We start from the raw sequence: 48,601 nt of genomic DNA, 5'->3' as shown, positions 1-48,601 counted from the left end.
GCCGTCACCGGATGGCGAAGGCCGAGTTCGGTCGGGCGTGGCAGAAAGCTTTCCGACAGCACCCGCCCCGTGGGACGCGCGGGCATGATGGAACCAAGGCTGGTTTGATACAGGCTTTCAACGGTCGCATATTCCGGCCCCGCCGCGACCAAAATTGCACCACCCCGTTCGACATAATCGCGGATATTGTCGAAATAGGCCGAGGGCAGAATGCCGCGCGCGCCGTAGCGGTCAAAGATGATCAGGTCGAACTCGTCGATCTTATCCACGAACAATTCCTGCGTCGGGAATGCAATCAACGACAATTCCGACACCGGCACCCCGTCTTGCTTTTCAGGCGGGCGCAGGATGGTGAAATGCACCAGATCAACGCCCGCATCCGATTTCAGCAGGTTGCGCCAGGTGCGCTCGCCGGCATGGGGCTGACCGGAGACCAACAACACCCGCAACCGGTCGCGCACGCCGTTGATCTGCACGGTCGCGGTGTTGTTGCGCGTGGTCAGCTCGCCCTCAATCGGGGCCAGCGTGAACTGCACCACGTTCTGCCCACCGTGATCCAGCGTCAGCGGCAATTCCAGATCGCGCCCGACATTCACATCGTAGGTTTTCGGGTTTTTGCCATCAATCGAGATCGTCAGCTTGGCCTTGCCCCCGATATCGGCAGGCACGTTCCCCTGATTTTCGACCTTGAGGCGGATCGCGCTTTCCTCGCCAATGATGCCAAAAGCAGGCGCAGTTTCAATCAGCAAACGGCGATCCCAATCCGCCGCGTGCCCGGTCAGCAGCAGGTGCAGCGGCGCGGGCAGATCGGGTGCAAGGGCGGCATCATGGGCCTGCCCGTCGCTGATCACCACCGCCCCGGCGACGCGCGCGCGCGGCTCGCTGGCCAGCGCCTCGGACAGCGCCGCGCCCAGCTCTGTTCCAGCGTTTTCCGCACCATCTTTGACCGTGATCCGGCGCGTCTCGACATTGGGCATCGCATCAAGTTGAGCCTGCACATTCGCCACGGCGGCATCGGTTTGCGCCGCGCGATCCGATAGCGTCTGAGAGGCAGAGCGGTCATCCACCAGCAGAACGATATCGGACAGCGGCGCGGTCTGTTCGCGTTGCAGCGAGGGCTGGGCAATCGCCGCTAGCAGCACCATCGCCGCCAGCGCGCGCAACGCCCAGCCGCGCAGGCCACGCCATAGCGCCAGTGCCAGCAGCACCAGCGCCACCCCGCCCGCAGCCCAGATCGCGGGCCACGGCAGCAGCGGAGCAAAGATCACCGACATCCCGCTCATTGTCCCAACCTTTCCAGCAGCGCCGGCACATGCACCTGATCGGATTTATAATTGCCCGTCAGCACATGCATGATCAGATTGACCCCGAAACGGTTGGCAATCTCGCGCTGGCGCTCTCCGGTGCGACCCCGGCCAACTGGAAACATCGGGCGGCCGCGTGCGTCAATCGCCCACGCCTCGGCCCAGTTGTTGCCGCCAATCACCACCGGCGTCACCCCGTCATTCAGGTTGCGAAACGGCATGCCATCGGCGCGTTCGGCATCGGCGGGCGGGGCCTCGACCCAGATCGTGCCATCGTAGCGACCGGGGAAGTCTTGCAGCAAATAGAACGTGCGCGTGAGAACATGATCCTGCGGGATCGGCGCAAGCGGAGGAATATCCAGCGGAGCCGCCAGCGCCTGCAGGCGCCGCCCGGTTGGCGTGGCCTCGCCAAAGCCCGCAACATCAGCGTCGCGCGTGTCAAACAGGATCATCCCGCCGCCGCGCAGATAGCGGTTCAGCTTGGCATATTCCATCGGAGTGGGGGCGGGCTGATCTTCGGTAATCGGCCAGTAGATAAAGGTGTAAACGGCCAGATCGTCGTTTTCCAGATCGACCATCATCGGGGCCGAAGGTTCGACTGTCGTGCGTCGATTGAGCACCGCAGACAACCCCCGCAACCCGGCAAGCGAGGTTTTATCAACCTCGGGATCGCCCGTGGGCATCGCCGCCAGAACCACGTTTGACGCCGCCTCGATTGCGCGCGCCTCGCTCATTTCAGCGCGCGCTTGCGGCGGGGTGAAGCCCGCAAATACCAGCGCCGCAACCAGCGCCGCGGTCTTGATCGCGCGCGGCCCCCACAGCTTGCCCGACAGCGCAAGAGCGGCCAGAATATCAAGCATCAACGCCCCAAGGGCCAGCGCCAACAGCCAGCCCTTGAGCGGCGTTTCCTGTGTCTCGGTCGCGCCTTCAACCACCACGGTTGCACGCCATGTCGCAGGCGTCAGCACCGCATCGCGACCCAGCGCATTAAGCGCAACAGCGCGATCATCGGCGGTATAAATCCCCGGCTGCAGCTTTGGCCCAGCCACGGCCTTGGCCAACTCTGCGCCCGGCACGCCTGCCGCCTCGCCCGCATCGCGCAACCGCCCGAACCCATCAAGCAGCTTTTGGGGCACCCAAGTCTGACCCGCCAAATCCGCCGCCTCTGGCGCATTGGGACGCGCCGATACGGCCAGACGCTCTAGCATCCGGGGAAACAGCACCGATAGCGGCAGCGACGACCATTCGGCATTGGCGCTGACGTGAAACAGCACCAGCGCGCCCTGCCCCAGTTTCGCGCGCGTCACGAGTGGCGTGCCATCGACCAGCGAGGCAATCGTGTGCTCTGCCAGATCGGGCGCTGGCTCGGCCATGATCTGCGCTTTGACGGTCACATCTCCGGGCACGGCAAGCCCCGCAAACGGAGAGCCCTCGGGGAAAGGGGCAAGACCGCGCGGCGCGCCCCAACTCATCGCGCCGCCAATCGAGCGCCCGCCCGCCCGCAGGCGCACCGGAAGCAGAGTGTCCGCGGTCAGATCGGCATTGGCCATGCGTGGCCCCGCGAACCGGATCAGCAAGCCGCCCTTTTCCACCCAGTCTTGCAGTTTCGCCTGTTCAGGCAGGTCGGCCATATCGGCGAGGATAATCACGTCGGGATCGGCGGTCAGCACATCATCCAGCGTGCCCTCAACCAGATCGGCGGTGGGCGCAAGCGCCTCGTGCAGATAGTGCGTAGGCGAGAGCAGTTGCAGCCCCTCGCGGGCGCGCGTACCCGACAAGATCGCCACTTTGCGCCGCTTGACCGCATCATCTGTCAGGCTCACCGCGCCGGCCGAACGTAGCCCGCTGATCTCAAACCGGGTGATCCGGTTGCGCAGCTCAGGGGGCAGATCAAAGCGCAGATCGGCGCTGGTTTTGCCCGCGAAATCCAGCGGCAAGCGGGCCAGTTCGCGCTCAATCCCCGCTGGATCGCGGCCAATCGCGGCAACCTCGCGCGGGCTGGGCGGCGGGGCAGAGGCCAGCGCAGAGACCATCAGCGCACCGTCCTCAATCCGCGCCGCGCCCAGCGCCAACACCGGAAGCTGCGATTGCCAGACCGTCACGGCCCCGCGCGCCTGAAGCGCCGTCAAAACAGCGGAGCGATCGGGGCGCGCCAGCCCGTCAGACAGCCACAGCGTGTCGAAATTGCCCTGCGGCAGCATCGTCGCGGCATCAAATTTCTGCGCCGCCCAAGGCTGCGGTTGCACCCCCGGCAAGGACTGCGCCACGCTTTGCGCATCGCTGAATTCGGGTGTCGCCACCGGCGGATCAGAGAGAGAGATCAGCGCCACGCGCCGCCCGGCCTGTTCCGCCGCGCTCAACGCGCGTTCCATCCGCTCGATCCTTGCGCGCCAGTTTCCCGCCGAGGCCCAGCTTGCATCCGCCACGATCAGCAACGGCCCCGTGCCCGGTTCTGCGCGCTGCGGATTGAGCACCGGCCCGGCAAATCCGATGATCGCCGCCGCCAGCGCCAACAGGCGCAACGCCAGCAGCCACCACGGCGTGCGCGCGGCCTCGACTTCTTCGTCCTTGAGACCCAGCAGCAGCGCCACACCCGGAAACCGTCGCCGGATCGGCGCAGGCGGCACTGCGCGCAACAACAGCCACAGCAACGGCAGCGCAACCAACCCCAGCAAAAGCCATGGCGCGGTGAAGCCGATGGGACCAAGCATCATCATCCGCGCCCCCGTCCCAGCGCGGAATAAAGCCACAACAACGCGCTTTGGGCCGGATCGCCGGTGTGATGGGTGGAAAATTGCCAGCCCGCGCTTTGGGCCAAACGCGTCAGCGCATCGCGCCGCGCCGCCAGCCGGTCTTGGTAGCGCGCTTTCAGATCCCCCGCCTTGCGCGTTTCATGCACCAACGCGCCAGACATCGATTGGAAAATCGTGCGCCCGTCATAGGGGAACGCCTCTTCATCGGGGTCAAGAACCTGCAACATCACGCCAGTCACGTTGCGATCCGCAAGCTGACCCAAAGCGGTCTCAATCGGCCCCAGATCGCCCAGAAAATCCGACAGGAAAACCGCGCGCGATTGCGTCACAACGCCCGCAACTTGCGGCGATCCGTAATCAACCTGCGCGTTTGGTGCCGACAAAAGCGCCGCCAGCGCCATCAGTTGCGCCCGTCCCGGACGCGGCGGGGCGGCAACCCCGGTTAGACCCACGCGCTCTCCGCCCCGGATCATCAAGACCGACAGCGCCAAGGCTAAAACGCGCGCGCGCTCCGATTTCGTGACCCGTGCGGCGCGCCCGCTTTCGGCCCCGGTAAAGCTCATCGAGGCCGCATCATCGACCCAGAGATGCACCGATTGCGCCAATTGCCATTCGCGTTCACGCACATATTGCGCATCCGAGCGCCCCGAGCGACGCCAATCGACGAACCGCGCCTCATCGCCAGAGTGGGCAGGGCGATATTGCCAGAACTCTTCGCCCGTGCCCGAACGCCTGCGCCCGTGCACGCCCATCTGGACGGTCGCGGCCAGTTGCTCGGCGGCCACCAGTAGCGGCGGCAGCGCCGAGGCGGCCGTTTCGGCCTCGCGGCGCAAAGCCAATGCCTGCACAGTATTATCGGGGGATGCGTTCAAGCCGCGGCCCCTCTGGCCCCGGCCGCTGTGCCTTCGGCCCCCGTCACCTCAACCAGAACGCGTCCGATCAGCGCATCCAGCGTTTCGCCACGCGCCCGCGCCGCAAAGCTAAGCGCCATGCGATGGATCAGCACCGGACGGGCCATCGCCTGCACATCCTCAAGCGATGGCGCAAGCCGCCCGTTGATCAGCGCCCGCGCCCGCACCGTCAGCATCAAGGCCTGTGCGGCGCGCGGTCCCGGCCCCCAAGCCAGAGCATCACGCACCTGCTCGGATGCCTCGGGTTCATTCGGGCGGCAGGCGCGCACCAGATCAAGGATCGCATCAACAACCTTTTCGCCCACCGGCATCTGACGCACGATCCCCTGCGCCTCGATCAGTTCAACCGGCGTGAACACCGCATGCGCCGACTCGGCCAGCGTTCCGGTCGTGGCCAGCAAGATGTTTCGCTCGGTCGCGCGGTCGGGATATTCGACATCGACCTGCACCAGAAAGCGGTCAAGCTGCGCCTCGGGGAGCGGATAGGTGCCTTCTTGCTCAATCGGGTTCTGCGTGGCGAGCACATGGAAGGGCGGGCCAAGCGGGCGATGTTGCCCCGCGATTGTCACCTCGCGTTCCTGCATCGCTTGCAGCAAGGCAGATTGCGTACGCGGCGAGGCGCGGTTGATTTCATCTGCCATCAGAAGCTGGCAGAACACCGGCCCCTCGAGAAAGCGAAACGCACGACTGCCATCGGGTGCCGTTTCCAGCACCTCCGAGCCCAGAATATCAGCAGGCATCAGGTCAGGCGTGAACTGGATGCGATTCGACCCCAGCCCCATCACGGTCGACAGCGTCTCGACCAGCAGCGTCTTGCCCAAGCCCGGCAACCCGACCAGCAACGCATGCCCGCCTGACAGCATCGCGGCCAGAACCAATTCAACCACCCGGTCCTGCCCGATGAAACGCCGGTCAATGGAGGCGCGCGCATCCGCGAGCTTCTTTCCCAGACGTTCAATATCATTCATCAGTTGTTCGGGCTCGGCCATGACATTCTCCTCAGAGGTCCGTATGCTGCCCAGCAAAGCAGATATCCCAGCCTCAAGAAACGGCAAAACTCACATGACGGATCACAAAGAGACAGATTCCGCCCATTCGCCCACTGCAGAGGGCCTTGCGAAGGCGGCGAAAAGCGCCTCAAAAAAGGGCCCGCCACCGGTGCATCTTTGGAATCCGCCGTTTTGCGGCGATCTAGACATGGAAATTCGCGCCGATGGGACGTGGTTTTATCTGGGCACACCGATTGGACGCGCGCCGCTGGTGCGCCTGTTTGCCTCGATTCTGAAGCTGGAGGAGGGGAAGTATTTTCTGGTCACTCCGGTCGAGAAAGTCGGCATTCGCGTGCAGGACGCCCCCTTTATCGCCGTGGACTTTGAGGCCGAAGGATCGGGCGACGACCAAACCCTGCGCTTTGAAACCAATGTCGGCGACAGTGTTCTGGCCGATGGCGATCATAAAATCCGCGTGCAGCATAGCGAGGACGGCACGCCGCGCCCCTACCTGCATGTGCACCGCGGCCTTGAGGCGTTAATCGACCGTAAAAGCTTTTATCGACTGGTCGATCTGGCGGTGACACGGCCTCATGAGGGGCAGGATTGGCTGGGCGTGATCTCGTCTGGCGCGTTCTTCCCGATCCTGCCCGCCGCAGAGGTGTAAATGCCCAAATTCGCCGCCAACCTGACGTTTCTGTTCACAGAGCTGCCCTTTATCGAGCGCTTCGCCGCCGCCAAAGAGGCCGGATTCGATGCCGTTGAGGTGCTGTTTCCCTACGAATTCTCCGCGCAAGAAATGCGTCACGAACTGGTGCGCCACGATCTGACCTTTGTGTTGATGAACGTGCCGCCGCCCAATTGGACTGGCGGTGACCGCGGTTTTGCCGCCGTGCCAGGCTGCGAAGAGCGGTTTCGCCGCGATTTCGACCGCGCAATGCGCTTTGCCAACGTGCTGGGGCCGCGCCATATTCACATCATGGCGGGCAAGGCGCAGGGTGTTGTCGCACGCAAAACCTATATCGAAAATCTGAAATGGGCGGCAGCGCGCTCCCCCAAACGCTCGCTGACGATAGAGCCGATCAACCCGATCGATATGCCCGATTATTTCCTGAACGATTTCGACTTGGCCGCCGAGATTCTGGACGAAGTGGACGCGCCCAACCTGCATCTGCAATTTGACGCCTATCACGCCCACATGCTGACCGAATACGTGCCCGCAACATGGGAAAAACACCGCGCCCGCGTCGCGCATGTGCAGTTCGCAGATGCCCCGGGGCGTGGCGCTCCGGGCAGCGGTGAGATCGACCTGAACGCGTTTTTCGCCACGCTGGATGCAGATGGCTATGCGGGATTTGCTGCGGCGGAATACAAACCCACGACCGAAACGCGCGACACTTTGGGCTGGCTGACGGCCCAAGACACAGACTGAACGCGCCGCGCCCTTTCATCTGGCCATAAATACTCCCGCCGGAGGCATCCTAGACTTCAGCGCAGTGCCCAAAGGCGTTAATGCGCCTCGGCCCAGCTTGCGCCCTGCCCCGCATCGACGACCAAGGGCACCGACAGTTTCACGACCGGCTCGGCGGCCCCTTCCATCGTCGCGCGTGCCACCGTGATCAGATCATCAACCGCGCCTTCCTCGACCTCAAAGATCAGTTCGTCATGAACCTGTAAAAGCATCGTCGCAGGCAAACCCCCAATCGCTGCGGGCATGCGGATCATTGCGCGCCGGATAATATCAGCCGCCGCCCCTTGGATCGGCGCGTTGATCGCAGCGCGTTTGGCGAAACCTGCGGCGGGGCCTTTGGCGGTGATCTCGGGCGTATGGATTTTACGGCCAAACAAGGTTTGCACGAATTTATGCTCTTTGGCGAAACCCACCGTATCGTCCATATATTGCCGGATGCCAGGGAAGCGTTCGAAATAGCGGTCGATAAAGCCCTGCGCCTCCGCGCGCGGAATGCGCAGATTGCGCGCCAGACCAAAGCCGGAAATCCCGTAGATCACCCCGAAATTGATCGCCTTCGCCTGACGGCGGATGTCAGGGGTCATCTGATCAAGCGGCACGTCGAACATCTCCGACGCCGTCATCGCGTGAATATCCTGACCCTCTTTGAACGCCTGCTTCATCTCGGGCAGATCCGCGACATGGGCCAGAATGCGCAGCTCAATTTGGCTATAATCGAGCGAGACGACCTTCATTCCCGGCCCGGCGACAAATGCCTCGCGGATGCGGCGACCTTCTTCAGAGCGCACGGGAATGTTCTGCAAGTTCGGATCGGTCGAAGCCAAGCGCCCGGTATTCGCCCCCGCGATGGAATAAGACGTGTGCACGCGGCCCGTATCGGGGTTCACATGGGTTTGCAGCGCGTCCGTATAGGTTGATTTCAGCTTGGAGATCTGGCGCCAATCCAACACTCGCGCCGCTAACTTGGCCGCCTGCGGGTTCACATCCTCTAGCGTGGTCACGTCTTCCAGCACATCGGCACCCGTGCCATAGGCTCCGGTCTTGCCCTTTTTGCCACCCTCAACGCCCATCTGATCGAACAGGATTTCACCCAACTGCTTGGGTGATCCGACATTGAACGGCGTGCCCGCGATCTGCGCGATCTCATCCTCAAGCCCGGCCAGTTTTTGCGCAAACGCGTTAGACATGCGCGACAAAACCTGCGCGTCCACCTTAACCCCCGCCATCTCCATATCCGCGAGCACCGGCACCATCGGGCGCTCCAGCGTTTCATAGACGGTGGTGACCTGTTCTCGGTGCAGGCGCGGCTTGAACTGCTGCCACAGCCGCAACGTGATATCGGCATCTTCGGCGGCATAGCGCGTGGCGGTGTCGATGGCGACCTTGTCAAAGGTGATCTGGGATTTGCCCGAGCCGATCAGCTCTTTGATCGGGAGCGGCTGGTGGTTGAGATAGCGATCCGAGAGCGCATCCATGCCGTGGTTGTGCAGCCCCGAGAACATCGCATAACTCATCAACATCGTGTCATCGATCGGGGCGACCCGAATGCCGTTCCGCGCAAAAATCTTGAAGTCATACTTCATGTTCTGACCGATTTTGAGGATCGATGCATCCTCCAGCACAGGTTTGAGCAGCGCCAGTGCCGCGTCGAAATCCATCTGCCCCTCGGCGCGCTCGGACCCGCCAAACAAATCGCCCTCGCCCGTGGAATGGCCCAGCGGAATATAGGCCGCTTGGCCCGCCTCGATGCACAGTGACACACCGACCAGATCGGCCTGCATTTCATCAAGCGAGGTCGTCTCGGTATCGACCGCAACCCAACCGCGCGCACGCGCCTGATCAAGCCATTGCGTGAGCGTTTCAGCATCGCGGATGCAGACGTAATTTTCCGGCGTGATCGGCGGCACGTCTTTCGCAGGTGTTGCCGCATCCGTCGAGGCGGTGACCTCAATCGCGGGCGGCGGCTCGGTGTTAAACTTTTCAGCCACGCGGCGCGTGAGAGTGCGGAATTCCATCTGGTTGAGGAACTCCAGCAGCGTTTCGACCAGCGGCTCGCGGATCTCCAGATCATCCAGCGTAAAGGTGATCGGCGTTTGCGGGTCCAGTGTCACAAGCTGTTTCGACAGCCGGATCTGATCCGCATTCTCAACCAGCGACTCGCGGCGTTTGGGCTGTTTGATCTCGCCAGCGCGTTCCAACAGCGTTTCCAGATCCCCGTATTCGTTGATTAACAAAGCCGCCGTTTTCACACCGATCCCCGGCGCGCCCGGAATATTATCGACCGAATCGCCCGCCAGCGCCTGCACGTCGATCACGCGATCCGGGCCAACGCCAAATTTGGCCTCGACCTCTTCGACACCGATGGCCCGGTTTTTCATCGCATCAAACATCTCGACGCCGCCACCGACGAGCTGCATCAAATCCTTATCCGAAGAAATGATCGTCACGCGCCCGCCCGCCTCACGCGCCTGACGCGCCAATGTGGCGATAATGTCGTCAGCCTCATAGCCCGCCAGCTCTTCGCAAGCGATATTGAATGCCTTTGTCGCCTCACGCGTCAGCGGCATTTGCGGGCGCAAATCCTGAGGCATCTCGTCGCGATTGGCCTTGTATTTGTCATACATGTCATTGCGAAACGTATGGCTGCCCTTATCAAAAATCACCGCTGCATGGGTCGGCGCATCTGCGCCCTTGGCGTCTTCGATATATTTCCACAGCATGTTGCAAAACCCGGCCACAGCCCCAACCGGCAAGCCATCGGATTTGCGCGTCAGCGGCGGCAGCGCGTGATAGGCGCGGAAAATAAAGGCCGATCCGTCGATCAGATGCAGGTGACAACCTTTGCCGAATGCCATGAAAACAGCCCTCCTTCGCGCGCTTTGGGTTGGTTGTGCCACAGCGCGCCACCCAGTGCCAGCACTCGCCCGTCTTCGCGCATGCCCTTGCGCAAAACCCTGTGATAGCCCATCTGTCTGCAAAGCCCGTGCAAAAGGATCACGCGATGGATTATTCCAAATCAGGAGGTGCGAGTATGGCCAAACATGCCCCCGCCCATAACGAACACAACGCCAAGGGATCGGAAAAGAACCCTTATGGCAAAGCGCCCCCCAAGGCCGAATTGCTGGCGCGCATGAAGGCCGCCGCGCAAAAGAAAAAGGACGGCTAAACGCCGCCCTTCCTAAATAAACGCAAACCGCGCTTAGTGATCATCATGCGCATGTTCGCGGTCGATGACATAGCGTTTGTCGCAATAGCCACATTCGACAAACCCGGTATCGCGCGGGATCGACAGCCAAACGCGCGGATGGCCCAACGCGCCCTCGCCACCATCGCAGGCGACCTTCCAATGGGTGACGATTTCGGTCTCGGGTGCCTCGGGGGCAGGTTGCGAAGAAGTGGCAGTCATGGCAGCTCCGTCTATATAGGGGCGCAAAGGGACGCGCCCATCGCTTGGGCACCATTCTAGCAATCGCGAAAGGCGGGGCAAGTTGGAACAGCAGGCAATCGAAGTCAAAGGTTTGCGCAAGACCTATGCCGGGGGCAAAAAGCAGGCCCCGAAAGAGGCGATCAAGGGGTTGGATTTGACAATCCCGGCGGGCACGATCTTTGGGCTTTTGGGGCCGAACGGCGCCGGAAAATCAACGCTAATCAATATCTTGGCCGGCTTGGTGAAAAAGACCGACGGGCAGGTCGTGATCTGGGGTTTCGATCAAGACGTGAACCCGCGCCAGTCGCGCGCCGCCATCGGCGTGATGCCACAAGAAATCAACATGGACCCGTTTTTCACGCCCCGCGCGGCGCTCGAAACCCAGGCGGGGCTTTATGGTGTGCCAAAATCGGAACGCTGGACCGATGAGATTCTGGACCTTGTGGGGCTAAGCGACAAGGCCGAGGCCTATGCCCGCAACCTTTCCGGCGGGATGAAGCGGCGCTTACTGCTGGCCAAGGCACTCGTGCATCGCCCGCAAATTCTGGTGCTCGACGAACCCACCGCAGGCGTCGATATCGAGCTGCGCGCGATGCTGTGGCGCAATGTGCGCAAGCTGAACGAACAGGGCATGACAATTATCCTGACAACCCATTACCTCGAAGAAGCCGAAGAAATGTGTGACGAAATCGCGATCATCAACCATGGCGAGTTGATCGTGCGTGACACCACCGCCAACCTTCTGGGCCGAATGGATCGCAAAGCGCTGGTCGTCGAGCCGCGCGCCCCCGCGCCCGGTCAAATCGCGCTGCCCGACGGGGTCAGCATGGAAGCGCGCCCCGGCGGCCGCCTCGCCTTCACCTATGCCCGCAACAAGACCGCTGCCGAGGACATCCTCGACGCCATCCGCGCCGCCGGAATCGAGATCCGCGATGTCGCGACCGAACAACCGGGTCTCGAAGAGGTCTTCGTCTCACTAACGTCGAACCAATAGGGGGCTCTGCCCCCGCGCTTACGCGCTCCCCCGGGATATTTCCAACACTTAGAAGCCAGACTCCGCGCGCCCTTCCTCTTGATTTAAATATCCCGGGGGTGAATGGCGAAGCCAGAGGGGGCAGCGCCCCCAGCTTGACCGATGATTGTCATTCTTGAGCGCCGCTTTGACCGTTGAGGGTCAAGATAACACTGAAAGTCCGGCGCGCCATCCCCGCGAGCAGCGAAAACTCCGCTGATCGCTTTCTGTCGACTATCTCTAGCCGTTGAAGTCTCCACCCAATCTCCGCAGATATGGACGAAAGTTGGTGACGCTTGATCAGGCGGCGATTTGAAGGTGACGGAGACCGTCGCGAAGCTCAAATTGATCTCCGGCAGTCGGTTTTGGCCATCGAGTTTGCACCATTTTTTCTGCGCCGACATCATCAGCTTGAAGGCCATGGCGAGTCCGGTCTTCCGACTTAGGCCCCCCTTAATGCGTTTGGTGCAGTATCTTACGGTTGCGAAGGGGCTCTCGATGGGGCTTGACGTCCGGACGTGCTTCCAGTGTTCCGCCGGATAGTCATAGAACGTCAGCAGCGCGTTCACCACATTCATCGTCTTGTGGCCCCAACAGCGCTGCTCCCGGGTCGAGACGAAGACCTCCCGGAGAGCGGCCCAGAAGCCCAGAGCGCCGTCCCCGATGATCTCTGTGGGCCTGTTTCAGGCCGCGTCGCTTAAGATCGAGGAGCACCTCGCGCCAGCTTTACGTGCTTTCGCGGAATCCATCGTTCAGCCCTGTGGCTTTCGGCCTCGCCGGGGGCGCTTACCACCGGTTCCCGCATGAAGGCGGCGATAGCAAAAACTGAAGTGAATCGCCCCGGGTTTGTCGGAGACCATCAACTTAACCAAGGATGATGGTTATGACGGAAAGCAAAATGGCAAATCGCGCCTCACCTGAGGTCCGCGCGCGGTCCAGATGGTCTTTGAGCATCAAGGTTCATACGAAACGCAGGCGGGCGCGTTTGCGGCCATTGCATCCCACCAGCCGAGGCAGAAGAGACCTTCTATGCACAGCGCGACGTGCTCGATGTGGTCGCGTGAAATGAAGCTAAAGGTCGCCGGTAAAATGGGGACGATTCAATCCGATTTCCCGGAAAGAGCCAATTCGAGCAGAGCGGTCCAGCCTGGTCTGCTTCGGTCACGATGCAGCCCTGCCCTTTAGGTTTAGTCTGCTTCAAGTATTGGCCTTCAGATCAAGTTGAATCCTGTCGAGTCCATGCTTCGTTCATCACAATGGAATATAAGAATGCCGTTACTCGCGGAACAGTTTCATCAAGCTGGGAGATTTCCAGCCAAGGAGATCGGCGAGGTCGCCAAAGCATGCCGCTGTTTTGGGATTGGTAGGACGAGCTTTTACCGATGGAGCAAAGACTACGCAGGGCGCGGGAAGTCGGCCTGCTAAACGCGCCACCGATCCCTAAACGTCACGCCAATGGGACGGCGCCAGAACTCGAAGCAAAAACTGGGCAAATGGGAGCGGTTCTTCAACGTCCACAGGCCTCTTGGCGAACACAACGGCAAAACGCCTTATGAAGCCCTCCGAGATAAGCTACGACCGCCAAACTTGATGCTCCATGAGCAACCGCACCTTACAGGTCAGGTTCACAGCGCGCACGCTCCTAAAATGCTGCAACCGTCAGGCGGGTATAGACTGTCGCGGGCGATTGGTTCGCCACAACCTGCCTTAGGGGAAACCCGACCCCGAATTCAAGCTTGGCATTTTTTGTCAAAGGATAGGAAAGGCCTGCGCCTCCAGAGACAAAGAACACGCTTTTGGGGAAGGTTGAATACACAGACCCAGCATCGATAAAGCCATAAACATCAAGACCTTTTGCCAAGCCCTTTATATCAAGCGCCTTATGCACTTCGAATTGGGCGAAATAGCCGCTGTCCCCCGAAGAGGCGTCACTGGGAAAGCCGCGTACCGTCGTCGGCCCGCCGACTTGGAACAACAGATCCCCCGGCACAAGCTTGGCATCGGTATACTGCCAAGCGCCGTTAGCGATCAGAACGATCCCATTTTTCAACTGGTAAGAGCCGTTGAAAGAGCCGGTGAACAGCGTGATGTCGCGTTTGAGCGGCGCGAGATGATCGTTGGTCAAGGCGTGCGATATCTGGGGCGTAATCGAGAAGGCCAGCCGCTCTTTGTTATAATTGGCGTTGAGTGATAGCGAATATTCCTTCGTCGTAGAATCCACCAGCGGCGTCGCGTTCGAAAAGGATTTCGAGGTTCCATACGAGGCTCCGCCAATCGCGAAAAGCGACCAGGTCGGCGAAACATACAGCGGCTGGCTTAGCGTCGCCCCAAAAGATCCCGAGCGCCCCGAGATATTGAGCGGCTGCGTCGGCCCGCTAATCACGTTGATCGTCGAGCGGCTGAAGGTCAGGCCCAGACGCGTGCCCATAGGCGTGATCGGCGCATCATATGATAGCGTGCCCGAGTCACTGCCCTGCGCATGCGTGCCATAGGCAAGAAAGTTATCATCGGGCATCAGCAAGCTGTAGCGGTGATAGAAGACACCCAACTCGGTCTTTCCCGTCGACGGCACACCCTGATTATCAAGGAAGAACGACAGTTGGTTCTTCTGCGGCTCGATCAGTTGCAGCGCGACATCTGTGGTCCCGAAATCAGTCCCCGGCTGCAGCGACATGCGCAGCTGCGCATCGTAGACTTTGTTGAACCGCGTAATGTCCTTGGCGGCAGATGGCACGTCCACCGTGTTTTCGCCCCGCGTCAGTCGCACCCGTTGCAAGATGAAATCCGCCGGCACCTGCTGGGCCCCATTCACGGCGACCGTGGCAAGCTTGCCCTCGACGAGCTGCACCTTGAGCAGGCCGCGATCAAGCGTTTGCGGCGGCAAGACAGCGCTTGCCGTGACGATGCCCTTGCGCGTGTAGAGGTCGTTCACATCCTGCACGAGATGCTGGATCTGCGAGAAATCGACCCGTTTGCCAACGTAGTCGACAAGAATAGCGTCAAGATCGGCTTGCGTCAGAAAGGCTGATCCGGGGGTGAACTCAACCTTGGTCAGCAAAACCGTCGGACCGCCGGGCGGGACCATCTCGCCGCGCGCCGCCGTCGGGCTGATCACCACGGGCCCGGTGAGCGGGGTTGTTGCGCTTAGCTCTTGCACGCGGCGAGCATTTTGCTGCTCGATCGTGGTCGCAGGATTAAGCGCTTGCGCCTCCACCCCGGCCGCCGATTGCATCAGCGCCAGCGACCCGATCAAGCCCGCAGCCCCCAGGCTTAGGAAACTGGATGCGCGGTGCCTGACTGCCTTTTGTTGTGCTTTCACCGCGCCGCTCTCCATTTCTTTTTTGATCATTGTGCACTGCCTAGCTGCACGGCAGGTGCCTGTCCACCGAGCGGGCCAACATCATAGGCGACACCGTCGATGTAAATTTTCTCTCCGTCGGTATAGGGTGTGCTGGTGCGAGGCTGCAGCGTGTTGAACGCCCAGAACGGCGTGCCCGGCCCATATCCCCAATCCAGGCCGTTGCGCATCACACGGATTGTGTCGCGCACAAGGCCCGCGCCCGGGAAGTCCAGCAACTCAAGCTCGTTGGTGGAGTCAGGCGAGACGACATATTGCACAACATAGGCGTCCGAGGTGCTCGCGTAGCCTTTCAGATCAAGAGCAAAGGCGTAGGTCGGCTCGAAGTACTGCACGTCGGCATTGTAATGCGGCAGCGGCGTGCGGTTGTCGAACAACAGCGATTGCAGCGGCGTGCGCAACCAAAGCGAGCCCGGCACATAAGCATTTGCAATGCTTACATCCTCGGCCGTGGTGTCAATCGTCGCATCCACGAAGAACAGATCGTCGATATCAAGACCTGCAGGCACATTGGCGGTGATCGTCGCCAAGGTTCCAACGCTGCCACGTCCGCCCGTCAGGGTCAGGCGAAGCGGGTTGGGACCGTTAGGCACCTGCGTGATCCCGGCCGTAACGGTGCCGCCACGCAAGACCAACGAATCCGCCACCTGCAAGTCGGGCAGATTCAAAATGCCCGTCGCATCGAAGGACATCGACTTGGCCTTGACCACGTTGATGAGGATGTCGCCAGCATAGGTATCGCTGCCAGCGATCAAATCGACGACGTTTCCGACATCCAGCAGATTTCCGATGATGTCCTTACTTGAATTGAGCGCCGCATCGACCCCGGCACGGATCGTGTCGAAGTCGATCCCGTTGCCCGTCAATCTGACACTGCCAGCCGCATCAATCGAACCACCGATGATCGCCCCGTCAGCCGAGGTCACATCCACATCCCCCGGATCGGTGGGCAATGCGCCCGTCGTTGTGATCTGATCGAAGGTCACATCATTCAGCGCCAGCCACGTCTGCGTCCCTGTGCTTGTCGCGGTGCCAACAGTCAACGCGCCACCGACGGTCTCAAGATGCACCGTGCCCGGCCCTGCCGTCCCCGCCGTCAAAGTATCGACGGTCAGATCGCCCTGCGACACGAGTTGGACATTGGCGCCCGCCGTCGTGGAAGCGGTGTAGAACGTCGACCCCGCTGCGATATTGATGCTGCCGGTATCTGCGGCCAATTTGGCCTCGGTGATGGCAAGCGGCGTGATCGCATTGATGTCGCCCGCGCTCGCCGCCAGATCGATCTTGTTGGTCTTGATGATCAGCGGGTTCGCAACATTGCTAAGCGGATCGGCCACGCCTGCCCCGTCATAGGGCCAATCGAGAGCCGTCGTATTCTGCCGCGTCTGATCGCCGATCCCTCCGCCCGAGGTAATCTTCACCAAAGCGCTCGGGTCGGTTGTCTCGATGTCAAAGGCGCGCGCCGGATCGGTGCCCGCCAGAACGTGCCCTGCGGCGGCAATCGTGACATCGCCCGAGGCGCTAACCCCGGTGACAAGCGCTTCGCCCGTGCGCGCCGTGATGTCGATTGTGCCGCTCGAGGCCACCATCGTGGCCCCGTTGAACATCTGCAGCGATCCGGCCGATGTGATGATATCGCCCGCTGCGCTTGAGACAGCCGCATTACCGGTGATCGACAACTTGCCGCCCGCGATCAGCTTGATCGGCCCGCCCGTGGTCACGGGACCATTGATCGTCGCGGCGCTGGCCGAGGACAGCTCGATCCCGTTGGGTGCAAGCGCCGAGGTGATCACGAAGCTCTGGTATTGCGGCCCAAAGAGGTAGATCGCTCCCTCAAGCGCCGATGCCGTGATCCCGCCGCCAAAGTTCACACCTGCATTGAGCGTGCGCGCCGCGTCACCGATATTGCCCTTCGCCGTGCGAAGCACAACGTCAGTGCCAAGGATGTTGATCAGATCGTCGTCATTGGCATTCAGAATACCCTTGTCCGCCACGACCTTGATATCGCCCGGTGAGTAAAGCGTATCGATCAACGCCTTGCCCGCCACATCAAGGTCGATGTCGCCCTGCGCCCGCGCGGTGATCGACGCCCCCGCCAGCGGCGAAAGACGCATCGGCCCAAACAAGGTCGACGGGTTGAACGGGTCGATTCCGGTTCCGATGCCGCCTTGCGCAGATTCAAGGATCAGGTTGCCAGTGGCCACAATGCCCGTGCCGACATTGGCGATCGGGCCAACCGTCTTGATCCGTGTCTCACCCGGAACCGAGATGGTGTGCAACAGACCGTTGCCACGCGATGCCAGATAGGCGGTGCCGTGATCCAATGCGCCCGTCGGTCCGGTCACATCAACGTTCAGCCCGGTTGTTGCCTCGAAGTTGAAGGGACGCTTGTTCAGGATCTGGATCGTCAGATCGCCACCTTTCACAAGGCCCTGCTGCGCCGCATGATAGGCCGCCAATTCATTGGCGGTCATCGCGCTTTCATCTTTGCCCAAGGGCACGATGGTGGTCGCGTTCAGGATTCCAGCCGCGCTGGCTTCGGTATAGGCATCAAGAGTAGCTTGATCGGCCCCCGCATCCGGTGCGCTGATATGCGTTACCTTGATCAGCATGTCCGAACGTTCCGCCGTGACCAGCGCGATCTTTTGCGCATCGGTCAAAGCACTTGGTGCAAGATCCGCCGGGATCAGCACGCCAGCATTGGCCGCGCCCAGATCCGCGCCCACGGTTTCCCCGATCCCGATACCGGCGTTCAAGGTCACGTTACGCCCCGAGACGTTGGGCGCCTTGATGACAGGGTTGGTGCCGGTGATCGTTTTCAATGCGCCCGGCGACAAGGCAAAGGCCAATTGCCGCTCGGACCAGCTGGATCCCTTTTCAAGCTTAGCCGCCTCGTCGGGGTGATCGCTCAGCGAATAGACATAGCTGGCGTCATAGCTCGCCGTAAGATCGCCCACGGTCTGGTTGAGCGCATGGTAGCGATCCGTCTGCTCCGTTTGATAGGCGGCGATATCCACACCCTGATCAACCAGCGCCTTGTAGCGCTGCGAGGTCGGATCAAGAGTGTAGCTGTAGCTTGCATCATAGGCCGCGCCGCCATCAGGCTGGCTCTCGCGGATCATCCAATAGGATTGGTAATCAGCATTGCGACCATTTTCAAACGCGGTTTTTGCGAGTTCGACTTTCGCCGTATTCTCGGCCGAGCCTTTGACCAGACCGAGCGAGTTCCAGTAGCTCAGCAGTTCGGCATAGCTCCGGGTGTCGATGATTTCATTGGGGTTGTTGTCAAGGATTTGTCCGGTGCTGGCCAACAAGACATCGCCCCCCAACGAGATGACCTGATCGACCAACATGGTGCCATTGGCATTACCCGTCCAATCCGACGCATTCGTGCCCCAGATCCCGGAGGTGATGCCAATGTCGCCAGCGGCAGAGGCGCTCAGACCGTAATAGGGGTCGGGATCAACCGAGTCGCCAAAGACGCGGCTGCCCAGCGCGGCACCGCTATTCACCATCAACGGATCGGCGATCGAGCCGATCGTGCCGTTGGAAGCGGCCAATGACACACGCGGCGCCTGAATCAGGCCTTTGGCCGAAGGGTCAGCGGTGAAGAACTGGGCGCCTTGGCCAGACGCGATGCCAGAGGTCGCGTCGATATTGACGACACCATTGCCACTGATGGGGTTGCCGCTCGCCGTGACCTTTTCGATCACGACGCCATTCGGAGCCTTCAGGTTAACGTTGCCAGCAGCCGCGGTCGCAACCAACGCGCCATTGCCGCTGGACGCACCGTCCATGCGCAGCTGCACGGCAGAGCCCGAGGTTCCGACCGATCCGCCCGCCGCCAGCTTGATACGACGTGCGGTGACGAGCGCGCTGTCATTGCCCGCCAGGATGGAATGCCCCGCACCCGTCGCTGCGATGCTGACATCACCACTATGGGCCGAGACCTGACCGTTCATCGTCACGTCCGTGGGCGAGGTGACCATCACGCTCGGCGCATTCTGACCGATAAAGTTGATCGAAATCGGATTGTCAGCCTTAAGCGAGTGCGTCTTGATCGTCGTGTAATATTGATCGAGCAGATATTTCGTTGTCACCGTGGAATCGATGCACAAGGTCAGCCAGTTACAGTTTCTGCTGCTTTGCCCGGTCTGCGTGTAGCTTGAACGCGGGTCGCTAAACGAGAAGTCGCCTTCGACGAACGTCTGGCCACTCAACGTGCTGTTCGACTTTGGATCGTAATTCGTGTTGGACGTAATCAGGATCGCTGGAGCCTGTGCGCCCGTTCCGGTGCTGGTTGTGAAATGCCCACTCGAGTCCTTGAACTGTGTCGTTCCCGTCGGCGTGTAGCCGTCCGCCTGGCTCAGATAGGTGCCACTCGCAAGACGGGTCATGGATTCGACCGACGGTGCACTGATCGACTTGAAGTTGGTGCTGCTGTCGATCTCAAGCGCGCTGGAGCCGAACAACTGGCGGCTCGTTGTCGTCACGGTGGTCTTGAGCCGGTAATCCGTCGACGTGGTCCAGATGTAACGCTGATCCGCCGTGGTCGCGTAAGATGCGTTGCGGTCATTTCCGTCGACACTGCTCGAGCTATCGGCCACAGCGACGCTGCTGCCGCTGGTATAATCCGGAAGGCCTGTCGTTGTGTTCAATGTGCCGGTCTGCGTGGCGACCATGATCGTGCCGGAGCTGTCGCCGGGGGTATAATCGCGCGTGTAAACCGTATGTTTTACATCAACTGTCGATGGATTGACCGAGGCATCCACGCTTGTGATATCGGTGATGTCGATCACGCCTGCCGTACCGCGACCTGCGACATCCGTTGTATCGCTTCCGGCGTCCAAAGTCTGAAGCACCAACGGGATCGCGCTGAGGTTGGTGACATTGATGCGCCCGAACCCGTCGAGAACATTCAATTCCCCGCCCGTCGAAGAGGTGTTGAGGATCTGCCCGTAAAGCTGGATGAAGCCGCCGTGAACCTCGGCCCCGTTGACAACATAATTCGCGTTATCAACATCATAGCTTGCGCCGATATTATCCGTCAGGCTTCCGACAACGCTATAGGCAAGACCGCTTGCACCGGAATCCGTCTTGAAGGTGTTGGCCTGCGCAATATCAAATTCCAGGCGCGGTTCCAGCCCGGTGCCGCTGATGTAATCTTTGATATTGATCAGTTGCGGATCGCCGCCCCCGGTCACCGGCACCACATACATCGGGTTCGCGGCGGGGTCCTGCGCAATAGCCGCTTTGTATGCCGTAATCGCAGCCTTCAATTCAGGCACATCCAGACCGGTCGGATTAAAGTTGATCGAAATCGTTTTGCCGTAGATGTTGGTGACCGTCGACGCCGGAGCGGCTGACCCCGACGTGAGGCTGTCGCGATACGCCGTTTTCGCCGCGTCATAGGCCGCTTGCGTCACACCGATATCGGTCGGCTTGGTCGCCGAAAGCGTGGGCGAGGCCGCCAGATTGAGCTGCAGATCGACGATGCCCGACTGCACCGTGCTGTTGATATTGAGATAGCGCGCGCTGATCGAGATCGCGCCATTGGCGATGATGCCGATACCGCGTTCGGCAGACTGGGTCGGGTTGTTAAAGCTCGCCGGGTCGCCGCCGATATTATTGAAGCCGTTGACATAGCTCGACACGAAATCGCCGTTGCGCGCCAGAATATTGACCGAGCCCGCGTTGATCGCGCCCTGAACATAGATGTTGCCATATTCGCTGGTCAGATCGACCTTGCCGTCAACATTGTTGATAACCCCCTTCACCACCAGATCAGGCGGTGCCAAGCCCAGCGGGAAGGCGGAACTGGTTGGATTGTAATTGTTGGTGATCGTCACGCTCGGACGGCTGCTGTTCAGGCCGCTGACCACATGGGCAAACCTGGCCGACGTCGGAGAGAATGCCGCCACTTCGTCGACCGTGTTGACGATCACACCGTTCACGCGGATGTTGCCCGCGTCATAGGACGGCATCATGATATTGTTGACCTGAAGCGTGGCCGCCGTGTTGTTTGTGAGGTTGATCTCGGCATTGCCGGGCGCGGACAAAATACCCGTTCCGCCGCCATCGAACGTATTGCCCGTCAGGTAGATATTGCCCAGACGTGCGGCAAGATCCTTGACCGTTATACTTGGCGTCGAGGGCGCCGTGGCGGGCGTGTCCGATGCCGTCGGGATCTGGGTATTGAGCGCGCTGATGGTTGATGCAAGGCCAGACGCCGTGGTCGTGAAGCTGCTCACGGTATAGCCACCCGCCGGGGGGGGCGACCCGACCAGCGTTGTGACCCGGTCGCTTGTCGCGCTATTGGTTGTGCCAATCGCTGTTGTCCAATCGCCCACCGTCGTGTTCACGCTGTCAATTTGGGCAAGCTTGGTTCCCAAAGACGTCGAGCCGTCCACCCCAGTGCCGCCATTGGCCGTTGTCGCGAGGTTTTCGAGGTTGGTGTAGACATAATCGAGCTTGCCTTTCAGGCTGTCGCTCGCGGTTTTGATCGCTGTGTTGTTGGTGACAAGCTGATTGAGTTTCGCGACCATCTGAGACTGTGCGTCACTGACCTGCGTCGCCGTCGAGGCCGGGTCGGCGATGGTGGCCGCAAGGGTGTTGATCTCGGTTTGCAGCGTCTTGTTCGCCGCGACCTTGGAGACGATGGTAGCATTAAAGCCTGCCGCGTCATTCAAGCCCGCATTCACGCGCCCTTTATAGGTGTTGTAGTCGGCAATCAGGGCCTGAGCCGCTGCGTAATCCGGGTTCGGTTTGGTGCCGCTGCCATCGGGAATGGTCGCAGGCGTATTCAAGGCGTCCGTGTAAGCCGTCAGAGACGCCGCTTCGTCACGCGATGCGGCTGCGAAGGATGCAAAATCGTTGCTCGTGCCGTTGTCATAAATCTCGGTGATGCTTTCGGGCAGCGAGACATCCACGATGGAAGAGGATTGATTTCCAAAGCGGATTTTCACGATATCAAGCTGCGATTCAGCGCTCGACTTCTGATCGATAAGCAGCTGTTGCTCCGACTTGCCCGAGGCATAGGCCTTGAGCTGGAATTCACCGCTGCTGTTAATCTCACCCAGACCAAGTGCGATAAGTTTCTGTTGCAGAAAGTCGATTTCGTTCTGATAGGCTCCAAGCGCGACCGTGTCGCCATCGGTCAGCGATTTCAACAGCTCCAACTGGGTCAGACGCTGTACGATCACCGAATTATCGGAGGTGACGCTTTCTTTGGTGTAGCCGTCGGAATCGATCGTGCCACTGGTCGTGATGCAGGCCAAAGTGTTGGGATCAGCACAGCCCGAGACGTAGTCGATAGTCAGCGATTTGTAGCGCTGCAAACCGGTCGAGACCAAGCCATCCAGCTTGAGCGCCCCGGAGCCGGTATTGCTGGTGGTGCCGCCATGATAGTCGAACGTGACTTCATCGCCGCCAAACAGCTCGCTCACGGCGCTGGCGGCAGCCGCAAGGGCCTGACGGTAAATGTCGGTGCCCGTGCCCACGGCGGACAGGGTATTCTCGCCACGATCCGCACCGATTGTGATGTCGCCTGCCGCAAGAATGCCCTTCAGCTGTGATCCCGCCGGGTTCGCTGTCGTCCCTTGGGTAATCGTCGCATTATTGGCCAGGTTCGCCTGTGCATCCGGAGAACCGGGGATCGGAACGGCCGAATTGTTAAAGAGGTCAATCGTGGCCTTGAGATTGTTCACCGAGCGCGTACCGGTCGGGCTGCGACCAGCATAGATATCCACCGTTGCGTGGGTCGGGGTCGATCCATCGGTCGGGGAGATCCCGTCGGTGGCCTCGACACGCATTTCGCTGCCGATATTCACCGCATTCGCAACCGTCAGATTGGCGTGGCTATGCCCCGTGGGCGCGCCCGCAACCCCATAGGTCGTGGCAGAGCTGCGACCATCCAGAACGGCGTTGTTCCACGCCCCCATGTTGATGTCGCCGACATCCACAAGCAGCGTGCCGTTGTCGCCAATGTCGATCGTCGCGTTCTGGGTCGCGCCCAGTTCGACAACCGAGGACGCCAGCGCCACCAGACCCGCAGAGTCCAGCTTGGCTTTTTGTTGCGTGATGACGTCGTTATAGGCCTCAATCTGAAGCGACGAGAGCCCGGACGTTGGCAATAGCAACCGAACATCAGCCTCATTGCCCACCGTCGATTTGGTGTTTTGCGTGATGTCGACACTCACTTTGCCAGCAGGCCCGCTGGCAAGGCCACCAGAGCCCGAATTCACGTTCCAGCCGGACCCGAAGACATTGTGCACATAGCTGGCAGATCCGACGTCCAGATTGGCCGCGCGCAAATAGGCGTAATCGCCAAAGCCCGCATTCACCGTTGCATCCACGACGTGCTCCAGCGAGGCGCCGCTGGCCCCGACAAGCGAGGCCTGCGTGCTGTTCACAGAGCCACCGAAAGTCGCAGTGTGCGTGGCGTTGATGGTCGCTGTGCCATTGGTCACGTCGATCAGGAATTTCTGGCCCGGTGCTGTGGTGTTGATCAGCGCCTCTGTCGTGCTGTTTGTGATCGTGTCTGCCGAGGACGCAGCCCCCGCGACCACGCCGCCCGATCCCGAGACCGAGACCGCGTCATTAGTATCTGTGCCCGTGGCAGTGACGTTCAGCGTCCCGGCCTTCACCCCACCCATATCCGTCATCACCGCCCGCGTGACGGTGCCGGATGTGGATTTGGCGTCGTTGCTGCCAAATGCGGCCAGACCGCCGACATAGCCCTTGGCGGCTGTGGTCTGGTTCGTCGACGAATTCGCCGTGACGTTGACCGCTCCGTTCGCTTTGATCGTGCTGTCCGAAACAAGGGTTTGCGCCGAAGACGCATTGACACTTTTCGCATCGCTGCCCGCAAGTCCGACAAGCGCACCTGCAACCGCGATCGCATCGGCATCAGCCCGCCCTTTGGTAATCGCCGTCCCAAGTGTGACAGAGCCACCATCCAGAACAGACCCGTTGTGGACGTCATTTGCCAGGGTCACTTTCAGCGTGGAATGCGACAGCGACACACCGGCTGCAAGCCCGCCGGACAGCGATGCGCCACCCGAGTCTGTGGTCGCGCTGTTGGCCGCGCTGACCGTGTTCGTGATCGCGTTATTGGTGTAGATCTTCGCGTCGTTCATCTCGGTGCCGACGCTTGTGGTCACATCCGCCAACGACACAGCGCCTTGCAGCGAGAAGCCGATGCCCCCACCGGCTGCAATCGTATTGGACTTGGCCCAATCGCCCGAGGTTGCCCCCATCGTGACGCTGCCGCTGCGGGTGCCGATGCCGGGATCTTCGCCGATATCGACACCGGCATCCGCAGTCGCGCCAGACGCATCCGCACCAAGCGCCGCTTTGGTCTCACCGCCCACGCTCGCTTGCGAGAAGGACACACCTGCCGCTCCAGACAGCCCGAAGGCTACGCCAAGCGCTTCGGTATCGACAGTGCGGGTTGAGGCCACGTTGACCGCCGTATCGCCAGACACCTGAATCGTCGCGCCGTTGATATAGGCGTAAGTATCGGAGTCGTCCGAAACCGTCGACACTGCCGCCGCAAGACCAAATCCGCCCGCCGCGCCCACGACCGAATGTGTCGTCAGTGAATGTAGCGTGCTCGCGTTGACCTTCAGGCTTGCCGCCGTGATGTTCGCCGCGCCCGAAAGCTGGGCGGTATTCGTCGTGTCGACGCTTTGCACAACAATGCCCGCGCCCACGCCCGCGATCCCTGCGGCCGCCGCCCCCGCGGTGAAGGTGGTCGTCAGCTTGTCATAGCTGCGAACGCCAATGGTGCCACCCGCCGAAATCGTGGCGCTGCCCATATTGGCAGAAGTACCCGCCGGAACAACAAGCCCGGAGGCCGGCGCGGCATCAAGGACGATCGCCGCACGTTCGGCCTGGGCTTTGTCGCTTGCGCTTTTGATCCGGCTGTCGGTGCCCGGGTCATCAAAGAGGCTGGTAATGCCATCGCCACCATTGTCATTGGTCTGGCCCTGAGCCTGACCGGTGATGTCAGAGAGCGCATATTTACCGTCGGTGGCGTCGCTCATTTTATCATCGGCTTCGCCGCCCGGCGTGATGCCATTGCCATAGTCATAGACGGCAACCGCCGCCCCGACCGACACGACACCCGCAGCGCCCGCCACGATGACCGAGTTGCCTGCCTTGTTGGACAGGCCACTGACCGAAACATTGCGTTTGGCAGCCATTTGCACGCCGTCGCCGATGGTGGCGCTCGTCGTGGTTTTGATAACGCCGACATCCACGGTGCCCGCAAGCCCCACGAAGCCAACCGCCAGGCCGCCCGCGTAGACATTCGAGATCGAGGTATCACGCGCGGTAACGTAGACGTCCTGCGCAGCGTTGGCACCAGATTGAGACGCGTCTTTGTTGATCAACGCGTTGTCGCCGATATTGGCCGAGGTGGTGATGTTGTGAAGCTGAACCGTCACCACACCGCTGATACCCGCATAAAGCCCGCCCGCAGCCGAGGCCGCGATGGTGAGGTTGCTCTCACCTGAGGTCGCCGCCACGTTGAGGCCACGCGCCGCCAGGGTCGAGGCCGTCATATCGGTACCAAGATAGGCCGCGAAGGTATTGCTGCTGTTGCCAAGAGCCGTCACACGGGCCCCTGCCGAAATATCTGCCGTGGTGGTTTTGTTGAGCGACAATACACCGATCGCACCGCCAACCCCGGCCGCGCCAAGACCCACCGAGACCGAGCCGTCCATCGTGGCCACGCGCGTCTGGTCGTCCGCCAACACCTGAACGTTGCCGCCCGCGACGGTTGTCCCGCCAAGGGTCGCTTCGGTCACATCCGTAAGGGAGATGACCCCGACGCCCCCCGCAAGCGCGACGCTACCGCCCCCCGCCGCCGCCGCCGAGAAGGCCGCGAAATCGGCTTGCGCGTTGGCCGTAACCGCGACATCGCCGGCGGCCTTCATGTCTGCATTGTCATCGACGGTGGCTTTGGTGGTGTTTTTAACCACCGCAACCGTCACACCGGCGCCTGCCCCCACAGCCCCACCAACAGCCGCCGCACCGGCGATGCCGAGGTCATAGGTGTCGCTTGCCGCCGCGACCGTGACGCCTTGATTGGCGCTCGCTGCTCCGGCCATTTTGTTGATCTGCGCTGCGCCGATGGTGGCTTGGGTATCCGAAGTAATGACAGGCACGTTGCCCGAAAGCGCGATGCCCGCGCTGCCGCCCGCACCAAAGCCGATCTCTAGGGAGCGCACCGAATTGGACGCCGCCGCATTGACCACAACGCCATGCCCGGTGGTCTGGGTCGGGGTCGTGGTGCGCGTTTTGGTCAACAGCGACAGACCGCTGTTGCGTGCGTCAGCCGCAGTCAGACCGACGGTGGTGGCCGAGCTTGCATTGGCTGCCGTTAGGCCCGAGCTGGCGTCCCAATCGGGAAGACCCGCGCCTTTGAAGTTATCGGCAAATGACGTGAACCCGGCTTCGAAATCCGAGACATAAGTGACGCCTGCGCCCGCGCCAAGTGCTGTGACTTCAGCCAGATCCGCGATGGTGGCGTGGGTTTTATTGTCGATGATGACGATCCCGACAGAGGCCCCGACCCCCGCACTGCCGCCCGCACCGAGCGAGCCTGCAAACGAGTCGACCGTGGCTATGTCATTGGCCAAAACAGCCACGTCATCACTGGCAAAGACCTTGGCGCTTTCGCCGATGCGCGCAGTTGTCGTGTTCTCGATCGTATAGACGGCGACAGCCCCGGCAAGACCCGCATCGCCCCCGACGCCTGCGCTGATGGCAAGGATATTGGCCGCCTCGCCGCTTTGCGCATTGACCAGAACGTCACTGCCTTTGACCGCTGCGTAATCGCCGATTTCGGCGCGCACCGCCTTGGTGATAACGCCGACACCCACACCCGCGCCGACGCCGACAGATCCGCCGACCCCCGCCGCACCGGGGTAAGTATCAAGCGTGCTGTCATCGCGCGCTTCAACCGCGATATCTCCGAGCGTTCCGGTCTGGCCGAGCTGGGCATATTTGCCGATCAAGGCCTCGGTGGTGGTGTCGAGCACATAAACGCCCGTTCCCGCCCCCACGCCCACCGATTGCGACGCGCCGCCCGCAACAGCGAAGGTCTCGCCCTTTTCCGTCGCCTTTGCCTTGACGTTCAACGCTCCCGCTTGCGAGATCTTCACAGCGTTTGTGGCATTCGTTCCATCCGCAATCGCGGCACGGGTCACATTGTTGACCGTGACGACCGAGGCCGCGGCACCAACGCCTGCGCTGCCGCCAATGCCCAGACCACCCGCCACGCTAAGCGAGTCAAAATCGTTATTCGCAATCAGGGACAGATCCCCGCTCGCCTTGATTTCGGACCCTGCACCGATCAATGCTTCAACATCGTTCTCAGATGTCAAAACCGTCGCGACACCCGCCACGCCGACAGAGCTACCACCCGCAGCGCTGATCCCGACCACGTCGACGGATTGCTTGCCATCGGCGGAAATTTCGACTGCACCCGCATCGGTCAGCCTGGTGTTCACGCCCAGTTGCGACGTGATTTCGCCACTGCCAACGATGACCGAGCTGGAGATCCCGACCCCGACTTTGCTGCTCAGTGCGACCGCACCCGACAAGGCTTTGGCGTCAAAGTCGTTATTGGCCGAAACGGCGATATCCGCCCCATCCGAATCCACGACCGTGACGGCCGTGCTCGTCGGGGTATTCAGGCTGTTGCCGATCGCCGCCGAGGTTTTGTCCGAAAACACCATGACACCGAACGAGCCTTGCACGGCCACGTTGCTCGCTTGTGCGCCGCCGATGGCCTCAACGTAGTAATTGCCTGCGCCAAAGAGCGGCTGGTTAACGATATTTTCCTGGAAGTGTTTCAGATCGGTAAAGTTGAACGCGGGCATCGGCGGGATTTTCGCGTTGCTCGCGCGCACGGTAACCGCACCAGACGTGATATCCGTCCCAGCACCGACATTAGCGGTATAGCTGTTGTCCGACACAACAACGGCAACCGATGCGCCAACGCCGACCTTGCCGGATTTTGCCATGCTGGTGGATTTCGCGGCCATGCGGCTGGAATTGTCGGCTGTGACATTGACGGCGCCGACGCGGCTTACGTTGCCGATGGTGACAGTGTCACCAATCGTCGCAGAGGTGGTCGTGTTGGACACATCGACCGCCAAAGCGCCTGCAACACTGACCTTTTTCGACGAGGCACCGGCATAGGCGATTGCGGACAGCCCGTTAAGGAAATCGGTTTTGCCCGCCTCATGCGCCATGTTCTGGCTGGTGTTGGCGGTGACGTTAATCGCGCCGGCGCTAGACACAGTCGCACCATCTGCTATCCGGGCTTTGGCCGTGTTGTTCGAGATGCTCAGAGCCACACCGACAGCAACGCCGATTTGCGCGCCCGAGGCGGTGCCGTCGCCCTTGGTGGCGATGTTGGTATCATTCGTAGCAGCAACGCTAAGATCATCGCTTAACGAAACGGTGACGTCATCCATCGTGGCGGTGACGAGGTCTTGGGCCGCAGCTACACCAACGGCGGCAGCCACGGTGACCTTGGCCCCGCCTTTGCCGGTCTTCTGGTCGGATCCGTCGGTTCCGCGTTGGTAGTCTTTTGTGTCTTCGAGGTTTTTCGTGCTTTCCGCGTCAGATGTTTCTGATGCGTCCTTGTCTTTGCCGCCGCCCGCGCTGGCGGTCGCATAAGCTTCGTAGCTGCGCGCGGATGCGGCCTCGATGCTCAAGGAGGCGGCGGTCAGATCGCGCGCCAGTTCTGCCGAGGTGACAGAGGTGTTCTTGATGTCGGTGGATTTGTCGCCACCGCCTGCGATAACCGCAACAGCCGCGCCCACGCCGACTTTGCCCGCTTTGGCCTCGCCAGAGCCGGTGGCCGTATTTTCACCGCTACTGGTGGCTGCGATTTCAACATCGCCCGCCGTGGTGATCGCATTCCCCGTGCCGATGCGCGCGGTTGTATCCACATCCAGAAGTGCAAGCGCGACTACAGCGTCCACGGCGATGCCGCCCTCGGAACCGGCTTTGGCGTCTGTCACCGTGGAAATATCGGAATTCGCCGTGACCGACAGACCTGCGCCATCGTCGAACGCCGCGCCGTCTTTGATTTCGGCCGTTGATTTGGTGGTGATCAGGTTCAGCGCCGCCGAGGCTCCGATGCCGACCTTGCCACCGCTGGTATTGCTCTCATCGAGCGGGGCTGCGGTGGCCGATGCCACCATCTGCTGATCCGCCGAGACGACAGAGGCGCCCGTGCCCGCATCGACAATTGCGCTGCCAGATACGGTGGCCGCACTGCGCGCATCAATGAGGTTCAGCGCAAGCGCGCCTGCGATGCCGACATTGGTTCCCCCCGCGCCCGATTTCGCGGTGGTCGAGAACGTATCGACATGCGCCGCATCTGCCGGGTCGCCCTTAAGCGCCGAAACCGTCACACCATTGGCGGTGTAGGTTGCCGCACCGAGGCTCGCAGTGTTGGTTTGCGTAATGGCGTTCACCGCAGCCGCAGCCCCGATCGAGATCGCAGAGCCAGACGCGCTTGCATCCGCCGTCACAGTCCCGTCCGTGCCGTTGATCGCCATGACCGTCAAGCGGCCACCCGCTGCGATGTCTTTGCCATCGCTCATTTGCGCGCTGACCGACGAGGTCACGACATTAACGCCCGCCGCCGCCGCGACTGACAACTTGCCTTCGCTGGTTTTCGCAGAATGTTCTTTATCTGCGGTTTCGGTCGTGTCGGCTTGTTGCTCGGCGTCACCGACATTGCTGTCAGACTGCGTGGTTTGGGCATGGGCAAACTGGCTGTTTGCGCGGTCATCTACGCTGCCTTCGCCATCCTTGGCCTCATCGTTCTCATCCGTGCCCTCGGCCCCTGCGGCCCCCGCAGTGACGGACAAGCTTCCGATAGAGGAGCCAGAGGCGCTGAACGTCACATCGCCACCGGCGGTGATCGAACGACCGGTGGACACGACCACCTTGTCAGACACGAGCGCCAGAGACAGCGCGATACCGATAGCTGCTTTGTCGCCAGCGGCAGTCGCAGAGGCTTTGGTCTCTTCAGAGGCGTTTTGTTCGGCTTCGACCTCAAGGTCACCCGAAACCGCCAAAGCATTGGCATTGCTGCCGATTGTGGCGCTGGCCGTGTTGGTGACAAGGGCCAGGGCGACAACCGGAACGATGCCGACGCCGCCCTTGGCACCTGCTTCGGCTTCGGTTGTGATCTCATGATCGGCGCTGGCTTTCACGCTAAGGTCTTTGGCCCCTGCCAGCGTCACATCATCGCCAAGTTCCGCGATAGAGCGATTGCCAACGATGTTGATCGCCGCAGATGCACCGATCCCGACGGTACCGCCCGCAGCGCCCTCAACGGGCAATGCCTTGGCCGTTTCCGAGGTCTGGTTGTCGGCAAAGATCGCCACATCGCCGCCATGCAAGGTCAGCGTGCTGGTATCGGAAACGCTCGCCATGCTTTGCGTGTCGATCAGGTTCAGACCCAGCGAGCCTGCGACGCCGACGCTTGAGCCGCCCGCGCCCGACGTGGCGCTGGCAAGGTAGGTGTCTTTGCGGGTGGCGGTGCTGGAGGGGTTGGCCGCAAGGGCGGCCACGTCAAGTTTGCTGGCCGAGATATTGAGGCTTTTGACATCATGGGTCGCATTGCCAAGCGTCGCGTTATTAGCCGCATGGACCACGTTCACCGACATCGCAGCGCCGATCCCGACTTTCGCCTGCGCACCCTCTTCGCCCACGGCAGAGGCGTTAGCCGTGGCTTTGCCGTCGGCGTTGCTGGCGGTCAGGATACGCAACGCACCCGTGGGCGAGGTGATGCTGATGGCATTGGGCACATCAGCCGTAACACTCGCGTTTTGCACGTTGACGGCAACCGCCGCCGCCACAGTGATCTTACCCTCGGACGTCTCGGCAGAGTGGTTCTCACTGGCGGCCGCATCGCTTTCGCCCTGCTGCTCGCTATCGCCAACGCCAGAGGCCGTTTGCTGATCGCGCGCGTCGCTCAACTGGGTGTCGACCGTGTCATCGACGGTGGCCTCTTGCCCTGCTTGCGCATCGCCATTGTCATCGGCAGGCGCCCCGCCAGAGGCGCTGGCCTCGGCCGTAAGCGTGCCCAGCGACGCGCCATAGGCTGCCAGTGTCACATCGCCGCCCGCAGAGATGTCGCGATTGGTGGTTGCGGTCACTTTGTCGTTGACCAGATTAAGCGCAAGCGCCGCGCCGATCGCCGCCGTACCGCCTGCCGCTTGCCCTTTGGCAGAGGTCGTCGTGCTGGCCTGCTGGCTGGCCGTAATGCTGATTTTTCCCGTGGTGGCGATGCCCGCCGCCAAGGTGCCAAATTGCGCCGTTGTGGTGTTGTTCACCAGCGACAAGGCCACCACCGGCATGATCGCCACGCCGCCCTCAGCGCCGGCTTCGGCAGAGGTCGTGATCTCATGAACCGAGCTGGCCGAAAGGGTCACATCCTGTGCGCCGGTCACACCCGCCTCATCGCCCAGCGTCGCGCTTGAACGATTGGCCAGAATGTTGATCGCGACCGAGGCCCCGATGCCGACCTTGCCCCCCGCAGCCCCGGTTTCATCGGGAAGCGCGCTGGCGGTGGTGTTGGTCTGGTTGTCGCTGCTCAGGGTCAGATCGCCGCCGCTTAGCGTGATCGTGGCACTGTCGGCAATGCTGGCCGTGCTTTGGGTGTCGATCAGGTTAAGCGCAAGCGAGCCCGCCACGCCCACCTTGGAGCCGCCCGCACCGGACGTTGCGCTGGCAAGGTAGGTGTCCGTGACCGGATCGGCGGGATCGCCCGCGACCAATTTCGCTACATCCTGTTTCAGCGCGGTGATCTCGATAGAGCCCGCAGTGACGGACCCGTTGCCCAGAGTGGCGTCGTTCGAGGTGTGGATCAGGTTGATCGCAACCGCGGCACCAATGCCAACCGCCGCAGGCGCATCACCCGCCGCCGTGCCATCCGAGGTGACCGAGCCGGTCGTATTGTTCGAGGTGGAAACACTTAGCGCGCCGCCGGCTTTGATGTCGCGGCCATCGGGCACACCCGCACTCACCGACGAATTCTGAACATTGACGCCCACGGCGGCCGCCACGGTGACCTTGCCCTCGCTGGTCGAGGCAGAACGCCCGGTTTCATCCGCAGCACCATCGGCACTGGCTTGTTGTTGCTCGGCATCGCCGACGTCTGCGGTGGTTTGCTGGTCCGAGGCATGGGTCAGGTTGCTTGTGACGGTGGTGTCGACATCGCTGTCTTGACCGGCGGGCGCATCGCCACTGTCATCGGCAGCTTCGGCCCCCGATGCGCTGGCTGTGGCCTCAAGCGTGTTCAGCGAGGCCCCCCAGCTGCGAAGGGTAATGTTGTTGCTTGCGTCCAGATCGCGCAGCGTCGTGGCAGAGGTCGTGTCGTTGACAAGCGCAATCGCAACAGCCGCGCCAATCGCGGCTTTGCTGCCAGCGGCCTTGCCCGACGCGGTCGTCTCCTCGGTTGCCTGCTGACTGGCCAGGATGCTGATATTGCCGGTCGATTTTTGCGCCGTGGCGTTCGCGCCAAGCTGGGCGGTGGTCGTATTGTTGACCAGCGACAGGGCGAGTGCGGGCGTAGCAGACACCCCGCCAGACGATCCGGCCTGAGCGGTGGTCGTGATCTCGCGCACCGAGCGCGCCGAGAGGGTCAAAGAGCCGGGCGTCGTGATCGCCGTGTTGTCAGCAACGCTTGCGATGGTCCGGTTGCCCACGATATTGGTCGCGACAGAGGCCCCAACGCCGACATCGCCGGTTGCGCCGGTGGTGTCGGGATCTGCCACCGCGCTTGAGACAGACTCGTCCTCGGCAGTGATCGTGACAGCGCCACCCGAGATCGCCACAGGGCTAGTGGCCGAAATCGTCGCAACACTTTGCGTGTCGATCAGGTTGACGGCCAGAGACCCGGCCACGCCGACGCTGGTGCCACCCGCACCCGAAGTCGCGTGCGTGGTAAAGCTGTTGCGCCCCGCCCCGGTCATTTCCGCGCCAACCTCTAGCGCGCCAGCGGCAAGGCCCGCACCGCCTACGGTTGCGTCATTCGTTACCTTGGCGATGTTGATGCCAACGGCCACACCAACGCCCACGTCAGACTCCAGCGCAGAGCCATCCGCCGTCACATCCGCCACGTTCGCCGTCGAGCTCCGCACCGACGCATCGCCTGCAATGTCAGAGGCGCGATCCGACGCTAGGCTCGCCGTGGTGTTCGAGGACAGATTGGAAATCGCAAGCGCACCAACGACCGATACACCGCCTTCAGACGTGCTGGCGGCCGACTGATATTCGGAATCGTTGAGATAATTGGACGCTTCGCTGCCAGAGTCAGGCGCGGTCGCACCCCCCTCGGCTGCAGCAGCCCTGGCGACAATATCGGTCGAGGTCGCCGCATCAAGTGACAGGCTGTCAGTGCTAATATAGCCCGAAGAATCAACCGTGGCAGAGGTCGTCACATCCACGACGCTAACAGCCACGCTGGCACCGAAGGCCGCTGAAATCGGGGTGGCGTCGGCATGGCTTGTGACCGTGTTGGTCGCACCAAGGCGCGCGTCGCCGGTGATGATCAGATCGGCGGTGCCGATATGGGTAGTGGCCGAGCTGTTCACCGTTGAAACGGCCACCGCGCCATCTGCGCCGGAATCCGCGGGCACCAGCGACTTGGTCGCGATTTGGCTTTCAGCGGTTGCGGTGGACGACAGATCCGCACTGGCGGCCTGAATATTCGCGCCACCGGTGACATCAACCGAGGCACTGACATTCGTCACCACAACGCCAACAGGCAGGTTGACCGCCGTCGCCGCAGTCGACGCCGTGGCGCGCGCCGCCAAAGCGCCAGATGCGGCGATTGTGCCACCATCGATCGAGATGGCCGCATTGGCGGTTGGCGTCGACGCGATGATCGTCAACGGCGCCGCCGTCGAGCTGGCCAGCAAATTCACGTCGCCACCGCGGATCTCGCCAGCAACGGTGATCTGGGCCGTGCCACCTGACGCTTGGGTCGCATTCAGGGTCACATTGCCCGCAGTGCCGCCGCCAAGTGCTTCGGCATTCAGCAAGCCACCGGCAGCCACGCTGATCGTCGGCGCGGTCAAGGTGATATCGCCCGAGGCCCCGCCCGACAGCGTCGTGTCAATGCTACCACCGGCTTGAATCGTAATCGAATTATCGGCCAGAACCGAGGTATTGACGCCCGCATTCAGGATCGAGTTTCCAGCGGTGATTGTCACGTCAATCGGGTCGATCAAAAGTGTGCCGCCCGCCCCGGTGTCGGACAGAAGGTCAAGCGCAACCGCGCCGATTTCGGCATTCTTGCCGCTCAGTTCGACAAAGCCACCCGCACCGCTCCCCGCGCCATGGGCCGAAATCACCGCCCCCGTCTGGGCAAAAAGCGAGCTTCCGGCATAAACCACAATCGTGCCGCCGATACCCGCCTTGCCCGCGCCGTCGGCGTTCAGTTTTGCGGTGGGCGCGAGGGTCGTGTTGCCCCCAGATTTGATATTGATCTTGCCGCCCTTGCCTGAGGCGCTTGCCCCGACGCGGATCTTGCCGCGAATGTTGGCATTGCCCGCCGCCACGATCGAGATGACGCCATTACGGCTGACCATCGCGCCGCCTTCGCTCAGGCCTTTGGAATTCACCGTCGCCTCAAAGCGCTGGCGCTGGGTCAACATATTGGCCGTTACCGGCGTGCCGGTCGGACCGGTCAGAGTCACGTTCTGCCCATCGAGGGTAATCCCATTCTCGGCGTTGATCACGCCCGAAATCGAGATGAAACCACCGGGAGAAAGCGGGATCTCGCCGCGCATCAACTTGCCCGCAGCGTCCTGATTGATCGTGCCATCCGCGCCGATCACAGAGTCCAGAAACTTGTCGGTCGGCGTGTTGACCGTCAGCGAACCAACATTGACCACACCGGACTGCCCCACGATAAAGCCATGAGAATCCGAGAAAAAGACGTTTCCGCCGATCTGGCCACTCTTGTAGGAGTTCAGAACGCCATCAATCATCACCGGTCCGTCGCGCACGATATTGACGAGGTTTCCGGTGCCATCGGGCAGGTAAAGATTTACCGTGGTGCCCGCGCTTTGTTCGAACTTGCTGAACGAGTTGTAGCCCGTGTTTTGCGAGATCGTTGCGGTCGTGATTCCGGTTTCGGTGCCATTGACCGTTACCGTGGTTTTGGTGCGGCCATCCGTGATGATCGTGTTGCCCGTCGCAACAGCGTCTTGCGCATACACACTCCCGCTGCCAGCCAAGGCAGCGATCGCGCCAAGGGCGATTGTGCTGGCGCCAAAGCGTAGACTGTCAGCAAGTGTGCGATGCGTCGGTTCGGGCCCATGTGCGAAAGCCGCAGGCTTTGGCTTGACCAAAGTCCTAGTGCGGCTGGAACGACGACGTTGGGCCCGATTGGACATCAGAATGATCCTTTAGGAAGCTTGAAAATATCAGGCTCGTTAGGGGCAGCGGAATACAGCAGATCAAGGCTTGCAGGCGTCAGCGTGTTGCCTCCGTCCTGTCCGGTCGAGAATGCGCCTTGCAGCAACAAGAGCGTCACGTGCCCTTGGGCATCGACGCCCCGGAACATCATGATCCCGCTGCCGATCACCACATTTGTCTGGATCGAGGGCTGCGCGTAGGCCTCGGACATAAAGTGATTGCGCAGCAACTCGCCGTTTTCGTACAGCATCGTGGCCGTCATCGTGGGATCGGTCTTGTCGCTCCAGGTGACGCCCACCTGAATCAGCTTTTTGGTCAGGTAGCCAAAGACATAAGACACCTGCGCCACGCCGCCGTGCCGGATCAGGTCTGGCACCGAAACCGTCAAAATTTTCGTGCGCTCGACCGAATGCTCCCCGGATTGAATCGCATCATCCTTGATCTCGAAATCTGACAGGATCGCGGCGCGAACTGCTTTCTCATCCATGCCGAAGCGCGCAGAGCGGAACCCGTCGACCACAGCCGTTGCGGGGGCTGTTGCTTGCTCGGAGGCGTCAAGCTGAGCCTCGGCTTGACCCTTTGCGGCCTCAGTCGCCACGTCAGCTTGCGACGATTCTACACCAGCTTCGGCTGGCTGGCTGCTTGATCTTGAGGGGCTGGCAGTTTTGGTCATTAGAACGACCCTTCCGGAAGCTTGAAGATGTCAGGAGAGTTGGGATCCGCCGAATAGAGCAAATCGAGGCTGGCCGGTGTCAGGGTCTTGCGACCGTCCTCGCCTGTCGTATAGGTCCCTTGCAGCAGCAACAGCGTTGCGTGGTTGTCGCTATCGGCTGCGCGAAACATCAGAATTCCGTTGGGCAAAGCGACATTCGTCTTGATGCTGTCGGGCGCGTAACCCTCAGCCATGAAGTGACTGCGCAGCACGTCGCCGTTGTCATACAACATCTTCGCCGTCATCTTCGGATCGGTCTTACCGCTCCACGTTACACCCACCTGAATCAATTTCTTGGATGTGTACCCAAACACATAAGACACTTGGGCCATGCCACCTTCGGGGATCAGATCTGGCGCTTCTATGGTTAGGATCTGGGTCCGCTCGACGGCGTTTTCCCCGGCTTGAATCTTGTCATCCTTCGCGCCGAAATCCTTGGCGATTGCGGCGCGGACCGCCTTTTCGTCCATCCCGAATTTTGCAGAGCGAAAGCCATCAACCATGATCGTCGAACGGGGGGTGACCGCCGCCTCTGGCTTTGCGCGCGCACTGATAGCCGCCGTCGGTTTTGGTAGAGGCGTGGGCGTTGTGGTCTCAGAAAATGCGGGGGCGACAGGTGCGGCCACGAGCATGCTTGCCATGCCAATCGCGATAAGAAGGGAGTGGGGGGCAGAAAAATTTGGGCGAAACGACATATGGTCCTCGTGGGTGAATTATAAGGCTCGGAGCAGGCTTGCCCCAACTGTGTCATATGAACCTGGCATGATCGCGAAACGGCTCATCACGCCCGGCTTTCGGCGCGCACAGGTGTGGCGCGCAACATTCTCAAAGATCAAGAGGACAGAACGGAGATCGCGCAATGATGCCTTTTGCAAACGGCAAACGAATCGTACCACGCGGGCAACATTTCGAAGACTGAACAGGCGCTGCGAATACGACATTATGCCCAAAGGAGACGCCTGCAAATCGGCCCGACAGGGCCATATAAATAAGCACATATCACGCCGCCTTGACGATCTGTGATCGACAAGATTACGGCGCGCGGCGTCCCCAGATATGCGCGAGAAACTCAACGCATCGTCCCCTCTAATTTTGTGTTGCCTTGATTTAGCGAGCAATTTCCAAGATTTTCAAGGGTTTTAACCCTACAGTGCCAAATTAGTTTCCGTTGCGTTAAGCTTTCAAAGCAACGCAGCCATTTGTTCCACTCCGCAAAAGATTTGCTGGCCGCAGTTTTGGTCATGGCCGAGATAGGATGGCCGAGGTAGGATTGACCGAAACAAACAGAGGCGCACCCAAACTTACGCACCGCGTGTGCGACCTCCGCCAAGTCTCGCGCAGCGAAGTGCAAGTATTCGTAGCCCGACGTGAGCTAACGATTGATCTAATCAGCGGATGCTGACGATCTTGATGATGCGCTCAAAGCCGTGCTGGATACTCAGATCCGCGACCTCGAGCAGCGTATCGAAAGCGTCATCGCACGGGAGGAAACGTCCGCCAGCAATCATTACTCATGCTGTCTGGCTATATTGTCGCTTCAAGCTCAGTCTTCGTGAGGTTGAAGAGATGTTTCTGGAACGAGGAATTGATGCCTCGTACGAGGCCATCCGGCGATGAATCGTGAAGATCAAAGGCAGGGAGTTCTGGCTGTGGCGCGCCGTCGATCAGAATGGCGTTCTGTTGGATGAGATTCTTCAACGTGGGCACGATAAGAACGCTGCTAAACGCCTGTTGCGCGGGTCAATGAACAGACAGGATGAAACGCCCCGGTTTTACCGGAGACCTTTAGCTTCATTTCACGCGACTATATCGAGCACGTCGCGCTGTGCATCGAAGGTCTCTTCTGCCTCGGCTGGCGGGATGTTTCCGATGGGCTCAAGTCGCCGGCGGTTGTTGAACCAATCGACCTATTAGCCGGTAGGCGATGCTTGCATCGCCATAAGGCCATCCGAGTGTGGCCATTTCCAGATGCTGCATGTTGCGCCACGGTCCCTGACCCCTCTCGGGATTTGCGTGCAGATCCCTGCCGGTCAGTGGATGGCGCGATCGTCAGACCCCTGCAGATCGACTCGACGCCGTAAACAACGCGCTGATCTTCCCCTCTCGCGCATGTAAACATACGCGAGAGGGCCGCGAATAAAGGCGATCATCGCTTCAGTAGGCAGCGCGATGCAATGGCTGCAATCGCGCCCGCCTGCATTTCGTAGGAGCCTTGATGCTCAAACACCATCCTGACTGCTCGTGCGCGGATCTCAGGTGAGTAGCGATTTGCCATTTTGCTTTTCGTAATAACCATCATCCTTAGCTAAGTTGATGGTCTCCGACGAACCCGCGCGATTCAACTTACGGGGGCTACTAGTATCCAGTTTGCAGCCCCTGGGCAGTCCCGGGACTTGAAGCCAAGAGGTGCAGAAACGGCAGCCACTTTAAGATACTATTTTTCCTTGATAAAAGTGGTGCCCGAAGGCGGACTCGAACCACCGACACGCGGATTTTCAATCCGCTGCTCTACCAACTGAGCTATTCGGGCACTCTGGCCTTTCGGCCTTGCTGGGCGGTTACTAAATCAGGGCGGGGAGGCTGTCCAGAGGGATTTGTTAGAAAATTGAACCGCGCGGGCGTTGCGCGGATCAGTGGGGCTTTTGCGCGCCGCCCTGCAAGTCGTCTGGGTTGGTGGGGGCGCGTTCTTCTTCCTCGGCGATGTCGCCGGGGATGACATAGGATCCGTTCAGCCAGCGCGCCAGATCGACATCGGCGCAGCGTTTGGAACAAAACGGGCGGTATTTCGGATCAGACTCTTTGGCGCAGATCGGACAACTCATAGCGCGTCCCCAAGCAGAGACCTTAACGCAACACGATCGCGTTTACGCTGCAACTCAAAATTGCCAAGCGGGGTCCAGCCGGCCAGTGACGCTTCGGCCTCGCCTTTGAACGAGGTGCGGAGCTGCTGTTCGAGCGGCTGGCGGTCACGTTTGGGCATCGGCGCGAAATCGACGGTGATCTGACCGCCCAAGCCGCGCAAACGCAACTGTCGCGGCAGGGCGCGCGCGGCGGCGATATTAGCCTTGAGGCCCGCCGCCGGAGAGGTGTCATTGCCGGTGTTCACATCCACGGCAATCAGGGCGCGGGTGGGTTCGATCATCATATGCGCACCGTCCGTTAGCTCGACGCGCGGCTGCAACAGCGCCTCGATCGCATCCGTCGCGCCGTGATCATCAAATCCGCCCTCGATCACCTCATCAGGGGCGGGATCGGCCCAGTCGCGCCACGCCTCTTCATGCGGGCTGGGCGCATCAACCAGCAATTCCGGCGCACCCGAGAGATCGGCCATCACGGCCTCAGAAAGAGCGCGCATCGCGACGATATCTTCGGTGATTTCATCGCCATCCGCATGCGCGGCAACCGAGCGCAGGATCAAACCGGCCTGCGCATCTGCCATTTCAGCCTCGGCGAGCGCTTGCAGGGTTTCGCGCGTGTCCTCGTCACGAACCCGGCGCGAGATATTCAGCCCCGGCGCGCCGGGAGTCACAATTGCAAAGCGCGACTTGAACAGCACGCGCAACGTGACGGGCAGCGCCTTGCCGGGCTCGGTTCCCCCCGAGACCTGCACGATCACGGTCTGACCGGGGCTAAGCCCCTTTACTTCACGCAGGAAACCGCGCGCGCCTTGGGGCAGATCGACGAACACGCCGCCTTGCCCCTTCATCTGACGCCCGATCACGCCGCGGCAGATCGCACCGGGGGCCAGCGCCACACCGGGATCAATCAGCAAATCTTCCAACTGCCCATCGACCATCAGCGCAGCGGCTTCACGACCCGCGATCTGATCCAGCAAGACGACCCGTCCAATCATGCGCTCTCTCTCTTGATACCGGCTGCGGCCAAAAGCGTTGCGGTCTCGGCCAAGGGCAGGCCGACAACGCCCGTGTAGCTGCCTTGCAGCCACGGCACAAAGGCCCCGCCTAAACCTTGGATCGCATAGCCACCCGCCTTGCCGCGCCACTCGCCGCTTGCCAGATAGCCGTTCACGTCTTCATTGCTGAGCGGTTTGAATTTCACCACCGTATCAACCAGCCGTTCGCGCAGCCCATCAGCGCTACGCACGGCCACGGCAGTCAGCACATGATGGCGTCGCCCCGAAAGCAGCCACAGAAACTCTGCCGCCTGTTTGTCATCCTCGGGTTTGCCAAGGATGCGGCGACCGCAGGTCACGGTGGTATCGGCGCTCAGGATGACCTCATCAAAGGCCATCTCTAGCGCCATCGCCTTTTCGCGTGCCATGCGCGCAACGTAATCGCGCGCGGCCTCGCCTTTGATCGGGGTTTCGTCGATATCAGCAGGGCGCAGGGTAGCAGGCTCCAGACCCAATTGGGCCAAAAGCTCCCGCCGACGCGGGCTTGCCGATCCCAGAATAAGTTTCAACAGACCCGCTTACTTGAAGCGGTAGTTGATGCGACCCTTCGTCAGGTCATAGGTGTTCATTTCCACCTGCACCTTGTCGCCTGCCAGAACGCGGATGCGGTTCTTGCGCATCTTGCCTGCCATATGCGCGATGATCTCATGGCCGTTTTCCAGCTCGACCCGAAACGTCGCGTTAGGCAGGAGTTCCTTAACGACGCCGGGAAATTCGAGCATTTCTTCCTTGGCCATGGTCACTCCGTATTTGAAAATCCGCAAAAAATGCGGGCGAGCGTTAAATGCGCCCGGATGGGCGAAAATTCAAGCGTAATGTCGGCCGGTGTCGGGGTTTTCGCGTCAGAACCAGCCTGTTTGGCCGAAAAAAGCGCGTTTGAGGCCGTGTTTACAGGGGCTTGCACACCAAAAACCTGTGACAGATCGGTTTGCACCCGCACTGAGTCGCGCTTTAGATACGCGGCGGGCCAAAGCGCTCGATGAGATGCTTGCGGATCTGGTCGCGGGTATCGCGATAGGCGGCCAGTTTGGCGTCGCGGCTCTCACCGATTCCGGTCGGGTCAAAGATCGGCCAATATTCTACGTCGAGATGAAAAAACCGCGTTAATTCCAATGCTTGACGTTGCGACGCAGGCGAGAGCGCGACGACCAGATCAAAGGCCGATAGATCATCGCCCCATTCCTGCAATTCGGTAAAAGAGCGCGAACGGTGACGCTCCAGATCCACCTCGATTTCAGCCATCACAGCGATTGTGAACCCGTCAATCTCCAGATCGGCCTTCACACCTACGGATTGGACATAAACATCGGTGCCGTAGAATTTCTTCATCATGCCTTCGGCCATAGGCGAGCGTGTCGCGTTATGGTCGCAGGCAAACAGCACCGATGAGGGAAGCGCGCCCATCCCTTACCTCGGCGTCAAAACGGCGACGAGGGTGAACAGCCGCCGGGCGGTGTCGATATCGACCTCGGCCTTGCCTTCAAGACGTTCCTGCAAAATTCGCGCGCCCTCGTTGTGGATCCCGCGCCGGGCCATGTCGATGGCCTCGATCTGGCTGGGGGGCAGTTTTTTTACCGCTTCGAAATAGCTTTCGCAGATTTGGAAGTAATCCTTTACCGCTTGCCGGAACGGGCCGAACGACAGGTGAAATTCCGCAACCTTCTGGCCGTCCTCGGTTTGCGTATCAAACACCAGGCGCCGGTCGCGCACCCCAAGGGTCAGGGCAAAAGGCCCAACGGGTGCGGGCGAACCGTCACGCCCGGGTAGCACAAAGCTGTTGTCTTCAAGCAGGTCATACACGGCAACTTTGCGCTCTTGCTCGATCTCGGGCGAGGGCGCGGGCATGCCGCCGGTATCCAGTTCGAGTTGGCTGATCCGGGCCATCACAGCTCTCCTTTATTGAGCGCATCCAGACGCGCGCGCACGCTCAGCCCATGCGCCTCTAGACTTTCCGAGATCGCCAGCGTCTCGGCTGCCGGGCCAATCGCCTTCAGCGCGCCGGGCGTCATTTTCGCAAGTGTCGTGCGCTTGAGGAAATCCATCACCGATAGCCCGCTTGAAAACCGCGCCGAGCGCGCCGTGGGCAGCACGTGGTTCGGCCCGCCAATATAATCGCCAATTGCCTCGGGCGTATAGGCACCCAAGAAAATCGCGCCGGCATGGGTGATTTGCTCTGCCAGCGCGTCGGGGTCGGCCACGCAGAGTTCAAGATGCTCGGGCGCGACGCGGTTGGACAGGGTCGCGGCCTCGGCCAGATCCTGCGCCACGATCACCGCGCCGAAATCGCGCCAGCTTGCGCCTGCGATCTTGCGCCGTTGCAAGGTTTGCAAGCGCGCCTCGACGGCCTTGCTCACCGCATCGCCGAAAGCCGCATCCGTGGTGATCAAAATCGCCTGCGCGCTTTCGTCATGCTCGGCTTGGCTAAGCAGATCGAGCGCGATCCAGTCGGGATCGCCCGTACCATCTGCGATTACTAGAATTTCTGACGGCCCCGCGATCATGTCGATGCCGACGCGCCCGAACACCCGCCGCTTGGCTGCGGCAACAAAGGCATTGCCCGGGCCGGTGATCTTATCAACCGGTGCGATGGCGTCCGTGCCATAGGCCAGCGCCGCAATCGCCTGCGCGCCCCCGACGCGGTAAACCGTATCGACCCCCGCGATCTGCGCCGCCAGCAACACCAGCGGATTGACCACGCCATCCGGCGTCGGGCAGACGACAACCAACCGCTCAACCCCGGCAACCTTGGCAGGGATCGCGTTCATCAAAACAGATGAGGGATAGCTCGCCAGCCCGCCGGGCACATACAGCCCCGCCGCGCTGACCGGCCCCCAGCGCCAGCCCAATTCCGCGCCCGCCGCATCAGTCCAACGCTGATCCTCGGGCATCTGGCGGGCGTGATAGGCGCGGATACGTTCTGCCGCGAGTTCCAGCGCGGCGCGCTCGGCTGGCGGAACTTTCGCGATCTCGGCTGCGATCTCTTCAAGGGAAAATGCGAGCCGATCTGCGGTTATATCGAAGCGGTCGAATTTGGAGGTCAGCTCAATCAATGCCGCATCCCCGCGCGCGCGTACATCCGCGATAATATCGGCCACGATGGCATCCACATCGGGGCTGTCTTCGCGCTTCATACCCAAGAGGCTTTGGAATTGGGCCGCAAACCCGTCTTCACGCGTGTCAAGAAACTGCACCATCACTCGTCTCCTTATCCGCCTTCGGAATTAGACAGTCTCGCCCGCCCCCGCAAGCGCCGCCCCGATTTTCGGTGCGTTTTCCCGTTTCATCTAGCTCGAAATACTCCCGCCGGAGGCTCCCGAACCTTCTGCTGGACGCTCCGCGGGGAGTATTTCCGGCCAGATGAAACCGGTTCAGTCGGGATGATGGGGCGCTTTTCCCGAAGGCGCGCGATAGGGGCGCTCAACATCGCGCAAGTCGACATCCAGGCATTCGACATCAGCGGCAATGGCCCCGTCGCCTGCGAGGGTAATGACGACACGCCCTGCCCCGTCTTGACCGGGTTCAAAAGCGATATCAAGGATTGAGAGCACGAGGTCTGGGTCGGCGCGATCAATGCCTTGGCTTGCCACATGGGTGACATCCGAGACCACAAGAAGCGCGCGCACCCGTTCGTAGGCGCGCCTCTCGGCTTCGGCTTGCGCCTTATCTTCCCAGCGAAAGCGGTTGATCAGAAGCGCGAGACGGCGGGCCTTGGCCTCCCAGACGATTTCGGTGATCGGCAGAACCGCGTCTTGCACCAATGCGGCCATCACCGACAGATCGGCCTGCGTTTCAGCGCGCAGCGCCATTGCGCCCTCTCCGCCATCCTCAAAACGTGCATCTACCATCCGTTTTCCCTTTCGCGCTGTGATCGGCTTACGTCTTACATCCGCAAAGCGATCACTCGCCCTTCACACGTTCAATATGCGCGCCCACGGCGCTCAGCTTGTCCTCGACCCTCTCATAGCCGCGATCAAGGTGATAGACCCGGCTAACCATCGTTTCGCCCTCTGCCGCGAGCCCCGCGAGAATAAGCGAGACCGAGGCGCGCAGATCGGTCGCCATCACCCGCGCGCCGCGCAGCTTGTCGACGCCATGCACCGTCGCGTGCCCGCCGTGGACCTCGATATTGGCGCCCATGCGCAGCAATTCCGGGGCGTGCATAAAGCGGTTCTCGAAGATCTTTTCTTCCAGAACGCTGGTGCCCTCGGCGGTGCACAAAAGCGCCATCATCTGCGCCTGAAGATCGGTGGGGAATCCCGGGAAGGGTTCCGTCACCACGTCAACCGCGCGGATGCGGCCGTTTTTGCGGCTGACCTTGATGCCCGCCTTGGTTTGCTCGACCGAGACGCCTGCGGCATCAAGGCGTTCGCAGAAGCTCTCGATCAGCTCGATGCGCCCGCCAAGGCATTCCACTTCGCCGCCACAGATCGCGGGGGCCAGCATATAGGTGCCCAGCTCGATTCGGTCGGCAACGACGGGGTGGGTTGCGCCGTGCAGCCGGTCCACCCCCTGAATTTCGATCGTGTCTGTGCCATCGCCCTCAATCTGCGCGCCCATCGCGCGCAGGCAGTTCGCCAGATCAACGATCTCGGGTTCGCGGGCGGCGTTTTTCAGCACGGACGAGCCTTTGGCCAGCGACGCCGCCATCAGGAAGTTTTCCGTCGCGCCTACCGAGGCAAAGCGCATTTCATGCACCGCGCCTTTCAGCCCACCTTGCGTTTTGGCATGCAGATAACCATCGCGCAGCTCGATTTCAGCGCCCAGCGCGCTCAGCGCATCGACGTGGATATCCATCGGGCGCGCGCCAATCGCACAGCCGCCGGGCAGCGACACGACGGCATGGCCCAGCCGCGCCAACAGCGGCCCGAGCACCAGATTCGAGGCGCGCATTTTGCGCACGATATCATAATCGGCGACCGGATTTATCTCGCCATGGCACGACGCGGCCAGAACCTTGCCCTCTTGCAGCGCCGTCACCTCGGCCCCGAGAGATGCCAACAATTCGGTCATCGTGCGGATATCGCTCAGGCGCGGCGCATTGGTCAGCGTCAACGGTTCGTCACTCAGCAGCGTGGCGGGCATCAACGCCAAACAGGCGTTTTTCGCCCCCGCAATCGGAATTTGACCCTTAAGCGGGCCATTCCCGCGCACGATGATACTGTCCATTCAACTGCCCTCATTCTTGTCATTTTGCGATGTCGCCGCATCGTTCTTACGCGCACGCGCCTGTGCCTTGCGCTTTTGTAGGTTGGCGCGCAAGGCCTCGGCCAGGCGTTCTTCCCGGCTGGGTTTGGGCGCGCCTTTACCCCTGGATATATCGCTGCGATCCTGTGTCATGGCGCCTCGTTTACCCTGCAAGGCAAATCCTGTCGAGAGAGAGGGCAGATTTGCCCTTGCACCATAGCGCGATTGAGTCTAAATCCCCGCCACGGTCGGAAGCGACATATACCGGCGCTGTGGTAGCTCAGTGGTAGAGCGCGTCATTGGTAATGACGAGGTCGGGAGTTCAATCCTCCCTCACAGCACCATTTCTCCATTTATGCCTGTCAAATCCCCTAACACCTTGAAGGGGAAGGTTGTTTTCGGAGTTCCATACCCCTCATTTCGGCAGTATCTCGGCGGCTCTGCAAAGGCCAATCTAAGCACTGTTTGCTTTGCTGCATGACTACCATTTTTGTAAATATTCCAGGGGCTTGAGAGGAATTTTAGGGTGAGTTCCATACATTCCTCCAGCCTTGCCTTACTTGGCACCTTCTTCTCAGCCTTCTCAGCCAGCACAATCTTCTGACGTTCCAGCTTGTCGATACGCTCTTCGAACTTCTTGGCGACCGTCCGGTTGTCTGTTTCAACCAAGCGGTCGATCAGCTCTTCGACCTGCTTCTCGGCATCCCTTAGCTGGCGTTTCCACTCGCCCTTCGCAGCGTGCGCTTGCTGGGCGCGCATTTCCCAAGCGTCAGCAAACATCGCCTTGACCAGACCATAGAGCTTCTGCGAAGGCGTCAGGCTCTTAAGGATGTCCTCAAAGCCGTCTTCGAGCTTTGCGCGCGGGATGCACTTGCTCTTCTCGTCGCAGCCTCGTGTTTCACAACGGTAATAAGCGTAACGCCGATACTTTCCTGTCGACCAAGCCGCCGTCATGGGATTGCCGCAGGAATTGCAGGCCACGAATCCACGCAACGGAAAATCGACGTTGTAGTCCTTCCGTGCAGCTGGAGCGCGTTTCTTGCCTTCCAGGTTATCCTGAATACGCTGATATGTCTCGAATGAGATGAGCCCCTCATGCTGGCCCTCACGAACCGCGACGCCCCATTTGGGAGCCTCGACATGACCAGCGTAGACAACCTTCTTGAGCAGGCGCGTCACCGTCATGGGGCGAAGAGAGCCGTCTTTGCGGTCCTTCGGAAAATATGGATCACGCTCAAGGAAGCGCTTAACCTCGGACTGCGTGGCGAAACGCCCAATGGCGTATCCTTCCAGAGCTTCACGGACGCTGGACGCCAGAGGTTCGTCGGGTACAAGCACTTTGCCGCCGCCTCCTTTGGCGGAAACGCGTTTATATCCGACGGGCGCGCGGAATACCCAAAAGCCGCTTTCAACGCGTGCCTTCATTTTCTGGATCACCTGGCGGCGGTTTTGTTCGCGCTCAAGATGGCCCTGCGCAGCCATGATCGTTTCAATGAATTCGCCTTCAGGCGTATCCTCAAAATTGAAATTTAGACACTTGGGCACCGCGCCGCGCGCGGCAAGCTCTTGTCTTAGTTTCCAGTGAAATTCTCGGTCGCGCGCGAACCGCTTCAAGTCATCAAAAACAATCACATAGGATTTGCCTGGCTGTGCATCCAAATAGCTCAAAAGCGCTACCATGCCGGGGCGCTTCATAAAGTCACCGCCGCCGGATACATCGTCGGGGAACACGGCCTCCACATTGAGCCCATGGCTTTCAGCGTAGGATCGGCACCGCTTCTCCTGAGATTCTAGTCCGCCGCCGTCGGTCCTTTGCCTGACCGAGGACACGCGGCAGTAAATCAGCGCCGCATGTGCTTCCCCTTCGATTTTTTGCACATTACTCATGAATCCTCCTTTGCAATGCGGGGCTCAAGAGCCTGCAATCAGGTTAAACTTTTCGCTCAAGGTGTGTGCCTTTGACTTTACCACAACTTGCTTGGCTGTCCCGCAGAAACCTTCACCTTCGGGCACTTGTCCACATGCATCCTGCAAGGGCACTACGCCGAAGCCAAGGTCCACAAAACACATGACAATCTGCCAAATTGACCGGATGATCTGTTCTTTGTTTTCTTCAGACAAATCAGGATCATCGAGCCAAGCCTGATATTTTGCTATATCGACCTGAAGCATCTTCTTCGGCGCGACTTCCAGCGCCATGCCGAGGGCCTCAGCAAGAACGGGAGCCCCATCAAAGCCGTGGCCATTTTCATTATTCACCATTTCTGCAACCTCCATAAGTTGGTGGTGTGCAGGCGCGCGTCTGCAATCATCCGCTACACGCGGATGCGCGATTTCTTGTGAACACTCTGAAACAGGAGCTTGGGTATCGCTGCGGACGTTGCTTGCCGCAATTGCTCCATCTTTTTCCAGTTTAGCATATTTTATGCTATCACCACAAATTCTGCGGGTTTCAGGCGGATTTTTGGTTTGTTCAGTCATGGGATGCTTTCTTATTTAAGGTAGGAGTTGGGATTATGGTTTCGGGCGATGGCCTTCGATGAAGCTCCATTCGCCAAGCTTGTATTGAGGCAGGTGCGCATGACTTGCTGGCACAGCCTCATGGATCACGTGGAGGCTGGACCTGCCGCCCCAGCGGCCCGGTATGCTGACGCTGCTAAAGTCGCGGTCAAAATACGGATTCGGGCCGTAAAGACCTGTGTAGGCCGCGTTGGTATAGTATGGCGTCTTGTCGGCCATGAAGGGAGAAATGCCATAGCCGGATGGCATGACGAGCGACTGGTTTTGCGACATACCGAGAATTTCTTCTGGCGTACGCAAAGGCCGAGAGAGCTTGCGCTTGTGTTGCTGCTCATAATCGAGCGCCCGCAAAGCCGATCCCGTTTTTAAGGGGTCGCCACCTCCAAAGATGGCTTCCCGAACGGCCTCCCTACGGGAGCGCTGCGCGCGCTGCTGGGTCAGATGGTCGTCCAATTCCAAAGTCTGGTTGCCGAGCTTAGCGCTCAGCATTCGCGCGGTTTCCAAATCTGAGATACCACCGCCAAGATAAATTTCGAGGTCAGCACTAGCCTGAAGTGAACCGCCCCGGGTTTACCGGAGGG

General features: G+C 60.7%; 25 protein-coding genes, 2 tRNA genes and 6 pseudogenes. 7 read left to right on the top strand and 26 right to left on the bottom strand.

Annotated elements, in window-relative coordinates; genetic code table 11:
- From DT23_RS08935 to DT23_RS08920, 4 genes and pseudogenes are all read right to left on the bottom strand, one after another.
- Window positions 1-1,283, bottom strand: a pseudogene (locus DT23_RS08935) (hypothetical protein); the annotation flags it as partial.
- Window positions 1,280-4,021, bottom strand: coding sequence for a DUF4159 domain-containing protein (locus DT23_RS08930; protein WP_038130557.1), 2,742 nt, complete (start codon window positions 4,019-4,021; stop codon window positions 1,280-1,282). The pseudogene DT23_RS08935 and the gene DT23_RS08930, both read right to left, overlap by 4 nt.
- Complete coding sequence (locus DT23_RS08925) at window positions 4,018-4,929, bottom strand: DUF58 domain-containing protein (RefSeq protein WP_240473578.1); 912 nt, start codon at window positions 4,927-4,929, stop codon at window positions 4,018-4,020. Before DT23_RS08925 ends, DT23_RS08930 begins: the two co-directional genes overlap by 4 nt.
- Entirely contained in the window at window positions 4,926-5,957 is a 1,032-nt protein-coding gene (locus DT23_RS08920; protein WP_038130554.1) for an AAA family ATPase, read from the bottom strand. Before DT23_RS08920 ends, DT23_RS08925 begins: the two co-directional genes overlap by 4 nt.
- A gap of 73 nt (window positions 5,958-6,030) precedes the next feature.
- Between DT23_RS08920 and DT23_RS08915 the strand changes: the two genes are divergently transcribed.
- Both DT23_RS08915 and DT23_RS08910 read left to right on the top strand, forming a co-directional pair.
- Complete coding sequence (locus tag DT23_RS08915; protein ID WP_038130552.1) at window positions 6,031-6,624, top strand: DUF1285 domain-containing protein; 594 nt, start codon at window positions 6,031-6,033, stop codon at window positions 6,622-6,624.
- Window positions 6,625-7,389, top strand: coding sequence for a hydroxypyruvate isomerase family protein (locus DT23_RS08910; protein WP_038130550.1), 765 nt, complete (start codon window positions 6,625-6,627; stop codon window positions 7,387-7,389).
- A 77-nt stretch (window positions 7,390-7,466) separates the two neighbouring features.
- Here the strand turns inward: DT23_RS08910 and polA are convergent, their stop codons facing one another.
- Window positions 7,467-10,283 (bottom strand): DNA polymerase I, encoded by a 2,817-nt coding sequence (polA, locus tag DT23_RS08905; protein ID WP_038130549.1) that lies wholly within the window; start codon window positions 10,281-10,283, stop codon window positions 7,467-7,469.
- 176 nt (window positions 10,284-10,459) lie between these two features.
- Between polA and DT23_RS20175 the strand changes: the two genes are divergently transcribed.
- Window positions 10,460-10,594, top strand: coding sequence for a hypothetical protein (locus tag DT23_RS20175; protein WP_276202218.1), 135 nt, complete (start codon window positions 10,460-10,462; stop codon window positions 10,592-10,594).
- 33 nt (window positions 10,595-10,627) lie between these two features.
- Here DT23_RS20175 and DT23_RS08895 read toward each other — a convergent pair whose 3' ends face one another.
- Window positions 10,628-10,834 (bottom strand): zinc-finger domain-containing protein, encoded by a 207-nt coding sequence (locus tag DT23_RS08895; RefSeq protein WP_038130548.1) that lies wholly within the window; start codon window positions 10,832-10,834, stop codon window positions 10,628-10,630.
- 82 nt (window positions 10,835-10,916) lie between these two features.
- Between DT23_RS08895 and DT23_RS08890 the strand changes: the two genes are divergently transcribed.
- A complete protein-coding gene (locus DT23_RS08890) occupies window positions 10,917-11,849 on the top strand; it encodes an ABC transporter ATP-binding protein (protein ID WP_038130547.1) in 933 nt (310 codons plus the stop codon).
- 318 nt (window positions 11,850-12,167) lie between these two features.
- Here DT23_RS08890 and DT23_RS19010 read toward each other — a convergent pair.
- Window positions 12,168-12,641 (bottom strand): annotated as a pseudogene (locus tag DT23_RS19010) (transposase); the annotation flags it as partial.
- Window positions 12,642-13,349: 708 nt separating this feature from the next.
- Between DT23_RS19010 and DT23_RS20320 the strand changes: the two are divergent.
- Window positions 13,350-13,442 (top strand): annotated as a pseudogene (locus DT23_RS20320) (IS481 family transposase); the annotation flags it as partial.
- Window positions 13,443-13,509: 67 nt separating this feature from the next.
- Here DT23_RS20320 and DT23_RS08880 read toward each other — a convergent pair.
- From DT23_RS08880 to DT23_RS08865, 4 genes are read right to left on the bottom strand one after another with little or no spacing between them, the layout of a single operon-like run.
- A complete protein-coding gene (locus DT23_RS08880; RefSeq protein ID WP_038130546.1) occupies window positions 13,510-15,216 on the bottom strand; it encodes a ShlB/FhaC/HecB family hemolysin secretion/activation protein in 1,707 nt (568 codons plus the stop codon).
- Window positions 15,213-35,669 (bottom strand): leukotoxin LktA family filamentous adhesin, encoded by a 20,457-nt coding sequence (locus DT23_RS08875; RefSeq protein WP_081847033.1) that lies wholly within the window; start codon window positions 35,667-35,669, stop codon window positions 15,213-15,215. The genes DT23_RS08880 and DT23_RS08875 overlap by 4 nt, the downstream gene beginning before the upstream one ends.
- The gene (locus DT23_RS08870) at window positions 35,669-36,364 is read right to left on the bottom strand and encodes a hypothetical protein (RefSeq protein ID WP_038130543.1); all 696 of its coding nucleotides are present in this window, start codon (window positions 36,362-36,364) and stop codon (window positions 35,669-35,671) included. Before DT23_RS08870 ends, DT23_RS08875 begins: the two co-directional genes overlap by 1 nt.
- Window positions 36,364-37,044 (bottom strand): hypothetical protein, encoded by a 681-nt coding sequence (locus tag DT23_RS08865; protein ID WP_156023897.1) that lies wholly within the window; start codon window positions 37,042-37,044, stop codon window positions 36,364-36,366. The genes DT23_RS08870 and DT23_RS08865 overlap by 1 nt, the downstream gene beginning before the upstream one ends.
- A gap of 862 nt (window positions 37,045-37,906) precedes the next feature.
- Here DT23_RS08865 and DT23_RS19000 point away from each other — a divergent pair.
- A pseudogene (locus DT23_RS19000) lies at window positions 37,907-38,173 on the top strand (DDE-type integrase/transposase/recombinase); the annotation flags it as partial.
- Window positions 38,174-38,199: 26 nt separating this feature from the next.
- Here DT23_RS19000 and DT23_RS20000 read toward each other — a convergent pair.
- From DT23_RS20000 to murA, 12 genes and pseudogenes are all read right to left on the bottom strand, one after another.
- Window positions 38,200-38,398: pseudogene (locus DT23_RS20000) on the bottom strand (hypothetical protein); the annotation flags it as partial.
- Window positions 38,399-38,567: 169 nt separating this feature from the next.
- Window positions 38,568-38,693 (bottom strand): annotated as a pseudogene (locus DT23_RS20395) (IS3 family transposase); the annotation flags it as partial.
- A 164-nt stretch (window positions 38,694-38,857) separates the two neighbouring features.
- Window positions 38,858-38,933, bottom strand: a tRNA-Phe gene (locus DT23_RS08860).
- Window positions 38,934-39,033: 100 nt separating this feature from the next.
- Complete coding sequence (locus DT23_RS08855) at window positions 39,034-39,225, bottom strand: DNA gyrase inhibitor YacG (RefSeq protein ID WP_038130541.1); 192 nt, start codon at window positions 39,223-39,225, stop codon at window positions 39,034-39,036.
- Window positions 39,222-40,256 carry a ribonuclease E/G gene (locus DT23_RS08850; protein WP_038130540.1) on the bottom strand — a complete coding sequence of 345 codons (1,035 nt, stop codon included), beginning with the start codon at window positions 40,254-40,256 and terminating at the stop codon, window positions 39,222-39,224. The genes DT23_RS08855 and DT23_RS08850 overlap by 4 nt, the downstream gene beginning before the upstream one ends.
- Window positions 40,253-40,825 carry a Maf family protein gene (locus DT23_RS08845; protein WP_038130539.1) on the bottom strand — a complete coding sequence of 191 codons (573 nt, stop codon included), beginning with the start codon at window positions 40,823-40,825 and terminating at the stop codon, window positions 40,253-40,255. Before DT23_RS08845 ends, DT23_RS08850 begins: the two co-directional genes overlap by 4 nt.
- Before the next feature lie 9 nt (window positions 40,826-40,834).
- On the bottom strand, window positions 40,835-41,053 hold the full coding sequence (gene infA / locus DT23_RS08840) for a translation initiation factor IF-1 (RefSeq protein WP_010397442.1): 219 nt from the start codon (window positions 41,051-41,053) through the stop codon (window positions 40,835-40,837).
- 214 nt (window positions 41,054-41,267) lie between these two features.
- The gene (locus DT23_RS08830) at window positions 41,268-41,720 is read right to left on the bottom strand and encodes an arsenate-mycothiol transferase ArsC (RefSeq protein ID WP_038130536.1); all 453 of its coding nucleotides are present in this window, start codon (window positions 41,718-41,720) and stop codon (window positions 41,268-41,270) included.
- A gap of 3 nt (window positions 41,721-41,723) precedes the next feature.
- Window positions 41,724-42,200 (bottom strand): UPF0262 family protein, encoded by a 477-nt coding sequence (locus DT23_RS08825; protein WP_038130534.1) that lies wholly within the window; start codon window positions 42,198-42,200, stop codon window positions 41,724-41,726.
- Window positions 42,200-43,510, bottom strand: coding sequence for a histidinol dehydrogenase (gene hisD / locus DT23_RS08820; RefSeq protein WP_038130533.1), 1,311 nt, complete (start codon window positions 43,508-43,510; stop codon window positions 42,200-42,202). The genes DT23_RS08825 and hisD overlap by 1 nt, the downstream gene beginning before the upstream one ends.
- 174 nt (window positions 43,511-43,684) lie before the next feature.
- Window positions 43,685-44,161: a DUF2948 family protein gene (locus DT23_RS08815; RefSeq protein WP_038130532.1), complete on the bottom strand. Its 477-nt coding sequence runs from the start codon at window positions 44,159-44,161 to the stop codon at window positions 43,685-43,687.
- Between the two features lie 52 nt (window positions 44,162-44,213).
- Window positions 44,214-45,482: a UDP-N-acetylglucosamine 1-carboxyvinyltransferase gene (gene murA, locus DT23_RS08810; RefSeq protein WP_038130531.1), complete on the bottom strand. Its 1,269-nt coding sequence runs from the start codon at window positions 45,480-45,482 to the stop codon at window positions 44,214-44,216.
- A gap of 287 nt (window positions 45,483-45,769) precedes the next feature.
- On the opposite strand from murA, the gene DT23_RS08805 reads away from it, so the two are divergent.
- Window positions 45,770-45,844, top strand: a tRNA-Thr gene (locus DT23_RS08805).
- Here DT23_RS08805 and DT23_RS18805 read toward each other — a convergent pair.
- The 3 genes from DT23_RS18805 to DT23_RS08785 are packed head-to-tail and all read right to left on the bottom strand — an operon-like array spanning window position 45,834 to window position 48,509.
- On the bottom strand, window positions 45,834-47,387 hold the full coding sequence (locus DT23_RS18805) for a recombinase family protein (RefSeq protein ID WP_063139684.1): 1,554 nt from the start codon (window positions 47,385-47,387) through the stop codon (window positions 45,834-45,836). The genes DT23_RS08805 and DT23_RS18805 overlap by 11 nt on opposite strands.
- A gap of 24 nt (window positions 47,388-47,411) precedes the next feature.
- On the bottom strand, window positions 47,412-47,981 hold the full coding sequence (locus tag DT23_RS19450) for a hypothetical protein (RefSeq protein ID WP_156023896.1): 570 nt from the start codon (window positions 47,979-47,981) through the stop codon (window positions 47,412-47,414).
- Between the two features lie 33 nt (window positions 47,982-48,014).
- Window positions 48,015-48,509, bottom strand: a complete 495-nt coding sequence (locus DT23_RS08785; RefSeq protein ID WP_038130524.1) for a hypothetical protein — start codon at window positions 48,507-48,509, stop codon at window positions 48,015-48,017.
- Window positions 48,510-48,601: the final 92 nt, after the last annotated feature.

It is taken from the genome of Thioclava indica (assembly GCF_000714545.1).
Taxonomy (GTDB): Bacteria; Pseudomonadota; Alphaproteobacteria; order Rhodobacterales; family Rhodobacteraceae; genus Thioclava; species Thioclava indica.
Note: the sequence above shows the minus strand (reverse complement) of the source record. Positions and strands in the feature narration are given on the sequence as shown.

Coding starts and splice junctions, on each gene's coding strand:
- DT23_RS08850 (WP_038130540.1), bottom strand. CDS start 40,256: ATGATTGGACGGGTCGTCTTGCTGGATCAGATCGCGGGTCGTGAAGCC.
- DT23_RS08870 (WP_038130543.1), bottom strand. CDS start 36,364: ATGACCAAAACTGCCAGCCCCTCAAGATCAAGCAGCCAGCCAGCCGAA.
- DT23_RS08865 (WP_156023897.1), bottom strand. CDS start 37,044: ATGGCAAGCATGCTCGTGGCCGCACCTGTCGCCCCCGCATTTTCTGAG.
- DT23_RS08785 (WP_038130524.1), bottom strand. CDS start 48,509: ATGCTGAGCGCTAAGCTCGGCAACCAGACTTTGGAATTGGACGACCAT.
- polA (WP_038130549.1), bottom strand. CDS start 10,283: ATGGCATTCGGCAAAGGTTGTCACCTGCATCTGATCGACGGATCGGCC.
- DT23_RS08830 (WP_038130536.1), bottom strand. CDS start 41,720: ATGGGCGCGCTTCCCTCATCGGTGCTGTTTGCCTGCGACCATAACGCG.
- DT23_RS08825 (WP_038130534.1), bottom strand. CDS start 42,200: ATGGCCCGGATCAGCCAACTCGAACTGGATACCGGCGGCATGCCCGCG.
- DT23_RS19450 (WP_156023896.1), bottom strand. CDS start 47,981: ATGACTGAACAAACCAAAAATCCGCCTGAAACCCGCAGAATTTGTGGT.
- DT23_RS08880 (WP_038130546.1), bottom strand. CDS start 15,216: ATGATCAAAAAAGAAATGGAGAGCGGCGCGGTGAAAGCACAACAAAAG.
- DT23_RS08815 (WP_038130532.1), bottom strand. CDS start 44,161: ATGGTAGATGCACGTTTTGAGGATGGCGGAGAGGGCGCAATGGCGCTG.
- infA (WP_010397442.1), bottom strand. CDS start 41,053: ATGGCCAAGGAAGAAATGCTCGAATTTCCCGGCGTCGTTAAGGAACTC.
- DT23_RS08915 (WP_038130552.1), top strand. CDS start 6,031: ATGACGGATCACAAAGAGACAGATTCCGCCCATTCGCCCACTGCAGAG.
- hisD (WP_038130533.1), bottom strand. CDS start 43,510: ATGGTGCAGTTTCTTGACACGCGTGAAGACGGGTTTGCGGCCCAATTC.
- DT23_RS08920 (WP_038130554.1), bottom strand. CDS start 5,957: ATGGCCGAGCCCGAACAACTGATGAATGATATTGAACGTCTGGGAAAG.
- DT23_RS08855 (WP_038130541.1), bottom strand. CDS start 39,225: ATGAGTTGTCCGATCTGCGCCAAAGAGTCTGATCCGAAATACCGCCCG.
- DT23_RS18805 (WP_063139684.1), bottom strand. CDS start 47,387: ATGAGTAATGTGCAAAAAATCGAAGGGGAAGCACATGCGGCGCTGATT.
- murA (WP_038130531.1), bottom strand. CDS start 45,482: ATGGACAGTATCATCGTGCGCGGGAATGGCCCGCTTAAGGGTCAAATT.
- DT23_RS08895 (WP_038130548.1), bottom strand. CDS start 10,834: ATGACTGCCACTTCTTCGCAACCTGCCCCCGAGGCACCCGAGACCGAA.
- DT23_RS08910 (WP_038130550.1), top strand. CDS start 6,625: ATGCCCAAATTCGCCGCCAACCTGACGTTTCTGTTCACAGAGCTGCCC.
- DT23_RS20175 (WP_276202218.1), top strand. CDS start 10,460: ATGGCCAAACATGCCCCCGCCCATAACGAACACAACGCCAAGGGATCG.
- DT23_RS08930 (WP_038130557.1), bottom strand. CDS start 4,021: ATGATGATGCTTGGTCCCATCGGCTTCACCGCGCCATGGCTTTTGCTG.
- DT23_RS08875 (WP_081847033.1), bottom strand. CDS start 35,669: ATGTCCAATCGGGCCCAACGTCGTCGTTCCAGCCGCACTAGGACTTTG.